Source organism: Enterobacter cloacae complex sp. OE43NF, assembly GCF_023544405.1.
GTDB lineage: Bacteria > Pseudomonadota > Gammaproteobacteria > Enterobacterales > Enterobacteriaceae > Enterobacter > Enterobacter cloacae.
Genome location: NZ_JAMJFW010000038.1, coordinates 1 through 46,137, shown reverse-complemented (window position 1 = coordinate 46,137; position 46,137 = coordinate 1). Strand labels below are relative to the sequence as shown.

The following is a 46,137-nucleotide window of genomic DNA, read 5'->3' as shown; positions in this document are numbered from 1 at the left end:
TGCATGACCATATTACTGGGGATCCCTCAGCCCGGTGGGAGAGGGTCAGGGTGAGGGCATCAGACCGCACCCTACTAAAACGGCCGTAATCCCCTTCCCACCGGCACCGCACTCATCCACATCGTCACCGCCGCTACCAGCAGAATCACCCCGCCCGCCAGCGCGAGCGTCGTCCAGCCTACCTGTCGCCACAGCACCGGCGTCTTATTGCCGCTGAGTTTTACCGCCAGTTGACGGAAGCTGTGAACCAGTAATGCCAGTGACGAAATGGTCAGGGACGTTCCTGCCGCCATAGCCAGCGCAGAGAGCATGCCCCAGCCGAATACGCCAATCACTTTGCTGAACAGCAGCACCATGATTGCGCCTGAACATGGTCGCATCCCCATTGAAAGAACAATCATCACCCGCGCACGCCAGTCGTCGCCGCTCTGCAACTGCGCCTGCGTAGGCAGATGCTGATGTCCGCAGCCGCAGTGGGCATCATGGACATGATGTGGCGTAAAGGATTTGAAGGTTGGCTTTTGCAGCAGTACGCGCAGTTTTTTCAGCGCCCGCCAGCAGAGGATCCCCCCCAGCACGCCCACCAGCGCATAACTTCCCTTCTCCAGCCAGAAACTGCTCAGGTGCAGCTGACGAGCGGGAAGCTGTAACAGCGAGAGGACGACCACTACCAGCCCGATAGCGACGCCGCCCTGCAGCAGCGAAGAGGCCAGCGTCAGACCGATGCTCGATTTCAGCTTCGAGGGATGCGTGGCAAGCCAGGTAGCGATCACAATCTTGCCATGCCCCGGCCCCAGCGCATGCAGCACCCCGTAGACAAAACTGAATGCCAGCAGGGAACCACCTGCTTTTGTCGGGTTATCCGCCACCGCCTTGAGTAACCCGCTCATCTGCTGGTTAACGTCACGCTGCCAGAGAATGCTTTTCATCATAACCTGCGGCCAGGCCTGCCATAACCACAGCGCGCCGCACACGGCCAGCAATAAAAAGAGCGCCAGCGGCCAGAGATGAAGCCAGCGACGTGGTTTGCGGGCGGAAGAGGCGATCACTGACATTGTAACGTCACCTGCTGTGCAAACTGTTTACCCAGTTCCATATCTTCAGGAGGGGCATCCTCTTTATCCAGAGAGACGGCGAAGTTGAGCGTCTCTTCGCTGGGTTTTGGCGTATGAACAGCGAGTTTGCAGGATTTTTGCAGGGTAGTCGGTAGCGTCACGTCACTCTCCTTCGCATAGCTCATATCGACGTAATAGGTGGGGTCGAAGGTGGAAAAGGTATACGTCTGTCCTGCCAGCGGCTGAGGATGCGCCAGCGGGAGAACAAACGTCAGCACCGCCTGATGACCGTCGCGCGACATGCCGTACTCCGTCGGGCGATTCATAAACTTCACCTTTTGTCCGTTATGCCAGAACTCGGTGAAGTAGTGCTGTCCCAGCACGTTGGCCATGACCTCCGCCGCCAGCTTTTTCCAGATCTCATCGCCTGGCTTTGCATTTCCCGCGTCATACAGGAGATCGGCCGAGGTGATTTCATCCATCGTCCAGCGCATTTTCAGGCCACTCAACTGGGTTCCGTCAGTCACCAGCTCGGTTTTGAGACTGATAAAACTGTGAGGATGCGCGCCGGCGGTGAAAGTGATAACCGCCAAAAATAACGCCATCGCGCTGTGTTTAACTGTTTGCATCAATTCCTCACGTCAAAAATTCTGTGATGTTCGCCAGCAATCCTGAGTGAAAGGGCTGCCGGTACGCTTTTCAGCGTCGATCCTTTAGCTATTCTTACCAGACATTCACACTGGATACCCAACAGATGATGACAACGCTTGAAATTCCATCTGTGCTTTCCAGTTCGCAGCGCCGCTGCCAGGTGCTTTTGATGCTTTACCTGCCCGATGCTGCCGTCACCGCACAGAGCATAATCGCAACCAACGGCGTGGACGACGCCATGGCACGGCAAGATATAGCCGAGACGCGCGATGAAATCCAGCGCTATCACCGGCTGGACATTGTCACGCACCATGACGGCAGCTACCGGATTGAAGGCACGGTCCTGAATCAGCGTTTATGTCTGCTGCACTGGCTGCGCAGGGCGCTCCGCCTGTGCCCACATTTTGTTTCGCAACAGTTTACCCCGGCGCTTAAAACCGCGCTTAAACAGCAGGGCATCGCGCGTCCGCTTTATGACGATACGAATCTGCGGGCGTTGATCAGCTTCTGTTCCCGAAAGCTACAGCGCCCCTTTGACTGCCGTGACGTGCAGTTTTTACAGCTCTTCTTGCAGTATTGTCTGATCCAGCATCACCTGGGCAATACGCCGCAGTTTTCCCCCGTTCAGCGCAACTGGACACAGTCGCGAGGGGAATACTTTACGGCGCAGGAAATTGTGCGTCACTGGAAACGCCGCGTGCCGCAGGGAACCCACAGCGACGAACAACTGTTCCTCGCGCTGCTGTTTATGATGCTGCGCACGCCCGATCCGGTGCTCGATAAACATCAGCAGGATCAGCGTCTGCGCCGGGCCATCGTGCGGATGATTGCCCGTTTTCGCGCCCAGACAGGAATGAACTTCAGCGATGAACAAGGGCTGACCGATCAGCTCTACGTTCATCTGGCACAGGCGCTGGACCGGTCGCTGTTTGAGATCGGCATCGACAACAGCCTGCCAGAAGAGATCCATCGCCTTTACCCCCGTCTGTTACGCACCACCAAGGAGGCGTTGTTTGAGCTGGAAGCGGAGTTTGGCCTGCGTTTTTCTGATGAAGAGATGAGTCTGGTGGCGGTGATTTTTGGCGCCTGGCTGATGCAGGAGACCGATCTGCACGAAAAACAGGTGGTGTTATTAACCGGAGAGGACAAATCCTGTGAAGAGGTGATTGAACAACAGCTGCGCGAACTAACGCTGCTGCCGCTCAATATTCGTTATCTGACGCTGCAGGCTTTTCAGAAAGAGGGGGCTCCGCGCGAAGCGGCGCTGGTCATTACCCCTTACCCCACCGCCCTGCCCCTGTTCTCACCGCCGCTGATCCACGCTGTGGAATCGCTGAACGCACAGCAGCAAGAACATATTCGCGCCATGCTGGAATCGTAGTCAGGCGCGCGCGGCCACTTTCGGGCGAATAAACATCGCCGGTAGCGCGACCAGTGCCATTACCCAGAACACGCCGTGTCCCAGATGTTGATACAGGAAGCCCGCAAAGACCGTCATCACGGCAATGCTGCCGCCCATCGCCACCGCAGAATAGACCGCCTGCAAGCGAATCACATCCCCGCCTTCACGCGCGGCGATATAGCGCATGGCCGCCAGATGGCAGACGGTAAAGGTGCCGCAGTGCAGAATTTGCGCCACGATCAGCCAGGGCAGTTCGGTCGTCCAGCCCATAATGCCCCACCGCGCCACGCCACACACGGCGGAGAGCAGCAGCAGGTCGCGCGCGCCGAAGCGGCGGAACAGTTTCTTGCTGAGCGCAAAGATAATCACTTCGGCCACCACGCCAAGCGACCACAGGTAGCCCACGGCAGAGGCAGAGTAACCGGCGCCCTGCCAGTAAATGGCGCTGAAGCCGTAATACGCCGCGTGCGCCCCCTGAAGCAGGCAGACGCAGGCCAGAAAACGCCAGCTTTGCGCCACCAGGCTTCGCCAGGCGGGCCAGCCTGCGCTTTCCTGATGGCGACTTTCGCCTTGCGGCATGACTGACGGTCGCAGCAGCATGCCCAGCAACATCGAGGCGATACCGATGCTTAGCAGGGCCAGAATGGCGTGGTAATCGTAAAGGCTGACCAGTTTCCCCACCAGCGCAGAGCCAATCACAAACGCAATGGAGCCCCACAGGCGCACGCGACCGTAGTCCATGGTGATCTGCTTTTGCCAGGTGTTTGCCAGGGCGTCCGTCAGGGGAACCAGCGGGGAGAAGAACAGGTTAAAGCCGACCATCACCACCATCAGCCAGGCAAACTGATGGCTGACCCAGAAGCAGGCCACAAAGACCAGCGTTAACAGGGCAAGAATACGCACCGCTTTGATGAGTAAGGAGGGATCGCTGACGCGCGGTGCAATCAGCAGGCTGCCAAGGAAACGCGCCACCAGCCCCGCCCCCAGCAGGACACCGATGGTTTCCGGAGTAAGGCCAATTCCCTTGAGCCAGACGCTCCAGAAAGGCAGAAAAATACCGTAACTAAAGAAATAGGTGAAATAGCTGAGCGCCAGCCAGCGCGTGGAATGCAAGACCATGAATCCCTCCCGAAATGGAGGCCATAGTCTGGCGAGAATATAAAAATTAAGCAAGTAGATAGCCTGCTATAAATTAACGAAAAATTAACATTCCATGCAATCGTCTGGCTTATGGCAGGGAACGAAAATGTGTATTACGTTTAAATTACTCCACTTGCAGAGGTTTTCTGCCATGAACTCACTTCGCTATTTCGATTTCGGTCAGTCACGCCACCTGTTGTTGTTGATTGCCCGTATCGCGCTTGTCGTACTCTTTATTATTTTCGGCTATCCAAAACTGACGGGGTTTAACGGCACCGTACAATATATGACGTCGCTTGGCGCGCCAATGCCCATGCTGGCGGCCATTATCGCCGTGGTGATGGAAGTCCCTGCCGCCATCCTGATCGTGCTGGGCTTTTTCACCCGCCCTCTCGCCGTACTGTTTGTGTTCTACACGCTGGGCACGGCAGTAATTGGTCACCATTACTGGGACATGACCGGGGATGCGGTTGTGCCGAATATGATTAATTTCTACAAGAACGTCAGTATTGCGGGCGCATTTATCCTGCTGGCCATTGTGGGACCGGGAGCAATATCCCTCGACCGACGTTAAGACATAAAAAAAGGCCGCAAACGCGGCCTTTTTTTATTTCTTCTAAGCAGAAGAATTATGCGTATACCGGGAAGCGTGCGCAGATATCCAGAACTTTCGCTTTTACGCGCTCAATAACCGCTTCGTCATTGATGTTGTCCAGAACGTCACACATCCAGCCAGCCAGCTCTTTCACTTCCGCTTCTTTGAAACCGCGGCGAGTAACAGCCGGAGAACCGATACGGATACCGGAGGTCACGAACGGACTCTTCGGATCGTTTGGTACGCTGTTTTTGTTCACGGTGATGTTGGCGCGGCCCAGGGCGGCGTCAGCTTCTTTACCGGTCAGGTTCTTATCAACCAGATCCAGCAGGAACAGGTGGTTTTCAGTACCGCCGGACACCACTTTGTAACCACGGTTCAGGAACACTTCCACCATCGCTTTGGCGTTTTTGGCAACCTGCTGCTGGTAGACTTTGAACTCTGGCTCCATCGCTTCTTTCAGCGCGACGGCTTTTGCCGCGATCACGTGCATCAGCGGGCCGCCCTGTGCGCTTGGGAACACAGCGGAGTTCAGTTTTTTGTACAGCTCTTCATCGCCGCCTTTCGCCAGGATCAGGCCACCGCGTGGACCCGCCAGGGTTTTGTGCGTGGTGGTGGTCACAACGTGAGCATGAGGAACCGGGTTCGGGTAAACGCCTGCGGCGATAAGACCGGCAACGTGCGCCATATCCACGAACAGGTAAGCACCGATGCTGTCTGCGATTTCACGCATTTTTGCCCAGTCAACGATACCGGAGTAAGCAGAGAAACCACCGATGATCATCTTCGGCTTGTGCTCTTTAGCCTGCTTCGCCATGTCTTCGTAGTCAATTTTGCCTGACTCATCAATACCGTAAGGGATGATGTTGTACAGTTTGCCAGAGAAGTTTACCGGGGAGCCGTGAGTCAGGTGACCGCCCTGCGCCAGGTTCATACCCAAAACGGTATCGCCCGGCTGCAGCAGCGCGGTGTAGACCGCGAAGTTTGCCTGAGAGCCGGAGTGCGGCTGGACGTTCGCGTAGTCAGCGCCAAAGAGTTCTTTCGCACGGTCAATCGCCAGTTGCTCAACGATATCAACGTACTCGCAACCGCCGTAGTAGCGCTTGCCCGGGTAACCTTCAGCATATTTGTTGGTCAGCTGAGAACCCTGCGCCTGCATGACGCGCGGGCTGGTGTAGTTCTCGGAGGCGATCAGTTCGATGTGCTCTTCCTGACGTACTTTTTCCTGCTCCATAGCCTGCCACAGTTCGGCATCATAATCGGCAATGTTCATTTCACGCTTTAACATCCGCATCTCCTGACTCAGCTAACAAGTAAAATTTGGCCTGAAAAGGCAGTCCTGTTGGACGACGGGCAACAGTATAACTGAATAGTTCTGTGATAACAGGTCTTGACAAACGATTTTACGCAAACGTTTTCCTTCACGCCACGCAAGGGTTTGAGGAATAAAGCCCTCGTCATTTTCAACGGATTTCTTTTCAGGTTTGTGATGCATATATTTCATCTTGCAAAGAACCATTTACATCACAGGGTTATTTTTATAAGATGCATTTAAAATACATCATTAAGTTCACATCAGAAGGACGCGCTCATGCTCGACGCTCAAACCATCGCTACCGTTAAAGCCACCATTCCCCTGCTGGTGGAGACAGGCCCTAAGCTCACCGCTCATTTCTACGACCGCATGTTCGCGCACAACCCGGAGTTGAAAGAGATTTTCAACATGAGTAACCAGCGTAACGGCGATCAGCGGGAAGCGCTTTTCAATGCCATCGCGGCCTACGCCAGCAACATAGAAAATCTGCCAGCCCTGCTGCCTGCGGTGGAGAAAATCGCGCAGAAGCATACCAGTTTCCAGATCAAACCCGAGCAGTACAACATTGTGGGCGGTCACCTGCTGGCGACGCTGGACGAGATGTTCAGCCCGGGCCAGGAGGTACTGGACGCATGGGGCAAAGCTTACGGCGTGCTGGCAAACGTCTTTATCAACCGTGAAGCGCAGATCTACAGCGAAAACGCCAGCAAGAACGGTGGCTGGGAAGGGACCCGCGCCTTCCGCATTGTTGAGAAAACGCCGCGTAGCGCGCTGATTACCAGTTTTGAGTTCGAGCCAGTGGATGGTCAACCCGTTGCCGATTATCAGCCGGGGCAGTATCTCGGCGTCTGGCTGAAGCCTGAAGGTTTCCCGCATCAGGAGATCCGCCAGTACTCCCTCACCCGTAAGCCAAACGGCAAAGGCTACCGTATTGCGGTGAAACGCGAGGACGGCGGTCAGGTTTCCAGCTGGCTGCATAACGAAGCCAGCGTGGGCGACGTGGTTCATCTGGCTGCGCCGGCGGGCGATTTCTTTATGGCCGTTGAGGCAAATACCCCGGTGACGCTGATCTCTGCGGGTGTGGGTCAAACGCCAATGCTGGCGATGCTGGACACGCTGGCGAAATCCAGCCACAGCGCGCAGGTTAACTGGTTCCACGCCGCTGAAAACGGGGATGTGCACGCCTTTGCTGATGAGGTGAAAACGCTGGGTGCTACCCTGCCGCGTTTCACCGCGCACACCTGGTATCGTCTGCCAACGGATGCCGATCGTACAGCGGCCCGCTTTGACAGCGAAGGGTTGATGGATTTACGCCAGCATGAAGGTGCGTTCAGCGCGCCGGAGATGCAGTTCTACGTCTGCGGTCCGGTGGCGTTTATGCAGTTTGCCGCGAAGCAGCTGGTTGAGCTGGGCGTCAATAAAGACAACATCCATTACGAATGTTTTGGACCGCATAAAGTGCTGTAATACAAAAAGCCCCTCGAACGAGGGGCTTTTTTTGCCGGATGGCGGCTGCGCCTGACCCGGTCTGCAAATCGCTGACAATGTTAAATCGCAGCGTCGTCTTCTTCGCCGGTACGGATACGGATGACACGCGCCACGTCAAAGACGAAGATTTTACCGTCGCCAATTTTACCCGTTTGCGCCGTACGGATAATGGTATCCACACAGGTATCGACAATATCGTCGCTTACCACGATTTCAATTTTCACTTTCGGCAGAAAGTCCACCATGTACTCTGCACCACGGTAAAGCTCGGTGTGGCCCTTCTGACGACCAAAACCTTTCACCTCGGTCACGGTCATACCGGTGATGCCCACTTCCGCCAGCGCTTCACGTACATCATCCAGTTTGAAAGGTTTAATAATCGCATCAATCTTTTTCATGGTGGGTCCTTAAACTCTTGCCTGTAAGCTGCGTCGTAATCGATTGCTCACAGTATCATATTCATTCGAAGTTTGCGGTACTACTCTTTAAAATCGTTGGCTTCCAGCTCATGGCGTGACAGCAGCTTATAGAACTCGGTGCGGTTGCGTCCGGCCATGCGTGCCGCGTGGGTCACGTTACCTTTGGTGATCTGCAACAGCTTACGCAGATAGTTTAGCTCGAACTGGTTACGCGCTTCGGCAAACGTCGGCAGTGCCGTGTTCTCGCCTTCCAGCGCCTGCTCCACCAGCGCGTCACTGATGACAGGTGACGACGTCAGCGCCACGCACTGCTCTATCACGTTGACCAGCTGACGCACGTTTCCCGGCCAGCTTGCGGCCATCAGCCGCTTCATCGCATCGGTGGAAAACGCCCGCACAAACGGTTTGTGGCGATCCGCAGACTGGCGCAGCAGGTGATTCGCCAGCAAAGGGATATCTTCCGCACGTTCGGCCAGCGCCGGAATTTTCAGGTTCACGACGTTCAGGCGGTAGTAAAGATCTTCACGAAACTCATTGCGCGCCATTACCTTTGGTAAATCACGGTGCGTGGCGGAGATGATGCGCACGTTAATGTCGATATCGCGGTTGCTGCCCAACGGGCGCACTTTTCGCTCCTGCAGCACGCGCAGTAATTTGACCTGCAGCGGCGCAGGCATGTCGCCAATCTCGTCCAGGAAAAGCGTACCGCCTTCCGCCGCCTGGAATAGGCCTTCCCGGCTGCTGACTGCACCGGTGAACGCACCGCGGGCGTGGCCGAAGAGTTCAGATTCGAGCAGTTGTTCCGGCAGTGCGCCGCAGTTAATGGCAATAAAGGCGTTTTTGCTGCGCGGGCTGGCATTATGGATGGCCTGCGCCAGGATCTCTTTCCCGGTGCCGCTCTGCCCGTTAATCAGGACGCTGACGTCAGACTGCGCCACCATCCGGGCCTGTTCCAGCAGACGCAGCATGATGGGGCTACGCGTGACAATCGGCTCCCGCCACGCCTCATCGCTCGACGGGGCAGCATGTTCCAGCGCACTGTCGATGGCCTTATACAGCGCGTCTTTATCCACCGGCTTGGTCAGGAAGCTGAAAACCCCCTGCTGTGTCGCCGCGACGGCATCCGGGATCGAGCCGTGCGCCGTCAGGATAATCACCGGCATGCCCGGCTGCTGCTTCTGGATCTCTGCGAACAACTGCAGGCCATCCATTTCATCCATCCGCAGGTCGCTTATCACCAGGTCAATTTTCTCCCGGGCGAGAATTTTGAGCCCCTCCAGCCCGCTTTCAGCCGTCACGACGCTGTAGCCTTCACTGACCAGACGCATTCCCAACAACTTGAGCAAACCGGGATCGTCATCCACCAGCAGGAGATGGGCAGGTTTACGGCTCGTCATGCTTCACATCCTCTTGTTTCGGTGTATCGCTGTCCGGTGCAGCAGATGAACTCGCTGGTTGATATTTACGCGACGAGAGCTGTCTTTCGATATCGGTCAGGTTCTCCAGCTTACGCGTCGTGGTATCCAGTTGCGTACGCAAATGTTGTTGCTGCTGACGCAGGGTATCCAGCTCGCTGTCGGTTGACTGTTGCAGCTTGCTGTAACGGGAGCGCTCTTCAGACAGCTGAAGTTGTAATGTCTGCCCATCGCGCCAGAGCTGATAAACAGGGCGTACCTGAGCGGGAAGATATGCCACAAAGGTGTCGAGCCGCGTGACGTTCGTGCGTCGTTCGACAGGGGTAATTTTGGCATCCCCAAGCAATATTCCGCGCTTGAAGGCGTCCTGCCAGGTATCGTCGTCCAGCATCGCCGCTTTTGAGCGGGCTTCAACCGGAGCCAGACGCTGCGCGCAGTCTATTCCGCGTAGCCAGAACAGAGGATTGGTTTCGACGTCATGCCCCGACAGGTTCCAGATGTCGTCGCAGCGGGTTGAGAGAAAATCTGCCAGCTGATTCTCTGGCCATTTATCTTCCTGTTTATCGCTAATGGCACTTTTTGGCACATGGGAAACACACCCCGCCAGCAATAAACAAGGCAGGCTCAGGCGCAACGTTTTACGGGAAAACACCGCGCGTATGGCGCGGAAAAAGACGTGTGACATACTCACCAGACATAGCTTCATTTTATTGGTTTTTCCGGCTCAGGGGCAGTTCGATACGGAAGCAAACATCGGAACGTTCATCCGTGACAATGTTTAGCTCCCCCTGCATGCGTCGTATACAGTCCCGGGCGATACTTAACCCCAGACCGCTTCCTTTAACCGCACCTTTTCGCTGATGACTTCCCTGGAAGAAGGGTTCAAATATCATCTCTCTTTCGTCATCGGGGATCGGGGTGCCGGTGTTGGCGACATCAATAAAGACCCGTGAACCATTCGTATAGCTTCGGATATAAATGTTACCGGATTCAGTACCATAGTGCACCGCATTGGAATAAAGATTATCCAGAACGCTCATCAATAACATCGGTTCAGCCAGGCAGGTTGGCTCATTCAGCGTCACCCCGGTATGCATCATTTTAGCTCTTGCAGGCAAGCTGTGGGCAGAGATCACCATATCCACCAGCGGCTCAATCTCGACATTTTCGAGGACGACCGCTCCATCCGCCAGCTTGCGGTTGTAATCGAGCAGTTGCTCAATTAATTTCTGCAGATTGCGGCTACTGGCGTCGAGGATCTCAACAATCTCTTTCTGCTCCACCGTCAGCGGCCCCGCTACTTCGTCTGCCAGCAATTCCGTGCCTTCGCGCATGCTGGCCAGCGGCGTTTTAAGCTCATGGGAAATATGACGTAAAAACTGATGACGCTGGGATTCCAGCCACGACAGGCGCTCCGAAAGCCAGATAATCCGCTGCCCCACGGAACGCAACTCGCGCGGGCCTTTAAAGGCCACCGTATCGCCCAGTGATTTCCCCTCCCCCAGACGATTGATCATCCGCTGGATGCCCTTCACCGGGCCGATGATCATTCGGGTAAAAAGTAACACCAGCGCGAGGCTGACCAGGAACAGCACCAGCGCCTGCCAGCCAAAGAACTGACCGCGTTCGGCAATCTCCTGCTGCAGTTGCTGACCGCGAGAGAAAATCACCGCACGGGTAGACTGCACCATCTCAGCATTGGCATTGGCAAAGGCTTCAAGCCGCGCGGCTGCGGCGGCATCAGGGCCACTGTTCTTACACTGCAGCTGGGCCAGATCGTTCAAATCCTGACGTAATGCCTGGTAGAGCTTATCGTCCGGCAACACGCCGGCATGCGCATCCAGCATCTCGCTATAGCGTTTACGCTGATTCTGGTAGACCTTTTCCAGCGTGCGATCGTCAAGCACGCAATACTGACGATAGCTACGCTCCATCTCCAGCGCGGCGTTGGTCATCGCTTCACTGCGTCTGGCGTCAATGAGCGTCGTGCGATTAGTCAGTGCCGCCTGGGCACTAAGCGCGTTCAGGCTTTGCCACGCCTGCCAGGCCAGAATCAGTAAAGGCAGCAGGATCAGCAAAAAGGCCATCATTACGAGTTGACGCAGGGAACGGGGGAAAACGGGCCAGCGTTTCAACGCATTACTCTCTTTGAATGGGTTTGAGGAGAGCGTAACTGAGTCTGCCCTTCAGATACAACAAAGCCGGGTAAAAACCCGGCTTTGTCATGGAATAAGGCGGTGCCTAACTCGACGTTTCGCCCTGTCCTGATAAAGCAGCGCTATGATCAGTAGTTGGACGGCAGGCACCTTTTTGTGCGTCATTCGAAGTTTATGTAGCACGTCCCGAAGGGGCTGACATAAGAAGGTGAATGAGCCACTGATTAATATTATGCAATAGATGTGCCAGAATGCAAATCAATATATTATCACATTGATATTTATATAATTTATGGGTTTTCACCGTTAATTGCTCGCTGAATGATTTCCAGGCTAAGTGTCGCTAATCAGCAACACCTTAACGGGAACCGCACCTGCCATATATAAATCAAAGAGTTAAATGTCTCCATTTGGAGACAGTGGCATTACGGGTCTGTCGCGAAATTGCGACAGACATAAAAAAGCCCGGTAGCGCTTTCGCGTACCGGGCTTTAAAGAGCAATACCGATTAACCCAACTGTTTCCGTGCGTTGCGGAAGATACGCATCCACGGGCTGTCCTCGCCCCAGTTTTCCGGGTGCCAGGAGTTGCTCACGGTGCGGAACACACGCTCGGGGTGTGGCATCATGATGGTCGCACGGCCGCTTTCGCTGGTGACCGCCGTGATCCCATTCACCGAGCCGTTCGGGTTAGCCGGATAGGTTTCCGTCACCTTGCCGAAGTTATCAACAAAGCGCAGCGCCACCAGGCCTTTGCTCTCAAGCTGAGCCAGATGGGCGGCATCACGCACTTCTACCTGACCTTCACCGTGAGAAACGGCGATTGGCATCTGCGACCCTACCATTCCCTGCAGCAGCAGAGACGGACTCTGAGTCACTTCGACCAGGCTGAAACGTGCTTCAAAGCGGTCGGACTGGTTACGCACAAAGCGTGGCCACGCTTCACTGCCCGGGATCAGCTCGCGCAGGTTAGACATCATCTGGCAGCCGTTACATACGCCAAGCGCCAGGGTTTGCGGACGATGGAAGAAGTTTTCGAACTCATCGCGCACGCGGTTGTTGAAGAGAATGGACTTCGCCCAGCCTTCACCGGCACCCAGCACGTCACCGTAGGAGAAACCGCCGCACGCCACCAGCGCATGGAAATCCTCCAGACCGGTGCGACCTGCCAGCAGGTCACTCATATGAACGTCGATGGCATCAAAGCCCGCACGGTGGAAGGCCGCAGCCATCTCAACGTGGGAGTTGACACCCTGCTCACGCAGCACGGCGACTTTCGGACGCGCGCCGGTCGCAATGTACGGTGCAGCGATGTCTTCGTTGATGTCGAAGGAGAGCTTCACGTTCAGGCCAGGATCGTTGTCGTTGGCCTTGGCGTTGTGTTCCTGATCGGCACAGTCCGGGTTATCACGCAGGCGCTGCATCTGCCAGGTGGTTTCGGCCCACCACATACGCAGCGTGGTGCGGCTTTCGCTGAACACCGCATGGCCATCCGCTTCAATGACGAAACGGTCACCCTGAACGGCTTTACCCAGGTAGTGTACGCAGTCTGCCAGGCCGTATTGAGCCAGCAGGGCTTCAACCGCGTCACGATCGGCCGCGCGCACCTGAATCACCGCGCCGAGTTCTTCGTTAAACAGTGCCGCCAGACGATCTTCGCCAAGCGTTCCGATGTTCGCTTCAACACCGCAATGTCCGGTGAAGGCCATCTCCGCCAGGGTCACCAGCAGGCCGCCGTCGGAACGGTCGTGGTAGGCCAGCAGTTTACGCTGCGCCACCAGCGTCTGAATGGCGTCGTAGAAGCCTTTTAACTGTGCCACATCACGCACGTCAGCCGGTTTATCACCCAGCTGGCGGTAAACCTGTGCCAGCGCGGTGGCACCCAGCGCGTTGTGACCTTTACCCAGGTCAATCAGCAGCAGGGCGTTGTCTTCGGTCGAGAGCTGTGGGGTCACGGTATGGCGCACGTCTTCCACACGGGCAAACGCGGAGATGATCAGCGACAGCGGCGAAGTCATTTCGCGCTGCTCGTTGCCTTCCTGCCAGCGGGTTTTCATCGACATGGAGTCTTTACCCACTGGAATGGTCAGGCCGAGCGCAGGACAGAGCTCTTCACCCACCGCTTTCACAGCTTCATACAGGCCCGCGTCTTCGCCCGGGTGACCGGCAGCGGCCATCCAGTTCGCGGACAGTTTGATACGTTTGATATCGCCAATCTGGGTCGCGGCGATGTTGGTCAGTGCTTCACCGACGGCCAGACGAGCAGAGGCCGCGAAGTCCAGCAGCGCTACCGGTGTACGTTCGCCCAGCGCCATCGCTTCACCGTAGTAGCTGTCGAGGCTCGCAGTGGTCACAGCGCAGTTCGCCACCGGGATCTGCCATGGCCCCACCATCTGATCGCGCGAGACCATACCGGTCACGGTACGGTCGCCGATGGTGACCAGGAAGGTTTTCTCTGCCACTGCAGGCAGGTGCAGCACGCGATTCACCGCGTCTGCAACGGTAATGCCCTGACGATCCAGCGCGTTGCCCGCCGCTTTGCGGGTCTGCACGTCGCGGGTCATCTTCGGCGTTTTGCCGAGAAGCACGTCCAGCGGCAGATCGATTGGCTGGTTGTCGAAATGGGTATCGCTCAGGGTCAGGTGTTTCTCTTCGGTCGCTTCACCGATTACCGCGTACGGCGCGCGCTCGCGGCGGCACAGCTCGTCAAACAGCGGCAGCTGATCGGCTGCGACGGCCAGCACATAACGCTCCTGAGATTCGTTACACCAGATCTCCAGCGGGCTCATGCCCGGCTCATCGCTCAGAATGTCGCGCAGGTTGAAACGGCCACCGCGATCACCGTCACTCACCAGCTCCGGCATGGCGTTGGACAGGCCGCCCGCGCCAACGTCGTGAATAAAGAGGATTGGGTTTGCATCACCCAGCTGCCAGCAGCGGTCGATCACTTCCTGGCAACGACGCTCCATTTCCGGGTTGTCACGCTGAACGGAGGCAAAGTCGAGATCGGCGTCAGACTGACCGGATGTCATTGAAGAGGCCGCACCGCCGCCCAGGCCGATGTTCATCGCCGGTCCACCGAGGACGATCAGCTTCGCACCGACGACGATCTCACCTTTCTGCACGTGATCGGCGCGAATGTTGCCTATCCCACCCGCCAGCATGATCGGTTTGTGGTAGCCGCGCAGCTCTTCGCCGTTGTGGCTGTCCACTTTCTCTTCATAGGTACGGAAGTAACCGTTCAGCGCCGGACGACCAAATTCGTTGTTGAATGCCGCGCCGCCCAGTGGACCTTCGGTCATGATGTCCAGCGCGGTCACGATGCGCTCTGGCTTACCGAAATCTTCTTCCCACGGCTGTTCAAAGCCCGGGATACGCAGGTTGGAAACAGAGAAACCGACCAGGCCCGCTTTTGGTTTCGCACCACGGCCCGTCGCCCCTTCGTCACGGATTTCACCGCCGGAACCGGTCGCCGCACCCGGCCACGGAGAGATCGCCGTCGGGTGGTTGTGAGTTTCCACCTTCATCAGGATATGCGCCGGCTCCTGATGGAAGTCATAGCGCCCTGCTTCGCGATCGGCGAAGAAGCGGCCCACCTCGGAACCTTCCATCACCGCGGCGTTGTCTTTATAGGCAGACAGCACGTGGTCAGGGGTTTTCTCCATGGTGTTTTTGATCATTTTGAACAGCGACTTCGGCTGCTGTTCACCGTCAATAATCCAGTCGGCGTTGAAAATCTTGTGGCGGCAGTGCTCAGAGTTAGCCTGCGCGAACATATAGAGTTCGATGTCGTTTGGATTGCGGTTCAGCTTAACGAACGCATCCTGCAGGTAGTCAATCTCATCTTCTGCCAGTGCCAGGCCGAGACGCAGGTTAGCGTCAATCAGCGCCTGACGGCCCTGCCCCAGCAAATCCACGCTCTGTACTGGCGCAGGCTGATGGTGGGAAAAAAGTTTCTGCGCATCATCCAGAGAAGCAAATACGCTCTCCATCATGCGGTCATGCAGCTCTGCGGCCACCGCCTGCCACTGGGCGTCGCTCAGGGTGGAAGCTTCAACGTAATACGCCACGCCGCGTTCCAGACGGTTAATCTGGTTCAGACCACAGTTGTGAGCGATGTCAGTCGCTTTGGAAGACCAGGGGGAGATGGTGCCTGGACGAGGCGTCGCAAGGATCAGTTTACCGGTTGGGGTATGGCTGCTCAGACTTGGGCCATACTTGAGCAGGCGTTCCAGCTGTACGCGCTCCTCTGCATTCAGGGGGGCATTCAGGTCAGCAAAATGGACATACTCAGCGTAAATATTGCTTACCGGAAGGTCGGGTGCCTGAAAACGTGCCAGCAGTTTGTTAATACGGAAGGCAGACAGTGCAGGCGAACCACGCAGAATTTCCATCATAAGTCTCTCGTCTTCGAAGCGCCGGGGCGCTTACAGTGTGCGCAAGGGGGGAAAACGGGCGTCATTATAGAGAATCCTGAGCGTCGACGAAACCGTTTGCGTCGAAATAAAATCGACGGCATCGTTTAACAATAGATGTGACCTCTCTCTCTAATTTGTTGCCAAGTGGCGTAACTTTACGCAAAATGCCGCTCAATCAATGGCAAACCTTATTTTTAACATGGCTACAGCATACTAAGGCAACCGGCGTCGCAGAGAATTAACTAATTGAAAAAATTAAAGATTAATTATCTGCTCATCGGCATTGTAACGTTGCTGTTGGCAGTGGCCCTCTGGCCTTCCATCCCCTGGTTCGGCAAAGCCGAAAACCGTATCGCCGCCATTCAGGAGCGGGGGGAGCTGCGTGTCAGCACGCTTAACTCTCCGCTGATTTACAGCGACATCAACGGCAAAACCATCGGTCTGGACTATGAGCTGGCTCAGCAGTTTGCCGATTACCTCGGCGTGAAGCTCAAAATCACCGTGCGCCAGAACATCAGCCAGCTGTTTGATGACCTGGATAACAACGATGCCGATATCCTCGCCGCCGGGCTGGTGTACAACAGCGAGCGCAGCAAGAATTACCAGCCGGGCCCGACCTATTACTCCGTTTCACAGCAGCTGGTCTATCGCGTCGGTAGCCTGCGCCCGCGTACGCTGGCCTCGATCAACGCTCAACAGCTGACGATTGCCCCGGGCCATGTGGTGATTGACGATCTGCGTGAGCTGAAGGAGAAGAAATACCCTGACCTGAGCTGGACCGTCGATCCTAAACTCGGCACAACGGAGCTGCTGGACCAGGTCAAAGATCAGAAATTGCCTTACACCATCGCCGACTCCGTGGCGATCAGCCTGTTCCAGCGGGTGCATCCTGAAATCGCCGTGGCGCTGGACGTGACGGACGAACAGCCCGTGACCTGGTTTACTCATCTTGATGACGATCAGACCCTCTCTGCGGCCATGCTCGATTTTTATAACACCATTAATGAAGACGGTACCCTGGCACGCCTGGAAGAGAAGTACCTCGGCCATGGTGATGACTTTGACTACGTTGACACCCGCAGCTTCCTGCGCGCGGTAGACAGCGTCCTGCCTGACCTGCAGCCTCTGTTCGAAAAATATGCGCAGGAGATTGACTGGAAACTGCTGGCGGCTATCTCGTATCAGGAGTCCCACTGGGACACCCAGGCCACCTCCCCCACCGGCGTGCGCGGCCTGATGATGCTGACGAAAAATACCGCGCAGAGCCTCGGGCTGACCGACCGTACCGATGCGGAACAGAGCATCAGCGGCGGCGCGCGCTACCTGCAGGATATGATGGCCAAAGTCCCCGAGACAGTGCCGGAAGAGGAGCGTATCTGGTTCGCGCTGGCCGCCTACAACATGGGCTATGCCCACATGCTCGACGCCCGGGCCCTGACGGCAAAAACTAAAGGCAACCCCGACAGCTGGTCTGACGTAAAACAGCGTCTGCCGCTCCTGAGCCAGAAGCCGTGGTACAACAAGCTCACCTACGGCTATGCGCGCGGGCATGAGGCTTATGCCTACGTGGAAAATATTCGTAAATATCAGATTAGCCTGGTGGGGTATCTGCTGGAGAAGGAAAAAGAGGCGACAGAGGCGAAACAGCTGGCGCAAAGCTATCCGGTTGTGGCACCGGACGAAATTAATCGCCCGACGACTTCAATTCTGCCTTTTGTTGCTTTTTCTGCTGACGGCGCATTCGAAAGAAATCACTTAATAGCCCCGAACACTCTGGTGCAAGCACCCCACCGATAGTCTTCACCTGATGGTTCATTCCCGGGTGTCCAAGCACGTCCATCAGCGAGCCCGCAGCACCGGTTTTTTCATCCCGCGCGCCAAAAACCAGCGTACCGATACGGCTGTGCACCATCGCGCCGGAACACATGACGCATGGCTCAAGCGTGACGTACAGCGTGGTGTCGAGCAGACGGTAGTTTTGCAGTACCAGCCCCCCCTGACGAAGCGCCATGATTTCTGCGTGAGCGGTAGGATCGTGGCGACCAATCGGGCGGTTCCACCCTTCTCCAATCACCTGGTTGTTATGGACAAGCACCGCACCCACGGGCACTTCTCCCTCGTCCCAGGCGCGCCGGGCAAGGGTGAGCGCATGGCGCATCCAGTATTCGTGTGAGAATTCAGGGTTGGACAACGGTTGATACTCCAGTCGAAAAGCGGGCGGCATTATACACACCCGCTATGGATAAAACTATTCGAGTTGCTGAAGTTCACCCGCAGGCGTGACGCGCCAGCGGTGCTGGCAAAAATAGAGCAGCGGGTTGTCCTGCTTACTGTCACTGTAACCGCTGTACAGGCGCAGCGGCGTGCCAATGCGCATCTCCAGCTGGGCCACCTTTTCATGCCCCAGACAGCGCATGCTCAATACCCACCCGCCGTAACCACGAGAGATCTGCGTGGCGATCAGGTTCACTCTCGGCAACCACGGCGTATCAAAATAGACCTGCTCTACCAGCGACTGCGGCGAGCCGGTAATCAACCAGATATCGGCGTCGTTCGCATCGAGGTAGCTGGTCAGCCGTGCCTGCACAACCGGAAACGCCGTCACATGATCGCGAAACCAGTGCGCAAAGTCTTGCTCAAGCTGTTTGAGCCGGGCTTCACTGTGGCCAAAGGTACAGCCCCAGAGCAGCAAGCTCATTGGCCAGCGCGCTGCCCGGCCTTTCACCAGCAGCGCAAGGCCAATCACGGGTAACAAAGGTAAGACGAGCAGTGCGTTCAGGGGCTGACGCCGCAGCAGGTAGCGCATAAACGTACCGAACATATCCTGCTGATGTAGCGTTCCATCCAGGTCGAAAAAGACAACACGACGCTCGTGATTAGCCAAACCTTACTCCTCTGGGTCGTTGAATCCTGCCAGCCAGGTAAACAGGAACCCGGCGATCACCGCTACCAGATAGCCTAACAGATAGAGCATGACTTTTCCGGTCACGATGGTGAGCGCCAGCGGTAAACCGGAGAGTCCAAAGGTGATAACGGTGGCAACTTTCCAGTAGCTGATAAGCGCCCCGCCCACCGCCCCGCCCAGACAGGCCGCGAGGAAAGGCTTACCGAGCGGCAGCGTGACACCGAAAATCAGCGGCTCGCCAATGCCCAGCAATCCGACCGGTAGCGCCCCTTTAATCACTTTTTTCAGGCGCGCGTTACGGGTTTTCATCAGCACGGCAATCGCCGCACCAACCTGACCTACCCCCGCCATCGACAGAATGGGCAGCAGCGCGTTATAACCATGAGCCTGCACCAGCTCGACGTGGATCGGCACCAGCCCCTGATGCAGCCCGGTCAGCACCAGCGGCAGGAAAGTCCCTGACAGCACAGCGCCCACTAATAACCCGCCGCGATCGATAGCCAAAGAAGCGCCGTGGGCAATCACCTCAGAGATCCAGCCGCCCAGCGGCTGCAGGGCCACAATCGCCACACAGCCGGTGATAAGCGTGGTCAGCAGCGGATTGAGGATCAGCTCAATGGAACCGGGCAGAACGGCGCGCAGCTTTTTCTCAATCCAGCACATCAGGATGACCACCAGCAGCACCGCAATCACCCCGCCGCGCCCGGGCTGGAGAGCCTCGCCAAACAGGGTTATCTGCGCAAGCTGCGGGCTGGAGAGAATACCGGCCATCACCCCGCCCATCGCCATTGAGCCGCCAAACACTTTGGCGGTGTTAACCCCAACCAGAATGTTCATGATGGCGAAGACAGCGCTACCAAAGATCCCCAGAATGCCGAGCAGGTTCGGATAGTGCGTGGCAAAATCGCCGACAATATCCGGACGCTTGAGGATATTGATGATCCCGGTGATCAACCCGGAGGCAATAAACGCCGGAATAAGTGGAATAAAGACGTTTGCCAGCTGTCGCAGCGCATCGCTCATGGGGGCTTTGTATTTGGCCTTCGCCTGCGCTTTGGTGCGCTCGGCATCGTCAACCGGCACGGCCGCCCCTCCGCCCATCAATGCGCGCATGGCATCAACGACCTGCGCCGCTTTTCCCGGCCCGACGATCAGCTGATGCTGCTGCCCCTGCTTTACGTATCCGCTGACGCCAGGAAGCTGCTTAAGGTGCGCGATATCAAGCTGGTCGTCGTCATGCACCTCGACGCGCACACGCGTCATGCAGTTTTCCAGACGCTGAATGTTCTTCTCTCCGCCGATCCCCTGCAAAATATGGCTGGCGAGCGCTGCTGTTTTTTCCATACACGCCTCTGTGTTAGTTTTCTAATGCCGCCCGTAAGAATCCATTATGCTCGGCAAGCCTGGCTCGCGCGGCGGCGGCATCCAGCCCGCTCAGGATCATCAGAATGGCCGGTTTCACATCGTGATCGGTTTGTTTGAGTACGGCTTCCGCCTCTTCGCGGCTCGCACCGGTCGCTTCCATCACCATGCGACAGGCCCGATCCACCAGCTTGACGTTGGTGGCCTGCATATCCACCATCAGGTTCTGATACACCTTGCCGAACTTCACCATCGCGCCGGTGGAGATCATATTGAGCACCAGTTTTTGCGCGGTCCCGGATTTAAGGCGCGTGGAGCCAGTGAGCGCTTCAGGCCCGACGACCGGCGAAATAGCGATGTGGGCCACCTGCGCAATGGGCGAGCCTGGATTACAGGAGATAGCCACGGTAGTGCAGCCCGTCTGATTGGCATATTCCAGGCCACCAATGACGTAAGGTGTGCGCCCGGAAGCGGCCAGTCCGACCACCAGGTCGTTTGCGTTGAGGTTAAGCCCTTTCAGGTCGTCTTCACCGAGCTGTTTGTTGTCTTCCGCCCCTTCTACCGCCTTCAGCAGTGCGCCAGGCCCACCGGCAATGAGACCGACCACCAGCCCGTGCGGAACGCCGAACGTAGGCGGACATTCAGAGGCATCCAGCACACCGAGTCGTCCGCTGGTTCCGGCGCCCATATAAATAATGCGGCCCCCCGCCTTGAGCGCCTGTGCCGCAGCATCGACGGCCTTCGCCACCTCTGGTAATGTCTCTTTCACTGCCAGTGCGACCAGCGTATCCTGTTGATTAAAACGGTTAACCAGCTCCAGGGTGGAGAGAGCATCCAGATCCATGGTTTGCGGGTTGCGCGTTTCTGATACAAGTGAGCCAAGATTCATCTTTTTTATCTCTGGAATTTTTAATTCATAATAATCGCACTATAATGGAATATAAAATTCATTCAGGCGAGCAAAATTCGTATTTGCGCAGACAATCACATTTTCGCCAGGAGAACGTATGAACTGTTTAATTCGCATTCGCCAGCGTTATGCAGGCTTTGCTCAAAGCGACAAAAAGCTGGCGGATTTTTTGCTTTCTCAGCCCGACCATGCCCGCCATCTCAGCTCTCAGCAACTGGCAAGCGAAGCGGGTGTGAGCCAGTCCAGCGTGGTGAAGTTTGCCCAGAAGATTGGCTTTAAGGGCTTCCCGGCCCTGAAACTGGCGATTAGCGAAGCTCTGGTGAGTAACCCCAATCCGCAATCCATGCCGGTGCATAATCAGATCCGTGGCGATGATCCCATGCGTCTGGTGGGCGAGAAGTTGATCAAAGAGAACGTCGCGGCCATGCATGCCACTCTTGATGTCAACACTGAAGAAAAATTACTGGAAAGCGTGGCAATGCTGCGTGCGGCACGACGGATCATTTTGACCGGCATCGGCGCGTCCGGGCTGGTGGCGCGTAATTTTGGCTGGAAGCTGACGAAAATCGGGTATAACGCCATCGTCGAACAGGATATGCATGCCCTGCTGGCGACAGTGCAGGCCATGGATCCTGACGATCTGCTGCTGGCGATCTCCTATACCGGGGAACGCCGCGAAATCAATATGGCCACCGACGAGGCCCTGCGTGTGGGTGGTAAAATTCTGGCTATTACCGGTTTTACTCCCAATGCACTGCAGCAGCGGGCAACGCGCTGCTTGTATACCATTGCCGAGGAGCAGGCCACGCGCAGCGCGGCTATCTCGTCCACCAGCGCGCAAATGATGCTGACGGATCTGCTGTTTATGGCGCTGGTGCAGCAGGATCTGGAGCATGCGCCTGAGCGGATTCGTCACAGCGAAGAGCTGGTAAAAAAACTGGTTTGAACAACGAATGAGCGTATAATGCCCGCCCTGTTTGTGTTGTTTCTGAGAATTTCCTGATGGCGCTGTTAATCACCAAAAAATGCATCAACTGCGATATGTGCGAACCGGAATGCCCTAACCAGGCCATTTCGATGGGCGACAGCATTTATGAGATTAACACTGACCGTTGCACCGAGTGCATTGGCCACTATGAAACGCCGACCTGCCAGAAGGTGTGCCCGATCCCCAATACCATCCTGAAGGATCCGGCACACGTCGAAAGCGAAGAGCAGTTGTGGGATAAGTTTGTCCTGATGCATCACGCGGACAAACTTTAACTCTCGATAATCACCGTTGCGCTGGCATAGTGCCGTTCATCCGCGATTGTCACATGCATGTGCGCCACGCCGAGTTTCTCTGCCAGCTTCAAGGCCTCGCCCCATAAACGCAGGCGCGGCTTACCCAGCTCATCGTTAAACACTTCAAACTGGTTAAACGCCAGACCGTTACGAATACCGGTGCCAAAGGCTTTGGCCGCTGCCTCTTTAACGGCAAAGCGCTTGGCCAGGAAACGTACCGGCTGCTGATGCGCTTCCCAGATGGCCCATTCGTTATCGCTCAGCACGCGCCTTGCCAGGCGATCGCCACTACGGGCGATCACCGCTTCAATGCGGGCTATCTCGACGATGTCGGTACCTAAGCCCAGAATAGCCATTACTGACGCGCTTCCAGCATCAGGCGTTTCATTTCTGAAACCGCCTCTTTCAGGCCACTCATCACCGCACGGCCAATAATGGCGTGGCCGATGTTCAGCTCATGCATTTCCGGCAGGGCGGCGATGGCTTTAACGTTGTGGTAGGTCAGCCCATGCCCTGCGTTAACCTTCAGACCCAGGCTCGCGGCGTAAGTAGCCGCTTTCGCGATACGCTCCAGCTCTTTAGCCTGCTCGGCATCGTTTTTGGCATCGGCGTAGCAGCCGGTGTGAATTTCAATATACGGCGCGCCCACGTCAGCCGCCGCTTTGATCTGCTCCGCATCAGCGTCAATGAACAGAGAAACCAGGATACCCGCGTCCGCCAGACGTTTGCAGGCATCGCGCATTTTGTCACGCTGCCCCGCCACGTCCAGACCGCCTTCGGTGGTCACTTCCTGACGCTTCTCCGGTACCAGGCAGCAGAAATGCGGTTTGGTGTCACAGGCAATCGTCAGCATCTCTTCCGTGACCGCCATCTCCAGGTTCATCCGGGTATCCAGCGTCTGACGCAGAATACGCACGTCACGGTCAGTGATGTGGCGGCGGTCTTCGCGCAGATGAACGGTAATGCCATCGGCGCCAGCCTGCTCAGCAATAAACGCCGCCTGAACCGGATCGGGATAAGCCGTGCCGCGAGCATTACGCAGCGTGGCGATGTGATCGATGTTGACGCCTAACAGTAATTCAGCCATGACAATCCTCGGTATTTTGATTCATTTTCCTTCCCTCTCTCCCTCCGGGAGAGGGCTGGGGTGAGGGATAAAACGTTAACGTTTCGGCATAAACTGCCTGAACAATTCGCGGCTCTTCAGGGGTTTGCCCCCAAGATACGGCTTGAGCGCAATCCGGGTAAAGCGTTTTGCTGCACGAAGGGTATCCTGGTCCGGAAATTCGCGCTCATACAGCGCCCGGAGCTGGCGTCCGGTAAAGGTGTTGTTATCAATCACGACGCTGGCGATAAACCCTTTTTCTTCCCGATACCGGTAGGTCATCCCGTCTTCGACCTCGTCTCCACTCCCCGCACAATGCAGAAAATCGACGCCATATCCCAGGTGACCCAGCAGCGCCAGCTCAAAACGGCGCAGGGCGGGTTCAGGCGAACCGGTTGCGCCAGCAAGGGCCTGGATACAGTGCAGATAATCGAAGAAAAGTTCAGAGAAGCGAGTCTCATGTTCAAGAACGCGTGAAATGAGTTCATTGACGTACAGACCGCTGTAAAGCGTGATGCCAGAAAGGGGAAGCGCCAGAGAGACGGCTTCAGCGCTGCGCAGGGTTTTGACTTCCCCTCGCCCGCCAAAGCGGACCAGCAGCGGCGTAAAGGGCTGTAAGGCGCCTTTGAGGTTGGAACGTTTGGAACGTGCGCCTTTTGCAACAAGGCGCACGCGACCCGACTCTTCCGTGAAGACGTCCAGCATCAGGCTGGTTTCGCTCCAGGGACGACTATGCAGAACAAAAGCGCGCTGCCAGCCTTCCATTCGTGCGTCGTCTTGGTTTACTGATCTTCGCCGTAACCGAGGCTGCGCAGAGCACGCTCATCATCGGCCCAGCCAGATTTCACTTTCACCCACAGCTCCAGGTGAACCGGTGCTTCAAACATCTCCTGCATGTCTTTACGGGCTTCGATACCGATGGTTTTGATCTTGGCGCCTTTGTTGCCAATGACCATCTTCTTCTGCCCTTCACGCTCAACGAGGATCAGACCATTGATGTCGTAACCGCCACGCTCGTTACTCTGGAAACGCTCGATCTCTACCGTCACGGAGTACGGCAGTTCTGCGCCAAGGAAACGCATCAGCTTTTCGCGGATAATTTCAGAAGCCATAAAGCGCTGAGAACGATCGGTGATGTAATCTTCCGGGAAGTGGTGAGTCGCTTCCGGCAGATGCTTACGCACGATACCGGCGATGGTATCCACGTTCAGACCGGTCTCTGCAGACAGCGGAACGATGTCGAGGAAGTTCATCTGGCTACCCAGCCACTGCAGGTGCGGCAGCAGATCGGCTTTTTCCTGTACGTTATCCACTTTGTTGACCGCGAGGATCACCGGCGTTTTACCGTCGCGCAGCTTGTTCAGGACCATTTCGTCGTCCGGCGTCCAGCGGGTGCCTTCCACAACGAAAATAACCAGCTCCACGTCACCAATCGAGCTGCTCGCCGCTTTGTTCATCAGACGGTTAATGGCACGCTTCTCTTCCATGTGCAGGCCAGGGGTATCGACGTAGATCGCCTGATACGCGCCTTCAGTATGGATACCGACAATGCGGTGACGCGTGGTCTGAGCCTTACGCGAGGTGATCGAAATCTTCTGCCCAAGCAGATTATTCAGCAGGGTGGATTTACCCACGTTCGGACGTCCGACGATGGCAATAAATCCGCAATAGGTTTTTTCTTCGCTCATTCCAGCTCCAGCATTTTTAACGCCTGTTCGGCGGCAGCCTGTTCAGCCTTACGACGGCTTGAACCTGTGCCCACCACCGGTTCACTCAGGCCACTGACCTGGCAATGGATGGTAAATTCCTGATCGTGCGCTTCACCACGCACCTGCACCACCAGATAAGATGGCAGCGGGAGGTGACGACCCTGCAAATATTCCTGCAAACGCGTTTTCGGATCTTTTTGTTTATCGCCCGGACTGATTTCATCCAGACGGGTCTGATACCAGTTCAGGATCAGTTTTTCTACGGTCTGGATATCGCTGTCCAGGAACACGCCACCGATTAATGCTTCAACCGTATCGGCAAGAATAGATTCACGACGGAAGCCGCCGCTTTTCAGTTCACCCGGCCCAAGACGCAGACATTCGCCCAGTTCAAATTCGCGTGCGATTTCCGCAAGGGTGTTACCCCTTACCAGCGTGGCGCGCATGCGGCTCATATCACCTTCATCCACACGCGGGAAACGATGATAAAGCGCATTAGCAATCACGAAACTCAAAATAGAGTCACCTAAAAATTCGAGGCGCTCATTGTGTTTGCTGCTGGCACTACGATGGGTTAATGCCTGTTGCAACAGCTCCTGATGATGAAAAGTGTAGCCCAGCTTCCGTTGAAGCCGATTAATTACGATGGGGTTCATGCGATACCAATAAATGAATGCGTCAAAAATGCAGCACACGAAACCGACCTGAGAAAACCAACGCGGTTTCGTGTGCCGTGGCACCCTTGCAGGGCCAACCTTAAACTTCGGGGGAATATTCTATACACAACGACAGGGGATGTCGTTAGTTCGAAGAGATTTATCGCTGAAATAATTCACGTAGCCGCTAATTAAAGCGACTACGTGTTCAATTATTGAGAATTAATGGATCCCGCCAATACGATTCAGGCGTACCCCGGTCGGCCATTCGCCTTCCTGTTTCTCAAAACTCATCCAGATTGCGGTTGCTTTACCCACCAGATTCGCTTCCGGCACAAAGCCCCAGTAACGGCTGTCCGCGGAGTTATCGCGGTTATCACCCATCATGAAGTACTGTCCCGGCGGTACGATCCAGGTGGCCAGCTGCTGACCCGGCTGTTTGTAATACATCCCGACCTGATCCTGCGCAATTGGCACGGTCAGGATCCGGTGCGTCACATCACCCAGCGTCTCTTTACGTTCGACCAGACGAATACCGTTCTCTTTGGTTTCATCTTTCGGCACCTGGAAGAAACCGTTGGTCGCTTCGCCGCCGTTACGACTGGCAAAGGTCTGCACAAAATCACTTGGCTCAACGTTTGAGTAGGTGATTGGCAGCGCGTTTTCACACGCGGTACCGGAGCTGCAGCCAGGCTGAACGGTCACTTCTTTGGCAACCGGATCGTAGGTGACTTTATCACCCGGCAGACCCACCGCGCGCTTGATGTAGTCAAGGCGTGGATCGTCCGGGTATTTAAACACCACAATGTCGCCACGTTTCGGATGGCCCGTTTCGATCAGCGTTTTCTGGTAGATCGGATCTTTAATGCCATAGGCAAACTTCTCGACCAGAATAAAATCACCAATCAGCAGCGTTGGCATCATGGAACCTGACGGGATCTGGAACGGCTCGTAAATAAACGAACGCACCACCAGCACAATCGCCAGCACCGGGAATACCGATGCCCCGGTCTCCAGCCAGCCCGGTTTCGGGCCAACTTTCTTCAGGGTTTTCGCATCAAGCCCATCACCTGTGGCTGCCTGCGCGGCAGCCTGACGTTCACGGCGTTTTGGGGCGAAAATAAACTTATCCAGACACCACAACAGACCTGTCACCAGGGTAGCGATGACCAGGATCAGGGCAAACATGTTCGCCATGCCAACTCCTTAGGGTTATTTGCCGTCTTTACCAACATGCAGAATGGCAAGGAATGCTTCCTGCGGCAGTTCGACGTTACCGACCTGCTTCATACGCTTCTTACCTTCTTTCTGCTTCTGGAGCAGCTTTTTCTTACGGCTGACGTCACCGCCATAGCATTTCGCCAGAACGTTTTTACGCAGCTGTTTCACGGTAGAGCGGGCGATAATGTGGTTGCCGATGGCCGCCTGAATCGCGATATCAAACTGCTGACGCGGGATCAGATCTTTCATCTTCTCAACCAGCTCACGGCCACGGTACGGGGCATTGTCGTTGTGGGTGATCAGGGCCAGCGCATCAACACGTTCACCGTTGATCAGCACATCCACACGTACCATGTTCGAAGCCTGGAAGCGTTTGAAGTTGTAATCCAGTGACGCATAGCCACGAGACGTAGACTTCAGACGGTCGAAGAAGTCGAGAACCACTTCCGCCATTGGGATTTCATAGGTGAGCGCAACCTGGTTACCGTGGTAAACCATGTTGGTCTGAACGCCACGCTTCTCCACGCACAGCGTGATAACGTTACCCAGATATTCCTGCGGCAGCAGCATATGACACTCTGCGATTGGCTCACGCAACTCATCGATGTTGTTCAGCGGCGGCAGCTTGGACGGGCTGTCGACGTAGACGATCTCTTTGTTGGTGGTCTGCACTTCGTATACTACGGTCGGCGCGGTGGTGATCAGATCCAGATCGTATTCACGCTCCAGACGTTCCTGAATGATCTCCATGTGCAGCAGACCAAGGAAGCCGCAGCGGAAGCCGAAGCCGAGCGCCGTGGAGCTTTCTGGCTCGTAGAACAGCGAGGCGTCGTTAAGGCTCAGCTTGCCGAGCGCATCACGGAAGTTCTCGTAGTCGTCAGAGCTGACCGGGAACAGGCCGGCATAAACCTGTGGTTTCACCTTTTTAAAGCCTGGCAGCGCTTTTTCTGCCGGGTTACGCGCGCCGGTCAGGGTATCGCCCACTGGCGCACCGAGAATGTCTTTAATGGCACAAACCAGCCAGCCCACCTCGCCGCATTTCAGCTCGGTACGGTCAACCTGTTTTGGTGTGAAGATCCCGAGACGGTCTGCGTTATAGACCTGGCCGGTACTCATCACCTTAATTTTGTCGCCTTTACGCATGGTGCCGTTTTTAATACGCACCAGCGAGACAACGCCCAGATAGTTATCGAACCAGGAGTCGATAATCAGCGCCTGCAGTGGGGCATCCGGGTCACCTTCTGGTGGCGGAATATCACGCACCAGACGTTCCAGCACATCGGTAACGCCCACGCCGGTTTTGGCCGAGCAACGCACGGCATCGGTCGCGTCAATTCCGACGATATCTTCAATCTCTTCCGCCACGCGCTCAGGGTCAGCGGCTGGCAGGTCGATCTTGTTCAGAACCGGCACCACCTCAAGATCCATTTCCATCGCCGTGTAGCAGTTTGCCAGGGTCTGGGCTTCTACGCCCTGCCCCGCATCCACCACCAGCAGCGCGCCTTCACAGGCTGCCAGCGAGCGAGAAACTTCATAGGAGAAGTCAACGTGGCCTGGGGTGTCGATAAAGTTCAGTTGGTAGGTTTCACCATCAGCCGCCTTGTAATCGAGCGTGACGCTCTGTGCTTTAATGGTGATACCACGTTCGCGTTCCAGGTCCATGGAGTCCAGAACCTGGGCTTCCATTTCACGATCAGACAGGCCACCGCAAATCTGGATAATACGGTCAGACAGCGTCGACTTACCGTGGTCAATGTGAGCAATGATCGAAAAGTTACGTATTTTCTTCATATAGTTAAATAATTATGCCTTACGAATTCCTGGAGGCCGCTGTTCTTAGCCTGACGTTTTTCAGTGCGAAAACGCAGCATTCTACACTACATCTCCGTTACCTGGAAATGCACTTAGCGCCAGGTATAGCGTGAAGAAATGGTGTTTTCTTTTTTAAGTTGTAAATGATGATAAAGCCCGATGGATCACCGGGCCTCAGAGGAGAGCGTCTCAACACGAAGTTGGTCTGGTGCCAGCCCTACGCTGAGAATAACAGGCTGCCACGCTTCGCGGGCTGCGAGCCTTGGGGAGAAACCTTTGGCAAGCCAGAAACCACCCACACCTCCCAATGCTGCGCCGCACATGGCCGCCGCATCGGTACCAAACAGCATCTGAAACACGCCGCCCATCACAAAGAGCCCCACCAGCGGGGAGAGATAAACCAGCATTGCGGAACCCAACAGGCTGCCTTCGGCAATGCCCAGTTCCACCTTCTGTCCTGCCACCAGCGGTTGCTCACTTGGCACGGAAAGCGTGTGTGAGGTTTGCGGCCCGAGCTTATTTAGCACGCGGCTGCCGCAACCCGCCCGGGATGCACAACTGTTACAGGAGGCCTTTACATCACAGCTTACCAGCGCAACACCGTCCTGCCATGATACAACCGTAGCCCACTCTTTAATCATTGTGCAGCCCTGAATTTGATGCTGTCAGAAATACGCTTCGCCGTTTGCGGGGGTAATTCGCCGACGATGGTGATCTCCGCGTTGTCGCGTACCGTGGTACTGACTGTTCGACGTCCGGTACGCAGCATTTGTTCGGCACTGTTTGCCGTCGCGCGATTGATATTCACCGAGAAGCTGAACAAGCCATCGGAGTAGAGGCGCGATTCAACCGGCGTTTCAATGGTAGGCAGTTGTCGTCGGCTGCTTGATACTTCCGTAAAGCCTTGCGGGATCCAGGAAGGAACCCAGTTGAAATTCACGGAATCTCCCGCCGGAACGGAGAGCAGCGGCGGCAGGCTGGCTTTCGCCAGATTCTGCATGCTATTACCCACCTGATTATTGACGCTAAAGGAGATAACGCGGAACTGTTCCAGCGTTTCGCCATCGCGATCAAGCAGGTCTACACGCATTGGAAGCTTGGTTTCGGCATCAATCCAGACAATGTAGCTGTAACGCGTCCCGTCGCGGGCGACAACGCGGATCACTTCACACAATCTGTCAGCGATGCGCGTACGCCCTACCGAAATAAAATCGTAGTAAGGGGCAAGGCGCTTGAAGTCGGTGTAGATGAGCGATGGCAGAGAATCAACGATATAGTCGCCATTGAGGGTAAAAGGCTCCAGGCCTGGCTCGAAATAGCTGATTTCGTTACCACGCTGAACCACTTCCCGACGCGGGCCATCCATCTGTAAAAGTTGCGCGAGCGGCTGATTATCAAGACGGGCATGGCGATAGCGTAACGACTCGACGCCCTGCTTATTGATGCTGATAAATGCCAACTCGTAATTGAGTGACTGGCTGGCCAGATTCATTTGCTGCAACAACGCCCCGGATGAAACATCAGCCGAGGCGTTGGCAGAGAAGAACAGGCTACCCGCCATCAGAGACATGGCGAACCAAAGTTGCTTCATTACTGCGATTGCGTTCCTAAAGTTTGGTTTCCTGGCACCTGCACAGCAGCCTGCTGGGTTTGTGCCTGCTCAAACTGAAGCTGTTCTGAGTGCAGACGACGCTGCAACTCATAATCCTGCAACATCGCATTAATGCGACGGCGCTGCTCCTGAACCTGCTGTTGCTGACCGCCACTGGCGGAGGCATCAGCCGGTACACCCAAACTTACCGGGCTGGCTTTGCCCATCATCGGCAGTGTGTTGAACACTGGCGCTTCTGGCTGCTGATTAGTTTCAGACTGAGTATTATAGTGCTGGACGCCAACGATAACTGCAAGCGATACGCATGCCGCCACACCCATTTGGGTAAGTTGACTGGCCCACGGACGCACCTTCTGCCAGAACGGCATTTTCTGCCACTGGTGTGGTGCAGGTTGAGCTTCAGGAATCAGCGGAGTGGTCTGATGAACAGGCTCATTCTCAATAGCCGCCATCACGCGGGCTGAGATATCGAAATGGATAACCTCGCTGGTGTCACCACGAAGGGTGTCACGGATGAGATGGTAACTCTCCCAGGTCTCTTGCATTTCGGGAGAATGAGACAACTCATTGAGCAGCTCACTATCCAGCGTTTCACCATCCATTAAAGCGGAAAGTTTTTCTTTCTGCATGCCTAATACCTTTTCCAGTATCCCGCTATCGTCAACGCCTGATAAGCGGTTGAACTTTATTATCAATAGCTTCTCGCGCACGGAAAATTCGTGAACGTACCGTGCCGACCGGACAATCCATGATAGCGGCTATCTCTTCATAGCTCAGACCATCAAGCTCCCGTAACGTAATTGCCATGCGTAAATCTTCCGGGAGCGACTCGATCGTGCGAAAAACAATTTGTCTCAGTTCTTCTGACAACATTAAGTTCTCAGGGTTCGAAATTTCTTTCAGCGCACCGCCACTTTCGAAGTTTTCGGCGTCGATTGCGTCCACATCACTTGAAGGCGGACGACGGCCCTGAGCGACCAGATAATTCTTTGCCGTATTGACCGCAATACGGTACAGCCAGGTATAAAAAGCACTATCTCCCCGGAACGAGTCCAGCGCGCGATAGGCCTTAATAAAAGACTCTTGTACAACATCAGGCACATCACCTGACGGTACATAGCGGGAAACCAGACTCGCCACCTTATGCTGGTAGCGCACCACCAGTAGGTTAAAGGCTTTCTGATCTCCCTTCTGGACCCGTTCAACCAGGACCTGGTCCGTTAACTGCTCGCTCATCCGAGGTAATGTCTCCCCAAACCAAAATTCCACGCGTTATCGAAACGCCACTCTACAAATCCCGCACTTTTGAGCAAGCACCGAGTTGGAGTGTCTATTCTTCAATAAGTTCCGTAACGCCTTTGTTTTTGTTCATCGCGTCACAGACTGTTTATTTTCTCTCATTATAAGTCTGTTCACGATACATACCCACTTTCTGACTTCAAACATCTCTTATCCGGTCAGAAGAGTAACGCAACCCAGGCTTTATTTCACCACAAAATCTGACGCTAACGACCTGCTTCGCAAAATATTTTCCTTCTTTTACATGCCGGAAATCCGCGCATGCGCGTTTAGTCATTGCAACCGAGAATAAAAAAAACGTGCGATATCTCGCACTGAGGTGCTATTCTGCCCAAACACTGTTTAGTAAATTAAACAAAAATCATGAACACAACACCTGAACTACATTGTGATGTACTGATCATCGGTAGCGGCGCGGCAGGACTCTCGCTGGCGCTGCGTCTGGCTGAGCATCAGAGCGTAATTGTTCTGAGTAAAGGACCGATGAGCGAAGGCTCCACATTTTATGCCCAGGGCGGAATTGCCGCCGTGTTTGATGAAACAGACAGCATTGCGTCACACGTCGAAGATACGTTGATTGCCGGAGCCGGGATCGTCGATGAACATGCTGCGGAATTTGTCGCCAGCAATGCGCGTCACTGCGTCCAGTGGCTTATTGACCAGGGTGTACTCTTTGATACTCAGGTTCAGCCAAACGGCGAAGAGAGTTACCACCTTACCCGCGAAGGCGGACACAGCCACCGCCGGATCCTGCACGCTGCAGATGCCACCGGTAAAGCGGTGGAAACCACCCTGGTCAGCAAGGCGCTCAGCCATCCTAATATTCGGGTGCTTGAGCGCAGTAATGCCGTTGACCTGATTATTTCTGACAAGATTGGCCTGCCGGGCACGCGCCGGGTGGTGGGAGCCTGGGTCTGGAATTGTAATAAAGAAAAGGTCGAAACCTGTCAGGCGAAAGCCGTGGTGCTGGCAACAGGTGGTGCCTCCAAAGTATATCAATACACCACCAACCCGGACATTGCCTCTGGTGATGGTATCGCCATGGCCTGGCGCGCCGGGTGTCGTGTTGCCAATCTTGAGTTCAACCAGTTTCACCCAACCGCACTGTTTCATCCGCAGGCGCGCAATTTCCTGCTGACGGAAGCCCTGCGCGGTGAAGGCGCGTATCTGAAGCGCCCGGACGGCTCACGTTTTATGCCGGACTTTGACCCGCGGGGCGAGCTCGCGCCGCGTGATATCGTCGCCCGCGCTATCGATCACGAGATGAAACGTCTTGGCGTGGATTGCATGTATCTGGATATCAGCCACAAACCGGCTGAGTTTGTCCGTCAGCATTTCCCGATGATTTATGAAAAGCTGCTCAGCCTTGGGATTGATCTGACGCGTGACCCGGTACCGATTGTGCCAGCCGCTCACTATACCTGTGGTGGCGTCATGGTTGACGATCATGGCCGTACGGACGTGGATGGTCTGTATGCCATCGGCGAGGTGAGCTATACCGGGCTGCATGGCGCGAACCGCATGGCATCCAATTCGTTGCTGGAGTGTCTGGTTTACGGCTGGTCCGCAGCGGTGGATATAACCAAACGCATGCCGTATGCCCGCCAAGCTGAGCACTTACCGGCCTGGGATGAGAGCCGCGTGGAAAACCCGGATGAGCTGGTTGTGATCCAGCATAACTGGCATGAGCTTCGGCTATTTATGTGGGACTACGTTGGCATTGTACGCACGACGAAGCGTCTTGAGCGAGCCTTACGCCGTATCACCATGCTGCAGCAGGAAATTGATGAGTATTATGCCAATTTCCGCGTTTCCAACAATCTGCTGGAGCTGCGTAACCTGGTGCAGGTTGCCGAGTTGATTGTTCGCTGCGCGATGATGCGTAAAGAAAGTCGGGGTTTACACTACACCCTGGACTATCCCGACACGCTGCCTGAATCCGGCCCGTCGGTTCTCTCCCCGCAGCGTCACATAAACAGATAAAATGCCTGGGTCAGCGCAGTGTAATCTTCGGAGTAACGCTGGTCTGGCCCACGGATAACCATCCTGTCGTTAAAACATTCACCCTCTTTTGGCGAAAGCGCCAGCAAGACCCGGTGTGGTAACCGCCCTTCCGTATCCGAGATATCGGTACGCAGCCGTAAGTTCCAGCCCATCTCCCGTGCGATCTCAATAAAGGTATTGCCGGTGCTTTCGGGAAGAACCACGCAGAAGAACCCTTCTTCGGAAATTAAATTCGCCGCGCTGGTTAACAGGGCTTTATGATCGAGCGAACCGGTATAGCGAGCCTGTTCGCGCTCAGGCGTACCGCACTCCACGCCGGGCGCGTAGTAGGGAGGGTTACTGACGATCAAATCGTAACGCGCCGTTTGCTCTGGTGCCCAGGCCAGTACGTCCGCGCATTCAACTTTAATTCGGGTTGCCCAGGGGGATTCGAGCGCATTTTCACTCGCCTGCCCTGCGGCCTGTGCATCCAGTTCAACCGCATCAATGGTGACATGCTCATCCGTGCGCTGAGCCAGCATTAATGCCAGCAGACCACTGCCGGTGCCAATATCCAGAATGCGCTTAACCCCTGCGACAGGCGCCCACGCTCCCAGTAGAATACCGTCTGTACCGACTTTCATGGCACAGCGATCGTGAGCAACAAAAAATTGTTTAAACGTAAAGCCATCGCGGCGCAATTGCGCTTTGAGTTGAGACATGTCAGAGCAACCTTCTAAGTGAAACTGGAGTAGCATAGGGGAAAGCGAAGTGGCCGAAAAGCGATATCCATACAAACAGATGAAGATTACAGCCGTAACGTCTATAATCAGCGCCCCACACAGAGGTAGAACATGACTGTAACGACTTTTTCCGAACTTGAACTCGATGAAAGCCTGCTCAATGCACTTGAGAGCAAAGGCTTTACACGCCCGACCGCCATTCAGGCAGCGGCCATTCCGCCTGCGCTTGAGGGCCGCGATGTGCTCGGTTCTGCGCCAACCGGCACGGGGAAAACAGCAGCCTACTTGCTGCCTGTGTTGCAGCACCTGCTCGATTTTCCTCGTAAAAAATCAGGCCCGCCGCGTATTTTGATCCTGACGCCTACCCGTGAACTGGCTATGCAGGTTGCCGATCACGCACGCGAGCTGGCAGCGAATACCCATCTGGATATCGCCACAATCACCGGCGGCGTTGCGTATATGAACCACGCCGAAGTGTTCAGCGAAAACCAGGATATCGTCGTTGCGACGACAGGCCGTCTGCTGCAATACATTAAAGAAGAGAACTTTGACTGCCGCGCGGTAGAAACCCTGATTCTGGACGAAGCCGACCGTATGCTGGACATGGGCTTCGCGCAGGATATCGAACACATCGCCGGCGAGACGCGCTGGCGCAACCAGACAATGCTCTTCTCTGCCACCCTCGAAGGGGACGCGATCAAAGACTTCGCAGAGCGCCTGCTGGAAGATCCGGTGGAAGTGTCGGCAACGCCTTCTACCCGTGAACGCAAGAAGATCCATCAGTGGTACTATCGCGCGGACAACCTTGAGCACAAGGTTGAATTGCTCAAGCACCTGCTGAAGCAGGAAGAGGCCACCCGCACTATCGTCTTTGTGCGTAAGCGCGAGCGTGTGCATGAGCTGGCTGAAATGCTGCGTAATGCCGGGATTAACAACTGCTACCTCGAAGGCGAGATGGCACAGATCAAACGTACTGAAGGCATTAAGCGTCTGACCGATGGCCGCGTTAACGTGCTGGTGGCAACAGATGTTGCTGCTCGCGGGATTGACATTCCGGACGTCAGCCACGTGATCAACTTCGATATGCCGCGCAGCGGTGATACCTATCTGCACCGCATCGGCCGTACCGGCCGCGCCGGGCGTAAAGGTACAGCGATCTCCCTGGTTGAAGCGCACGACCATCTGCTGCTGCAGAAAATCGGTCGCTATATCGACGAGCCGCTGAAATCCCGCGTTGTCGATGGCCTGCGCCCAACCACGCGTGCACCGAGTGAAAAAATGACGGGCAAACCGTCTAAAAAAGCACTGGCGAAACGTGCGGAGAGAAAAGAGAAAGAAAAAGAGAAGCCGCGCGTGAAGCAGCGTCATCGCGATACCAAGAATATTGGTAAACGCCGTAAGCCAAGCGGTACTGCGTCAGAAGCGAAAACTGAAGAGTAAAAAAAAGCCGGGAAATATCCCGGCTTTTTGTTCCACCCCCGTGGCTAAAAACCTTACAGGCTTTCAGTAAAGGTACGCGCGATAACGTCGCGCTGCTGTTCCGGGGTCAAGGAGTTGAAACGCACCGCGTAGCCAGACACACGAATAGTCAGCTGTGGGTATTTTTCAGGATGCTTAACCGCATCTTCCAGCGTTTCGCGACGCAGTACGTTCACGTTCAGATGCTGACCACCTTCAACACGCACTTCAGGTTTCACTTCCATTGGGATTTCGCGGTATTCAATTTCGCCCAGCTTATTAACTGGAACGATTTCATCTTCCGCAAAACCCGCTTTTGCTACCACACAGCGTGCTTCGTTTTTCTCGCTGTCCAGCAGCCAGAAAGAGTTGAGCAGATCGTCGTTTGCAGCTTTAGTAATCTGGATACCTGTAATCATGTGTTGCCTCCCTTAGGCTACATTAACTGGTGTCGGCCTTTCGCGGCCAATTGGTAAAACCATTGTTTCTTGTGTGTATATATATCATTCACACCACGGCGATTTATTGATTTAAATCAACAAAATAACCAACCATACAAAGAGTGTGGTCTGGTTTTATTGTTTCAGATCAATTTTCCAGCCTTACCAATTCAAATCAATTTGTAATTTTTCAACCATAATTTAAGGAGTTACGGCTAATTTCCGCATGGAATTTTGCACCTCAGGATTTAGCGGTTAAGCTAGGCGCAGAATGAGATTCGCAGGAGAGCGAGATGACGACACCGCTGACATGGCACGATGTGCTGGCAGAAGAGAAACAGCAGCCCTATTTTATCAACACTCTCAGTACCGTTGCGGCAGAGCGGCAGTCTGGCCAGACGATTTATCCGCCCCAGAAAGACGTATTTAACGCGTTTCGCTATACCGAACTGAGCGATGTCAAAGTCGTGATCCTGGGTCAGGATCCTTACCACGGCCCTGGTCAGGCTCATGGGCTGGCCTTCTCCGTGCGCCCGGGCGTGGCTATCCCCCCTTCTCTGCTGAACATGTATAAAGAGCTTGAAGGAACGATCCCCGGTTTTACTCGGCCCAATCATGGTTACCTGGAAAGCTGGGCGCGCCAGGGCGTGCTGTTACTGAATACTGTCTTAACCGTACGAGCAGGTCAGGCGCACTTTCACGCCAGCCTTGGGTGGGAAACCTTTACGGATAAAGTCATCAGCCTTATCAATGAACATCGTGAGGGGGTAGTGTTTTTACTCTGGGGATCGCATGCGCAGAAGAAAGGGGCGATTATTGACCGTCAGCGTCATCACGTGTTGAAAGCGCCACACCCGTCTCCGCTGTCAGCCCATCGTGGTTTCTTTGGCTGTAATCATTTTGTTCTGGCGAATGAGTGGCTGGAAAAACGTGGCGAAACGCCGATTGACTGGATGCCCGTGTTACCGGCAGAAAGCGAGTAGGAAATGAATGTGCCGGGCTGGCCCGGCACATAAAAAGCTTATGCTTTGTTCTGACGCCACCACTCCGCCAGCAGTACGCCGGTCGCGACGGAAACGTTCAGACTTTCCACATTGCCCGTCCCGTCAATAGAGACGCTCAGATCCGCACTCGAGAGTGCCGCGTCTGACAGACCATCACGTTCCTGACCTAACACCAGCACCATCTTGCGCGGCAGCGTCGCTTTAAACAGCGGCGTACCGGCATGGCTGGAGGTCGTCACAATGGAATAGCCCGCTTTACGGAACTGCTCGATGGCATCCAGAACGCTGTCGCCGGTGATCGGCTGAACGTGCTCGGCACCGCCTTCCGCAGTACGGATCGCAGCACCGGATTCCAGCAGCGCAGCATCCTGCAGCAGTACCCCTTTAACGCCGAAGTGCGCGCAGCTGCGCATCATCGCACCCAGGTTATGCGGGTTACCCACATCTTCCAGCGCCAGCACGCAGTCATCGGCACCGGCCTGGCTGACCCACTGTTGCACCGTTGTGCCGTTGCGTTTTTTGATCAGGAAGCAGACACCACCGTGGTGTTCGGTGCCTGACGCTTTCGTCAACTCGGCATCATCAACCACATGGTAGGCTTTACGGTTTGCCGCCATCCAGCGCAGGGCTTCTTTGAAGCGAGGGGTGACGCTCTGGATAAACCATGCACGAACGATACACTCAGGGCGGCTCTGGAACAGAGCCTGACAGGCGTTTTCGCCATACACGCGTGTCTCTTCCGCACGCTGACGGCGCAGCACTTCCGGATCGATAAAGCTTTTACCGCTGATGCCGCCGTGATCGGCTTTTTCAGGCGTCTCATCGCCAGGCGCGCGGGACACGGTACGCCATGGTGACGAACCCTCACGTGCAAAATCATCGCGTTTGCGATCGTCACGCTTGCGGTCATCACGTTTGCGGTCATCACCACGGTTGTTTCTGTCATCGCGGGCGGGGCGACGGCCACCGTCTGCACGAGAGGACGCCGGACGCCCGCCACCTTTTCCGGTACGCGGATTTTGGGTGCGTTTATCAGAGTCATCATCACTGCGGACATACATCACTTTGACCTTGCCGCTTTTATTTTTCATTTCGTCGTTCATGCTTTTCTCCACCAGCGCTGCGCGAAGCGCGCAGATTACCCGATGTGCAAGCGCATAGCCATAATTTCGTACAAAAGCCTGTGACTATTGTTCTCATTGAATAAAACGCATTGTCGTTTCAAACAGGCTCATTGATAATATGTAACATATTAGAAACATTATCGGCATACTGCCGCTGTCCCATGGTTCTATCAGAGGTTAGTTATGAATACCGTATGTGCCAACTGTCAGGCTCTTAACCGCATTCCGGACGATCGGATCGAGGATGGTGCGAAATGCGGGCGTTGTGGCCATGAGTTGTTTGATGGCGATGTGATTAACGCTACAGGTGCTACGCTGGACAAACTCCTCAAGGACGATCTCCCGGTGGTTGTCGATTTCTGGGCACCATGGTGTGGCCCGTGCCGTAACTTCGCGCCAATCTTTGAAGATGTCGCCGAAGAGCGCAGCGGGAAGATGCGTTTTGTGAAGGTGAATACGGAGGCAGAACGCGAGCTCAGCGCCCGTTTTCGTATTCGTAGCATTCCGACCATCATGATTTTCAAAAATGGTGAAGTCATCGACATGCTCAACGGCGCGGTACCCAAAGCGCCGTTCGAGAGCTGGTTGAACGAGTCGCTGTAACATTCACGGGGCACATCTTGTGCCCCGTTCCCGCCTCTGCGAAAATGGGGTTTTTCCTGCCCTTTCGCCCATGACTGATAACGCTGTACTTCAATTACGCGCCGAACGCCTTGCCCGCGCGACTCGCCCTTTTCTCGCTCGTGGCAACCGCATCCGTCGCTGCCAGCGCTGCCTGCTGCCGTTAAAAGTGTGCCTGTGCGACACGCTGGTACCGGCCACGGCGGAAAGCCGTTTTTGCCTGGTCATGTTTGATACCGAACCGATGAAACCCAGCAATACGGGTCGTCTGATCGCCGATATTCTGCCTGATACGGCCGCGTTTCAGTGGTCGCGCACGGAGCCTCCTCAGGCCCTGCTCGAATTAGTGGCAAGCCCGGACTATCAGCCGATGGTCGTTTTCCCCGCCTCCTATGCAGGCGCCGACCGTCAGGTATTGTCAGCCCCGCCATCCGGAAAACCACCGCTGTTTATTATGCTGGATGGCACCTGGACGGAAGCGCGGAAAATGTTCCGTAAAAGCCCTTACCTTGACGCGCTGCCGATCATTTCTGTCGACCTCTCTCGCGTATCGGCCTACCGCTTACGTGAAGCCCATGCTGACGGACAATACTGCACCGCCGAAGTGGCGATCGCACTGCTGGATTTAGCGGGTGATACCGAGGCGGCTGGCGCGCTGGGCAGCCATTTCTCCCGTTTTCGCGAACGCTATCTGGCGGGAAAAACCGTTCATAAGGGCAGTGTCACAGCAACCGGGACAGAAAACGTTTAAAATCATCAGGTCGCTTGCATTCACAGGAGGCCTGCATGAGCCAGCGAGGGTTAGAAGCGCTACTACGTCCTAAATCCATAGCCGTTATCGGCGCATCAATGAAACCGGATCGCGCTGGCTATCTGATGATGCGCAACCTGCTGGCCGGCGGATTTAATGGCCCCGTTATGCCCGTTACACCGGCCTATAAGGCCGTTCAGGGGGTACTTGCATGGCCTGATGTGCAGAGCCTGCCTTTCGTACCCGATCTGGCCGTACTCTGTACAAATGCGAAACGTAACCCGGAATTGCTGGAATCGCTCGGCAAGAAAGGGTGTAAGACCTGCATTATCCTCTCATCTCCTCCTGAACAGCAGCCCGAGCTTCTGGCGTGCGCCAGCCGCTATCAAATGCGTATTCTTGGGCCGAACAGTCTGGGATTACTCGCCCCCTGGCAAGGACTGAATGCCAGCTTTTCTCCAGTGCCGATCCGTAAAGGCAAACTTGCTTTTATTTCGCAGTCGGCTGCGGTATCCAACACGATCCTTGACTGGGCGCAGCAGCGTGAGATGGGGTTCTCCTACTTCATCGCCCTGGGTGACAGCCTGGATATCGACGTGGATGAACTGCTGGATTTTCTGGCGCGTGACAGCAAAACCAGTGCGATCCTGCTTTATCTTGAACACCTCAGCGACGCCCGTCGTTTTGTGTCGGCATCGCGCAGCGCGTCACGTAATAAACCCATCCTGGTCATCAAAAGCGGACGCAGCCCTGCAGCACAAAGCCTGCTGCATTCCCATTCCGGGATGGATCCCGCCTGGGATGCGGCCATCCAGCGCGCGGGTTTACTGCGGGTACAGGACACGCACGAACTTTTTTCCGCCGTCGAGACGTTGAGTCATATGCGTCCGTTGCGCGGAGAGAAATTAATGATCGTCAGTAACGGTGCAGCTCCGGCGGCGCTGGCGCTGGACGAACTGTGGCTACGTAATGGCAAGCTGGCCACGCTCGGTGAAGAGACGCTTCAGCGCCTGAGAGAGGCTTTACCCATCAGCGTTGCCCCCGGGAACCCCCTTGATTTACGCGATGATGCCAGTAGCGATCGCTATATCAAAGCCATTTCTATTTTGCTGGATAGTCAGGATTTCGATGCGCTGATGATTATCCACTCCCCCAGCGCGGTCGCTCCTGGCAGCGAGAGCGCGCGAGCCCTCATTGAAGCAGTGCGTAACCATCCGCGTGGTAAATACGTCACTCTGCTCACCAACTGGTGCGGTGAATTCTCCTCTCAGGAGGCACGGCGACTGTTCAGCGAAGCGGGGTTGCCAACGTACCGTACCCCGGAAGGGACTATTACCGCCTTTATGCATATGGTGGAGTACCGTCGTAACCAGAAACAGTTACGTGAAACTCCAGCATTGCCCGGCAATCTGACGGCAAATTCCGTCGACGTTCACCGGCTGTTGCAACAGGCTATCGATGAAGGTGCAACATCGCTGGACACTCACGAAGTGCAACCCATTCTTGGTAGCTATGGGATGCAGACGCTGCCAACCTGGATCGCCAGCGACAGCGCGGAAGCAGTACATATTGCCGAACAGATTGGTTATCCGGTCGCCCTTAAGCTTCGCTCACCGGATATTCCCCACAAGTCCGATGTGCAGGGGGTAATGCTGTATCTTCGAACCGCGGCTGAAGTTCAGCAAGCGGCAGATGCTATTTTCGACCGCGTAAAAATGGCCTGGCCTCAGGCCAGGATCCACGGACTGCTGGTGCAAAGCATGGCGAACCGCGCGGGCGCACAGGAACTGCGGGTGGTTGTTGAGCACGATCCGGTTTTTGGCCCGCTCATCATGCTGGGAGAAGGTGGCGTGGAATGGCGCCCTGAAGAACAAGCCGTGGTGGCCTTACCGCCGCTGAACATGAACCTTGCTCGCTATCTGATTATTCAGGCCATCAAAAGCAAAAAAATTCGTGGCCGGAGCGCCCTGCGTCCGCTCGATATTGCGGGGTTAAGCCAGTTCCTGGTGCAGGTCTCAAACCTGATAGTCGATTGCGCGGAGATCCAGCGGCTGGACATTCATCCTCTGCTCGCCTCCGGCAATGAGTTCACGGCGCTGGACGTCACCCTGGATATCGCGCCATTCGAAGGCGACAGAGAGAGCCGTCTGGCGATCCGTCCTTATCCTCTGCAACTGGAAGAGTGGGTGGAGATGAAGAACGGTGAGCGTTCGCTGTTTCGCCCCATTTTGCCGGAAGACGAACCGCAACTGCGGACGTTTATCTCTCAGGTCACGAAAGAGGATCTTTACTATCGCTACTTCAGCGAAATCAACGAATTTACCCATGATGATTTAGCCAATATGACCCAGATCGACTACGATCGAGAAATGGCCTTTGTCGCCGTTCGTCGTTCCGAAAACGGTGATGAGATCCTTGGCGTGACGCGTGCTATTTCAGATCCGGATAACGTCGATGCGGAGTTTGCCGTACTGGTGCGCTCCGATCTTAAAGGCCTGGGCCTTGGGCGGCGGCTACTGGAAAAACTCATCAGTTATACGCGCGATCACGGATTGTTACGCCTGAATGGCATTACTATGCCAAACAATCGCGGTATGGTGACCCTGGCGCGAAAACTCGGTTTTGACGTTGATATTCAGCTGGACGAGGGGATTGTTGCCCTCTCCCTCACTCTGAAATCGCCGGATAAACCCGAGTAAGCTACTGGAAATGTTACCCACTTTGGACGGGACTGGTGGTATCATTGTCCGCTTATGTTGTTTGCATGGTACAGACAACCCTTCAATGAACAGAGAAGAAACGCACTGTGATGTTGTCAAAATTTAAGCGTAATAAACATCAACAACACCTTGCTCAACTACCGAAGATTTCTCAGTCAGTTGATGATGTAGAGTTCTTTTACGCTCCCGCTCATTTTCGGGAGACGCTTCTGGAAAAGATTGCCAGCGCCACGCGACGCATTTGCATTGTGGCACTCTATCTTGAACAAGATGAAGGTGGCCGCGCGATCCTGAATGCGCTCTACGAAGCCAAGCGTCAGCGTCCTGAACTGGATGTTCGCGTGCTGGTTGACTGGCACCGCGCTCAGCGTGGCCGTATTGGCGCTGCTGCTTCAAATACAAACGCAGACTGGTATTGCCGCACGGCGCAGGAAAATCCTGGCGTTGATGTCCCTGTTTACGGGGTGCCGGTGAATACCCGTGAAGCGCTTGGCGTACTCCATTTCAAAGGGTTCATCATCGATGACAGCGTGCTTTATAGTGGCGCGAGTCTGAATGATGTTTACCTTCATCAGCTCGATAAGTATCGCTACGACCGCTACCATCTGATCCGTAATTCGCAGATGGCCGACATCATGTTTAATTGGGTGGATAAGCATCTGGTACATGGCCGAGGTGTGAATCGCCTTGACGATCCTCATCGCCCGAAAAGCCCGGAAATCAAGAACGACGTTCGTGCGTTCCGCCAGGAGCTGCGCGATGCGGTTTATCATTTCCAGGGCGATGCAAGCAACGAAGAGTTGTCCGTTACACCTCTGGTGGGCTTAGGCAAATCCAGCCTGCTGAACAAAACGATTTTCCATCTGATGCCGTGCGCGGAGCAGAAGCTCACTATCTGTACGCCGTACTTTAACCTTCCCGCCGTGCTGGTGCGCAATATCATTCAGCTGCTGCGCGACGGTAAAAAAGTGGAAATCATTGTCGGTGATAAAACGGCGAATGACTTTTTCATTCCAGAAGATCAACCTTTCAAAATCATCGGCGCCCTGCCCTACCTTTATGAGATTAACCTGCGTCGTTTCCTCAGTCGCTTACAGTATTACGTAAACACCGACCAGCTGGTGGTGCGTCTCTGGAAAGATGAAGATAACAGTTATCATCTCAAAGGAATGTGGGTTGATGATGAATGGATGCTGCTGACCGGCAACAACCTGAACCCTCGTGCCTGGCGTCTGGATCTGGAAAACGCAATTCTGATCCACGATCCACAACATGAACTGGCCGCGCAGCGTGAACGTGAACTGGAACTTATTCGTACACATACGACGGTTGTTCGTCATTATCGCGAGCTACAGAGCATTGCCGATTATCCGGTGAAGGTTCGTAAGCTTATTCGCCGTTTGCGTCGCATCCGTATCGATCGTCTTATCAGCCGTATTCTGTAATATCCAGGCCCTGCCACCCGCAGGGCTTTTTTATGGAGCTGTTGATGCGTCTTCCTCTGTTAGTCATGACCCTCTGTTTAACCGGCTGTAGCCATATGGCGAACGATAGTTGGTCCGGTCAGGATAAAGCGCAACACTTCCTCGCATCCGCGATGTTGTCCGCTGCCGGTAATGAGTACGCCCAGCACCAGGGATATAGCCGGGATCGTAGTGCGGCAATCGGCCTGATGTTCTCAGTCAGCCTTGGGGCATCTAAAGAATTATGGGATAGCCGCCCCTCAGGGAGCGGCTGGAGCTGGAAAGATTTTGCCTGGGATGTTGCCGGTGCCACGACCGGCTATGCCGTGTGGCAGATGGCGCATTATTAAAGACGAATACCTTTCCCTTTGCGATGCAGCATCAGGGATACGATAAAGGCCAGCGCCCCCATGATCGTCACATACCAGAAGAATGTCGTTTCGCTTCCCCATGATTTCAGGGACAGCGCAACGTACTCCGCCGAACCACCAAACAGGGCATTGGCAACCGCATAAGAAAGCCCTACTCCCAAAGCACGCACCTGTGCCGGGAACATCTCGGCCTTGAGTATCCCGCTGATCGAGGTGTAGAAACTCACAATCACCATCGCCAGCATCACCAAAGCAAATGCGGCATAAGGTGATGAGACGTGCTGAAGCGCGGTTAAAATGGGGACGGTACATAAGGCAGACATGCCACCAAAAATCAACATTGATGTGCGACGGCCGATCTTATCTGAGAGCGCACCAATTAGCGGCTGTATCAGCATAAAGACGAACAGCGCGGCGGTCATGATGACGCTGGCGACGTTGGCGTGCATTCCCGTGGTATTCACCAGATACTTTTGCATGTAGGTGGTAAAAGTATAAAAACTGAGTGAACCACCGGCGGTGAAACCGAGAACCATCAGGAAAGCTTTGCGGTTTCGCCATAGTCCTTTAAACGATCCCGCTTCCTTCAGCGCCCTGACCTCTTTTTGCGAGGTTTCGTCTAACTGACGGCGCAGCCAAAGCGCCACGATCGCCAGTGCAGCCCCCATCGCGAAAGGAATTCGCCATCCCCATTCATGAAGCTGGCTGTCGGTGAGGATCTGCTGCAGGATCACGACAACCAGAATGGCCAGCAGTTGACCGCCGATGAGCGTGACATACTGGAAAGAGGCGTAAAAACCCTTCCGACCTTCAAGTGCAATTTCACTCATGTACGTGGCGCTGGTGCCGTACTCTCCCCCAACGGAGAGTCCCTGGAATAAACGAGCCAGCAATAAAAGGGCGGGCGCCCAGGTTCCAATAGCGTCATACCCCGGCAGACAGGCGATGATAAGGGAACCAAAACACATCATGCAGACCGAGATCAGCATGGAGGTTTTACGCCCGCGACGGTCTGCGATACGGCCAAATAACCAGCCACCAATCGGCCGCATTAAGAATCCTGCTGCAAATACACCTGCCGTTTGCAGTAGTTGCGTTGTGGTGTTTCCTGACGGGAAGAAAATATGTGCGAAGTAAAGTGAACAGAATGAGTAGACGTAAAAGTCGAACCATTCAACCAGGTTACCGGATGAGGCACTAACAATTGCCCATACCCTTCTTCGGGTATCACTGGCAACCAGCGTCCCGTTCGATGTAATGCTTTCGGTCATTATGATTATACTCCTGCCATAAACAACGGCATGCTGAGCTCTGAAGGAACTCAATACCTTGTAAATTAAATGTTATTATTTTGTTATAAATAACATTGCGAGGGAGATCACAAATTTCGTTAGCAAGGTAAGTTCCGGAGAAAGCCCAGGAGGGGAATGGTGCGGTCTGATGCCCTCTTCCGCAGGGAGAGGGTGAGAGTGAGGGAGAAAAACAAAAGCAAAAAACCCCGCACCTTACGGTACGGGGTTCTTCTTATTTA

Annotated in this window: 43 protein-coding genes; 14 read left to right on the top strand and 29 right to left on the bottom strand. The window is 55.0% G+C overall.

The features are described 5' to 3' along the window. Nucleotides 1–74: 74 nt before the first annotated feature. The gene (locus tag M8370_RS17055; protein ID WP_048972594.1) at nucleotides 75–1,055 is read right to left on the bottom strand and encodes a nickel/cobalt transporter; all 981 of its coding nucleotides are present in this window, start codon (nucleotides 1,053–1,055) and stop codon (nucleotides 75–77) included. Further along, nucleotides 1,046–1,684, bottom strand: a complete 639-nt coding sequence (locus tag M8370_RS17050; RefSeq protein ID WP_023620117.1) for a DUF1007 family protein — start codon at nucleotides 1,682–1,684, stop codon at nucleotides 1,046–1,048. Before M8370_RS17050 ends, M8370_RS17055 begins: the two co-directional genes overlap by 10 nt. Nucleotides 1,685–1,809: 125 nt before the next feature. Between M8370_RS17050 and csiE the strand changes: the two genes are divergently transcribed. Continuing rightward, on the top strand, nucleotides 1,810–3,087 hold the full coding sequence (gene csiE, locus M8370_RS17045) for a stationary phase inducible protein CsiE (protein ID WP_045293500.1): 1,278 nt from the start codon (nucleotides 1,810–1,812) through the stop codon (nucleotides 3,085–3,087). Here csiE and M8370_RS17040 read toward each other — a convergent pair whose 3' ends face one another. After that, nucleotides 3,088–4,227, bottom strand: coding sequence for a 3-phenylpropionate MFS transporter (locus tag M8370_RS17040; RefSeq protein WP_020690043.1), 1,140 nt, complete (start codon nucleotides 4,225–4,227; stop codon nucleotides 3,088–3,090). Between the two features lie 172 nt (nucleotides 4,228–4,399). Here M8370_RS17040 and M8370_RS17035 point away from each other — a divergent pair, with 172 nt between their 5' ends. After that, nucleotides 4,400–4,822: a DoxX family protein gene (locus M8370_RS17035; RefSeq protein ID WP_013098301.1), complete on the top strand. Its 423-nt coding sequence runs from the start codon at nucleotides 4,400–4,402 to the stop codon at nucleotides 4,820–4,822. Nucleotides 4,823–4,877: 55 nt separating this feature from the next. Here M8370_RS17035 and glyA read toward each other — a convergent pair whose 3' ends face one another. Continuing rightward, entirely contained in the window at nucleotides 4,878–6,131 is a 1,254-nt protein-coding gene (gene glyA, locus M8370_RS17030; protein ID WP_013098302.1) for a serine hydroxymethyltransferase, read from the bottom strand. Nucleotides 6,132–6,434: 303 nt separating this feature from the next. On the opposite strand from glyA, the gene hmpA reads away from it, so the two are divergent. Beyond that, nucleotides 6,435–7,625: an NO-inducible flavohemoprotein gene (gene hmpA / locus M8370_RS17025; RefSeq protein WP_248032078.1), complete on the top strand. Its 1,191-nt coding sequence runs from the start codon at nucleotides 6,435–6,437 to the stop codon at nucleotides 7,623–7,625. An 80-nt stretch (nucleotides 7,626–7,705) separates the two neighbouring features. Here hmpA and glnB read toward each other — a convergent pair whose 3' ends face one another. The 5 genes from glnB to purL form a co-directional block, all read right to left on the bottom strand. Continuing rightward, a complete protein-coding gene (gene glnB / locus M8370_RS17020) occupies nucleotides 7,706–8,044 on the bottom strand; it encodes a nitrogen regulatory protein P-II (protein ID WP_003860685.1) in 339 nt (112 codons plus the stop codon). An 80-nt stretch (nucleotides 8,045–8,124) separates the two neighbouring features. Then, nucleotides 8,125–9,462: a two-component system response regulator GlrR gene (gene glrR / locus M8370_RS17015; RefSeq protein ID WP_013098304.1), complete on the bottom strand. Its 1,338-nt coding sequence runs from the start codon at nucleotides 9,460–9,462 to the stop codon at nucleotides 8,125–8,127. Further along, a complete protein-coding gene (gene qseG, locus M8370_RS17010; RefSeq protein WP_045901177.1) occupies nucleotides 9,449–10,186 on the bottom strand; it encodes a two-component system QseEF-associated lipoprotein QseG in 738 nt (245 codons plus the stop codon). Before qseG ends, glrR begins: the two co-directional genes overlap by 14 nt. A 1-nt stretch (nucleotide 10,187) precedes the next feature. After that, on the bottom strand, nucleotides 10,188–11,615 hold the full coding sequence (gene qseE, locus M8370_RS17005; protein ID WP_029882227.1) for a two component system sensor histidine kinase QseE/GlrK: 1,428 nt from the start codon (nucleotides 11,613–11,615) through the stop codon (nucleotides 10,188–10,190). Nucleotides 11,616–12,144: 529 nt separating this feature from the next. Beyond that, nucleotides 12,145–16,032 carry a phosphoribosylformylglycinamidine synthase gene (gene purL, locus M8370_RS17000; protein ID WP_250021454.1) on the bottom strand — a complete coding sequence of 1,296 codons (3,888 nt, stop codon included), beginning with the start codon at nucleotides 16,030–16,032 and terminating at the stop codon, nucleotides 12,145–12,147. Nucleotides 16,033–16,299: 267 nt separating this feature from the next. Here purL and mltF point away from each other — a divergent pair, with 267 nt between their 5' ends. Beyond that, nucleotides 16,300–17,850: a membrane-bound lytic murein transglycosylase MltF gene (mltF, locus tag M8370_RS16995; RefSeq protein ID WP_013098308.1), complete on the top strand. Its 1,551-nt coding sequence runs from the start codon at nucleotides 16,300–16,302 to the stop codon at nucleotides 17,848–17,850. Here the strand turns inward: mltF and tadA are convergent. From tadA to murQ, 4 genes are read right to left on the bottom strand one after another with little or no spacing between them, the layout of a single operon-like run. Next, a complete protein-coding gene (gene tadA, locus M8370_RS16990) occupies nucleotides 17,738–18,277 on the bottom strand; it encodes a tRNA adenosine(34) deaminase TadA (RefSeq protein WP_038420406.1) in 540 nt (179 codons plus the stop codon). The two genes, mltF and tadA, sit on opposite strands and share 113 nt — an antisense overlap. Before the next feature lie 24 nt (nucleotides 18,278–18,301). After that, the gene (yfhb, locus tag M8370_RS16985; RefSeq protein WP_013098310.1) at nucleotides 18,302–18,937 is read right to left on the bottom strand and encodes a phosphatidylglycerophosphatase C; all 636 of its coding nucleotides are present in this window, start codon (nucleotides 18,935–18,937) and stop codon (nucleotides 18,302–18,304) included. Nucleotides 18,938–18,940: 3 nt separating this feature from the next. After that, the gene (locus M8370_RS16980; RefSeq protein ID WP_029882224.1) at nucleotides 18,941–20,302 is read right to left on the bottom strand and encodes a PTS transporter subunit EIIC; all 1,362 of its coding nucleotides are present in this window, start codon (nucleotides 20,300–20,302) and stop codon (nucleotides 18,941–18,943) included. A 13-nt stretch (nucleotides 20,303–20,315) separates the two neighbouring features. Then, nucleotides 20,316–21,209, bottom strand: a complete 894-nt coding sequence (murQ, locus tag M8370_RS16975) for an N-acetylmuramic acid 6-phosphate etherase (RefSeq protein ID WP_013098312.1) — start codon at nucleotides 21,207–21,209, stop codon at nucleotides 20,316–20,318. Between the two features lie 118 nt (nucleotides 21,210–21,327). Here murQ and M8370_RS16970 point away from each other — a divergent pair, with 118 nt between their 5' ends. Next, nucleotides 21,328–22,176 carry a MurR/RpiR family transcriptional regulator gene (locus tag M8370_RS16970; RefSeq protein WP_013098313.1) on the top strand — a complete coding sequence of 283 codons (849 nt, stop codon included), beginning with the start codon at nucleotides 21,328–21,330 and terminating at the stop codon, nucleotides 22,174–22,176. Nucleotides 22,177–22,232: 56 nt separating this feature from the next. Beyond that, on the top strand, nucleotides 22,233–22,493 hold the full coding sequence (locus M8370_RS16965; RefSeq protein WP_020690052.1) for a YfhL family 4Fe-4S dicluster ferredoxin: 261 nt from the start codon (nucleotides 22,233–22,235) through the stop codon (nucleotides 22,491–22,493). Here the strand turns inward: M8370_RS16965 and acpS are convergent. From acpS to rseD, 12 genes are all read right to left on the bottom strand, one after another. Continuing rightward, nucleotides 22,490–22,870 carry a holo-ACP synthase gene (gene acpS / locus M8370_RS16960; RefSeq protein ID WP_013098314.1) on the bottom strand — a complete coding sequence of 127 codons (381 nt, stop codon included), beginning with the start codon at nucleotides 22,868–22,870 and terminating at the stop codon, nucleotides 22,490–22,492. The two genes, M8370_RS16965 and acpS, sit on opposite strands and share 4 nt — an antisense overlap. Beyond that, a complete protein-coding gene (gene pdxJ, locus M8370_RS16955; protein WP_013098315.1) occupies nucleotides 22,870–23,601 on the bottom strand; it encodes a pyridoxine 5'-phosphate synthase in 732 nt (243 codons plus the stop codon). Before pdxJ ends, acpS begins: the two co-directional genes overlap by 1 nt. 75 nt (nucleotides 23,602–23,676) lie before the next feature. After that, a complete protein-coding gene (gene recO, locus M8370_RS16950; protein ID WP_013098316.1) occupies nucleotides 23,677–24,384 on the bottom strand; it encodes a DNA repair protein RecO in 708 nt (235 codons plus the stop codon). 17 nt (nucleotides 24,385–24,401) lie between these two features. Continuing rightward, complete coding sequence (gene era, locus M8370_RS16945) at nucleotides 24,402–25,307, bottom strand: GTPase Era (RefSeq protein WP_013098317.1); 906 nt, start codon at nucleotides 25,305–25,307, stop codon at nucleotides 24,402–24,404. After that, nucleotides 25,304–25,984, bottom strand: a complete 681-nt coding sequence (gene rnc, locus M8370_RS16940) for a ribonuclease III (protein WP_003860711.1) — start codon at nucleotides 25,982–25,984, stop codon at nucleotides 25,304–25,306. Before rnc ends, era begins: the two co-directional genes overlap by 4 nt. A 222-nt stretch (nucleotides 25,985–26,206) precedes the next feature. Then, nucleotides 26,207–27,181 (bottom strand): signal peptidase I, encoded by a 975-nt coding sequence (gene lepB, locus M8370_RS16935; RefSeq protein WP_048972604.1) that lies wholly within the window; start codon nucleotides 27,179–27,181, stop codon nucleotides 26,207–26,209. Nucleotides 27,182–27,196: 15 nt separating this feature from the next. Beyond that, nucleotides 27,197–28,996 (bottom strand): translation elongation factor 4, encoded by a 1,800-nt coding sequence (lepA, locus tag M8370_RS16930; protein WP_250021452.1) that lies wholly within the window; start codon nucleotides 28,994–28,996, stop codon nucleotides 27,197–27,199. A 185-nt stretch (nucleotides 28,997–29,181) separates the two neighbouring features. Next, complete coding sequence (gene rseC, locus M8370_RS16925) at nucleotides 29,182–29,658, bottom strand: SoxR-reducing system protein RseC (protein WP_038420411.1); 477 nt, start codon at nucleotides 29,656–29,658, stop codon at nucleotides 29,182–29,184. After that, a complete protein-coding gene (gene rseB, locus M8370_RS16920) occupies nucleotides 29,655–30,608 on the bottom strand; it encodes a sigma-E factor regulatory protein RseB (RefSeq protein ID WP_013098322.1) in 954 nt (317 codons plus the stop codon). The genes rseC and rseB overlap by 4 nt, the downstream gene beginning before the upstream one ends. After that, on the bottom strand, nucleotides 30,608–31,258 hold the full coding sequence (gene rseA / locus M8370_RS16915; RefSeq protein ID WP_023620106.1) for an anti-sigma-E factor RseA: 651 nt from the start codon (nucleotides 31,256–31,258) through the stop codon (nucleotides 30,608–30,610). The genes rseB and rseA overlap by 1 nt, the downstream gene beginning before the upstream one ends. Nucleotides 31,259–31,289: 31 nt before the next feature. Further along, the gene (rpoE, locus tag M8370_RS16910; protein ID WP_006176728.1) at nucleotides 31,290–31,865 is read right to left on the bottom strand and encodes an RNA polymerase sigma factor RpoE; all 576 of its coding nucleotides are present in this window, start codon (nucleotides 31,863–31,865) and stop codon (nucleotides 31,290–31,292) included. Then, nucleotides 31,862–31,942 (bottom strand): rpoE leader peptide RseD, encoded by an 81-nt coding sequence (gene rseD / locus M8370_RS16905; RefSeq protein ID WP_225368419.1) that lies wholly within the window; start codon nucleotides 31,940–31,942, stop codon nucleotides 31,862–31,864. Before rseD ends, rpoE begins: the two co-directional genes overlap by 4 nt. 349 nt (nucleotides 31,943–32,291) lie before the next feature. Here rseD and nadB point away from each other — a divergent pair, with 349 nt between their 5' ends. Next, the gene (nadB, locus tag M8370_RS16900) at nucleotides 32,292–33,911 is read left to right on the top strand and encodes an L-aspartate oxidase (RefSeq protein ID WP_250021446.1); all 1,620 of its coding nucleotides are present in this window, start codon (nucleotides 32,292–32,294) and stop codon (nucleotides 33,909–33,911) included. On the opposite strand, the gene trmN is transcribed toward nadB, so the two are convergent. Beyond that, entirely contained in the window at nucleotides 33,896–34,633 is a 738-nt protein-coding gene (gene trmN / locus M8370_RS16895) for a tRNA(1)(Val) (adenine(37)-N(6))-methyltransferase TrmN (RefSeq protein ID WP_013098325.1), read from the bottom strand. The genes nadB and trmN overlap by 16 nt on opposite strands. A gap of 132 nt (nucleotides 34,634–34,765) precedes the next feature. Between trmN and srmB the strand changes: the two genes are divergently transcribed. Further along, nucleotides 34,766–36,094, top strand: coding sequence for an ATP-dependent RNA helicase SrmB (srmB, locus tag M8370_RS16890; protein WP_013098326.1), 1,329 nt, complete (start codon nucleotides 34,766–34,768; stop codon nucleotides 36,092–36,094). 53 nt (nucleotides 36,095–36,147) lie between these two features. On the opposite strand, the gene grcA is transcribed toward srmB, so the two are convergent. Continuing rightward, complete coding sequence (gene grcA, locus M8370_RS16885; RefSeq protein WP_013098327.1) at nucleotides 36,148–36,531, bottom strand: autonomous glycyl radical cofactor GrcA; 384 nt, start codon at nucleotides 36,529–36,531, stop codon at nucleotides 36,148–36,150. Nucleotides 36,532–36,845: 314 nt separating this feature from the next. Here grcA and ung point away from each other — a divergent pair, with 314 nt between their 5' ends. Next, nucleotides 36,846–37,535: a uracil-DNA glycosylase gene (ung, locus tag M8370_RS16880; RefSeq protein ID WP_250021444.1), complete on the top strand. Its 690-nt coding sequence runs from the start codon at nucleotides 36,846–36,848 to the stop codon at nucleotides 37,533–37,535. Between the two features lie 38 nt (nucleotides 37,536–37,573). Here the strand turns inward: ung and M8370_RS16875 are convergent, their stop codons facing one another. Further along, the gene (locus M8370_RS16875) at nucleotides 37,574–38,659 is read right to left on the bottom strand and encodes a tRNA/rRNA methyltransferase (protein WP_023620103.1); all 1,086 of its coding nucleotides are present in this window, start codon (nucleotides 38,657–38,659) and stop codon (nucleotides 37,574–37,576) included. 204 nt (nucleotides 38,660–38,863) lie between these two features. Here M8370_RS16875 and trxC point away from each other — a divergent pair, with 204 nt between their 5' ends. The 5 genes from trxC (at nucleotide 38,864) to M8370_RS16845 (ending at nucleotide 44,585) form a co-directional block, all read left to right on the top strand. Next, the gene (trxC, locus tag M8370_RS16870) at nucleotides 38,864–39,283 is read left to right on the top strand and encodes a thioredoxin TrxC (protein WP_013098330.1); all 420 of its coding nucleotides are present in this window, start codon (nucleotides 38,864–38,866) and stop codon (nucleotides 39,281–39,283) included. Nucleotides 39,284–39,353: 70 nt separating this feature from the next. After that, entirely contained in the window at nucleotides 39,354–40,052 is a 699-nt protein-coding gene (tapT, locus tag M8370_RS16865; RefSeq protein ID WP_062935169.1) for a tRNA-uridine aminocarboxypropyltransferase, read from the top strand. Between the two features lie 35 nt (nucleotides 40,053–40,087). Further along, nucleotides 40,088–42,751 carry a bifunctional acetate--CoA ligase family protein/GNAT family N-acetyltransferase gene (locus tag M8370_RS16860; RefSeq protein WP_013098332.1) on the top strand — a complete coding sequence of 888 codons (2,664 nt, stop codon included), beginning with the start codon at nucleotides 40,088–40,090 and terminating at the stop codon, nucleotides 42,749–42,751. A 110-nt stretch (nucleotides 42,752–42,861) separates the two neighbouring features. Next, on the top strand, nucleotides 42,862–44,217 hold the full coding sequence (gene pssA / locus M8370_RS16850; protein ID WP_095439794.1) for a CDP-diacylglycerol--serine O-phosphatidyltransferase: 1,356 nt from the start codon (nucleotides 42,862–42,864) through the stop codon (nucleotides 44,215–44,217). 44 nt (nucleotides 44,218–44,261) lie between these two features. Next, nucleotides 44,262–44,585: a YfiM family lipoprotein gene (locus M8370_RS16845; RefSeq protein WP_040023403.1), complete on the top strand. Its 324-nt coding sequence runs from the start codon at nucleotides 44,262–44,264 to the stop codon at nucleotides 44,583–44,585. On the opposite strand, the gene M8370_RS16840 is transcribed toward M8370_RS16845, so the two are convergent. After that, nucleotides 44,582–45,877 carry an MFS transporter gene (locus M8370_RS16840; protein ID WP_013098335.1) on the bottom strand — a complete coding sequence of 432 codons (1,296 nt, stop codon included), beginning with the start codon at nucleotides 45,875–45,877 and terminating at the stop codon, nucleotides 44,582–44,584. The genes M8370_RS16845 and M8370_RS16840 overlap by 4 nt on opposite strands. Between the last annotated feature and the right edge of the window lie 260 nt (nucleotides 45,878–46,137).

Bases quoted from the DNA above. Each gene is read 5' to 3' on its own strand.
- M8370_RS17055 (WP_048972594.1), bottom strand. From the start codon at position 1,055: ATGTCAGTGATCGCCTCTTCCGCCCGCAAACCACGTCGCTGGCTTCAT.
- M8370_RS17050 (WP_023620117.1), bottom strand. From the start codon at position 1,684: ATGCAAACAGTTAAACACAGCGCGATGGCGTTATTTTTGGCGGTTATC.
- csiE (WP_045293500.1), top strand. From the start codon at position 1,810: ATGATGACAACGCTTGAAATTCCATCTGTGCTTTCCAGTTCGCAGCGC.
- M8370_RS17040 (WP_020690043.1), bottom strand. From the start codon at position 4,227: ATGGTCTTGCATTCCACGCGCTGGCTGGCGCTCAGCTATTTCACCTAT.
- M8370_RS17035 (WP_013098301.1), top strand. From the start codon at position 4,400: ATGAACTCACTTCGCTATTTCGATTTCGGTCAGTCACGCCACCTGTTG.
- glyA (WP_013098302.1), bottom strand. From the start codon at position 6,131: ATGTTAAAGCGTGAAATGAACATTGCCGATTATGATGCCGAACTGTGG.
- hmpA (WP_248032078.1), top strand. From the start codon at position 6,435: ATGCTCGACGCTCAAACCATCGCTACCGTTAAAGCCACCATTCCCCTG.
- glnB (WP_003860685.1), bottom strand. From the start codon at position 8,044: ATGAAAAAGATTGATGCGATTATTAAACCTTTCAAACTGGATGATGTA.
- glrR (WP_013098304.1), bottom strand. From the start codon at position 9,462: ATGACGAGCCGTAAACCTGCCCATCTCCTGCTGGTGGATGACGATCCC.
- qseG (WP_045901177.1), bottom strand. From the start codon at position 10,186: ATGAAGCTATGTCTGGTGAGTATGTCACACGTCTTTTTCCGCGCCATA.
- purL (WP_250021454.1), bottom strand. From the start codon at position 16,032: ATGATGGAAATTCTGCGTGGTTCGCCTGCACTGTCTGCCTTCCGTATT.
- tadA (WP_038420406.1), bottom strand. From the start codon at position 18,277: ATGCCGCCCGCTTTTCGACTGGAGTATCAACCGTTGTCCAACCCTGAA.
- M8370_RS16980 (WP_029882224.1), bottom strand. From the start codon at position 20,302: ATGGAAAAAACAGCAGCGCTCGCCAGCCATATTTTGCAGGGGATCGGC.
- murQ (WP_013098312.1), bottom strand. From the start codon at position 21,209: ATGAATCTTGGCTCACTTGTATCAGAAACGCGCAACCCGCAAACCATG.
- M8370_RS16970 (WP_013098313.1), top strand. From the start codon at position 21,328: ATGAACTGTTTAATTCGCATTCGCCAGCGTTATGCAGGCTTTGCTCAA.
- M8370_RS16965 (WP_020690052.1), top strand. From the start codon at position 22,233: ATGGCGCTGTTAATCACCAAAAAATGCATCAACTGCGATATGTGCGAA.
- acpS (WP_013098314.1), bottom strand. From the start codon at position 22,870: ATGGCTATTCTGGGCTTAGGTACCGACATCGTCGAGATAGCCCGCATT.
- pdxJ (WP_013098315.1), bottom strand. From the start codon at position 23,601: ATGGCTGAATTACTGTTAGGCGTCAACATCGATCACATCGCCACGCTG.
- recO (WP_013098316.1), bottom strand. From the start codon at position 24,384: ATGGAAGGCTGGCAGCGCGCTTTTGTTCTGCATAGTCGTCCCTGGAGC.
- era (WP_013098317.1), bottom strand. From the start codon at position 25,307: ATGAGCGAAGAAAAAACCTATTGCGGATTTATTGCCATCGTCGGACGT.
- rnc (WP_003860711.1), bottom strand. From the start codon at position 25,984: ATGAACCCCATCGTAATTAATCGGCTTCAACGGAAGCTGGGCTACACT.
- lepB (WP_048972604.1), bottom strand. From the start codon at position 27,181: ATGGCGAACATGTTTGCCCTGATCCTGGTCATCGCTACCCTGGTGACA.
- lepA (WP_250021452.1), bottom strand. From the start codon at position 28,996: ATGAAGAAAATACGTAACTTTTCGATCATTGCTCACATTGACCACGGT.
- rseC (WP_038420411.1), bottom strand. From the start codon at position 29,658: ATGATTAAAGAGTGGGCTACGGTTGTATCATGGCAGGACGGTGTTGCG.
- rseB (WP_013098322.1), bottom strand. From the start codon at position 30,608: ATGAAGCAACTTTGGTTCGCCATGTCTCTGATGGCGGGTAGCCTGTTC.
- rseA (WP_023620106.1), bottom strand. From the start codon at position 31,258: ATGCAGAAAGAAAAACTTTCCGCTTTAATGGATGGTGAAACGCTGGAT.
- rpoE (WP_006176728.1), bottom strand. From the start codon at position 31,865: ATGAGCGAGCAGTTAACGGACCAGGTCCTGGTTGAACGGGTCCAGAAG.
- nadB (WP_250021446.1), top strand. From the start codon at position 32,292: ATGAACACAACACCTGAACTACATTGTGATGTACTGATCATCGGTAGC.
- trmN (WP_013098325.1), bottom strand. From the start codon at position 34,633: ATGTCTCAACTCAAAGCGCAATTGCGCCGCGATGGCTTTACGTTTAAA.
- srmB (WP_013098326.1), top strand. From the start codon at position 34,766: ATGACTGTAACGACTTTTTCCGAACTTGAACTCGATGAAAGCCTGCTC.
- grcA (WP_013098327.1), bottom strand. From the start codon at position 36,531: ATGATTACAGGTATCCAGATTACTAAAGCTGCAAACGACGATCTGCTC.
- ung (WP_250021444.1), top strand. From the start codon at position 36,846: ATGACGACACCGCTGACATGGCACGATGTGCTGGCAGAAGAGAAACAG.
- M8370_RS16875 (WP_023620103.1), bottom strand. From the start codon at position 38,659: ATGAACGACGAAATGAAAAATAAAAGCGGCAAGGTCAAAGTGATGTAT.
- trxC (WP_013098330.1), top strand. From the start codon at position 38,864: ATGAATACCGTATGTGCCAACTGTCAGGCTCTTAACCGCATTCCGGAC.
- tapT (WP_062935169.1), top strand. From the start codon at position 39,354: ATGACTGATAACGCTGTACTTCAATTACGCGCCGAACGCCTTGCCCGC.
- M8370_RS16860 (WP_013098332.1), top strand. From the start codon at position 40,088: ATGAGCCAGCGAGGGTTAGAAGCGCTACTACGTCCTAAATCCATAGCC.
- pssA (WP_095439794.1), top strand. From the start codon at position 42,862: ATGTTGTCAAAATTTAAGCGTAATAAACATCAACAACACCTTGCTCAA.
- M8370_RS16845 (WP_040023403.1), top strand. From the start codon at position 44,262: ATGCGTCTTCCTCTGTTAGTCATGACCCTCTGTTTAACCGGCTGTAGC.
- M8370_RS16840 (WP_013098335.1), bottom strand. From the start codon at position 45,877: ATGACCGAAAGCATTACATCGAACGGGACGCTGGTTGCCAGTGATACC.